This window comes from Serratia sp. CY74737, assembly GCF_052166775.1.
Taxonomy (GTDB): domain Bacteria; phylum Pseudomonadota; class Gammaproteobacteria; order Enterobacterales; family Enterobacteriaceae; genus Serratia; species Serratia ureilytica.
Map to the genome: position 1 here is coordinate 1 of NZ_JBJNOF010000012.1, position 55796 is coordinate 55796.

Annotated in this window: 52 protein-coding genes and 1 other RNA gene; 34 read left to right on the plus strand and 19 right to left on the minus strand. The window is 61.0% G+C overall.

All coding sequences use genetic code 11. The annotated features are described in order from the left end of the window. A partial coding sequence (locus ACJ8PE_RS16450) for a transketolase-like TK C-terminal-containing protein (protein WP_326830675.1) occupies positions 1–528 on the plus strand: 528 nt, incomplete at its 5' end. Positions 529–597: 69 nt separating this feature from the next. Here the strand turns inward: ACJ8PE_RS16450 and brnQ are convergent. Then, positions 598–1920, minus strand: coding sequence for a branched-chain amino acid transport system II carrier protein (gene brnQ / locus ACJ8PE_RS16455; RefSeq protein ID WP_060660267.1), 1323 nt, complete (start codon positions 1918–1920; stop codon positions 598–600). 570 nt (positions 1921–2490) lie between these two features. On the opposite strand from brnQ, the gene ACJ8PE_RS16460 reads away from it, so the two are divergent. The 3 genes from ACJ8PE_RS16460 to ACJ8PE_RS16470 all read left to right on the plus strand — a co-directional run bounded on the left by ACJ8PE_RS16460 (position 2491) and on the right by ACJ8PE_RS16470 (position 6490). Then, the gene (locus tag ACJ8PE_RS16460) at positions 2491–3579 is read left to right on the plus strand and encodes an ABC transporter substrate-binding protein (RefSeq protein ID WP_033644933.1); all 1089 of its coding nucleotides are present in this window, start codon (positions 2491–2493) and stop codon (positions 3577–3579) included. 78 nt (positions 3580–3657) lie between these two features. Further along, on the plus strand, positions 3658–5427 hold the full coding sequence (locus ACJ8PE_RS16465; protein ID WP_197793862.1) for an ABC transporter permease: 1770 nt from the start codon (positions 3658–3660) through the stop codon (positions 5425–5427). Continuing rightward, positions 5420–6490, plus strand: a complete 1071-nt coding sequence (locus ACJ8PE_RS16470) for an ABC transporter ATP-binding protein (RefSeq protein ID WP_033652192.1) — start codon at positions 5420–5422, stop codon at positions 6488–6490. Before ACJ8PE_RS16465 ends, ACJ8PE_RS16470 begins: the two co-directional genes overlap by 8 nt. Positions 6491–6520: 30 nt before the next feature. Here ACJ8PE_RS16470 and ACJ8PE_RS16475 read toward each other — a convergent pair whose 3' ends face one another. From ACJ8PE_RS16475 to ACJ8PE_RS16495, 5 genes are all read right to left on the minus strand, one after another. Next, positions 6521–7486, minus strand: a complete 966-nt coding sequence (locus tag ACJ8PE_RS16475) for a PDR/VanB family oxidoreductase (RefSeq protein ID WP_197760491.1) — start codon at positions 7484–7486, stop codon at positions 6521–6523. Positions 7487–7527: 41 nt separating this feature from the next. Further along, positions 7528–8976 (minus strand): NAD-dependent succinate-semialdehyde dehydrogenase, encoded by a 1449-nt coding sequence (locus ACJ8PE_RS16480; protein WP_197793860.1) that lies wholly within the window; start codon positions 8974–8976, stop codon positions 7528–7530. Between the two features lie 46 nt (positions 8977–9022). After that, on the minus strand, positions 9023–10147 hold the full coding sequence (locus ACJ8PE_RS16485; protein WP_019455611.1) for an aromatic ring-hydroxylating oxygenase subunit alpha: 1125 nt from the start codon (positions 10145–10147) through the stop codon (positions 9023–9025). A gap of 26 nt (positions 10148–10173) precedes the next feature. Continuing rightward, positions 10174–11766 (minus strand): BCCT family transporter, encoded by a 1593-nt coding sequence (locus ACJ8PE_RS16490; RefSeq protein ID WP_197793859.1) that lies wholly within the window; start codon positions 11764–11766, stop codon positions 10174–10176. A 364-nt stretch (positions 11767–12130) separates the two neighbouring features. After that, on the minus strand, positions 12131–13216 hold the full coding sequence (locus ACJ8PE_RS16495; protein WP_033652189.1) for a tartrate dehydrogenase: 1086 nt from the start codon (positions 13214–13216) through the stop codon (positions 12131–12133). Positions 13217–13298: 82 nt separating this feature from the next. Here ACJ8PE_RS16495 and ACJ8PE_RS16500 point away from each other — a divergent pair, with 82 nt between their 5' ends. From ACJ8PE_RS16500 to fbaA, 4 genes are all read left to right on the plus strand, one after another. Further along, the gene (locus ACJ8PE_RS16500) at positions 13299–14258 is read left to right on the plus strand and encodes a LysR family transcriptional regulator (protein WP_269474714.1); all 960 of its coding nucleotides are present in this window, start codon (positions 13299–13301) and stop codon (positions 14256–14258) included. A gap of 313 nt (positions 14259–14571) precedes the next feature. After that, on the plus strand, positions 14572–15588 hold the full coding sequence (epd, locus tag ACJ8PE_RS16505; protein ID WP_197760486.1) for an erythrose-4-phosphate dehydrogenase: 1017 nt from the start codon (positions 14572–14574) through the stop codon (positions 15586–15588). Between the two features lie 70 nt (positions 15589–15658). Continuing rightward, positions 15659–16822, plus strand: coding sequence for a phosphoglycerate kinase (pgk, locus tag ACJ8PE_RS16510; RefSeq protein ID WP_025160206.1), 1164 nt, complete (start codon positions 15659–15661; stop codon positions 16820–16822). 116 nt (positions 16823–16938) lie between these two features. Continuing rightward, positions 16939–18018, plus strand: a complete 1080-nt coding sequence (gene fbaA / locus ACJ8PE_RS16515; RefSeq protein ID WP_025304179.1) for a class II fructose-bisphosphate aldolase — start codon at positions 16939–16941, stop codon at positions 18016–18018. Between the two features lie 56 nt (positions 18019–18074). Here the strand turns inward: fbaA and ACJ8PE_RS16520 are convergent, their stop codons facing one another. After that, positions 18075–18743, minus strand: coding sequence for a DUF1345 domain-containing protein (locus ACJ8PE_RS16520; RefSeq protein WP_042785333.1), 669 nt, complete (start codon positions 18741–18743; stop codon positions 18075–18077). A 204-nt stretch (positions 18744–18947) separates the two neighbouring features. Between ACJ8PE_RS16520 and mscS the strand changes: the two genes are divergently transcribed. After that, the gene (mscS, locus tag ACJ8PE_RS16525; RefSeq protein ID WP_015378992.1) at positions 18948–19814 is read left to right on the plus strand and encodes a small-conductance mechanosensitive channel MscS; all 867 of its coding nucleotides are present in this window, start codon (positions 18948–18950) and stop codon (positions 19812–19814) included. 82 nt (positions 19815–19896) lie between these two features. Here the strand turns inward: mscS and ACJ8PE_RS16530 are convergent, their stop codons facing one another. The 3 genes from ACJ8PE_RS16530 to ACJ8PE_RS16540 form a co-directional block, all read right to left on the minus strand. Continuing rightward, entirely contained in the window at positions 19897–21246 is a 1350-nt protein-coding gene (locus ACJ8PE_RS16530; RefSeq protein WP_197760485.1) for an MFS transporter, read from the minus strand. Between the two features lie 187 nt (positions 21247–21433). Then, the gene (locus ACJ8PE_RS16535) at positions 21434–22465 is read right to left on the minus strand and encodes a methionine synthase (protein WP_033644741.1); all 1032 of its coding nucleotides are present in this window, start codon (positions 22463–22465) and stop codon (positions 21434–21436) included. A gap of 25 nt (positions 22466–22490) precedes the next feature. Continuing rightward, positions 22491–23468 (minus strand): DUF1852 domain-containing protein, encoded by a 978-nt coding sequence (locus ACJ8PE_RS16540; protein WP_442536823.1) that lies wholly within the window; start codon positions 23466–23468, stop codon positions 22491–22493. Between the two features lie 316 nt (positions 23469–23784). Between ACJ8PE_RS16540 and ACJ8PE_RS16545 the strand changes: the two genes are divergently transcribed. Then, entirely contained in the window at positions 23785–24324 is a 540-nt protein-coding gene (locus ACJ8PE_RS16545) for a DUF2058 domain-containing protein (protein ID WP_047573752.1), read from the plus strand. A gap of 7 nt (positions 24325–24331) precedes the next feature. Here the strand turns inward: ACJ8PE_RS16545 and ACJ8PE_RS16550 are convergent, their stop codons facing one another. Then, entirely contained in the window at positions 24332–25030 is a 699-nt protein-coding gene (locus tag ACJ8PE_RS16550) for an RluA family pseudouridine synthase (RefSeq protein WP_197760483.1), read from the minus strand. A gap of 214 nt (positions 25031–25244) precedes the next feature. On the opposite strand from ACJ8PE_RS16550, the gene argO reads away from it, so the two are divergent. Both argO and ACJ8PE_RS16560 read left to right on the plus strand, forming a co-directional pair. Next, positions 25245–25862 carry an arginine exporter ArgO gene (gene argO / locus ACJ8PE_RS16555; protein WP_004931603.1) on the plus strand — a complete coding sequence of 206 codons (618 nt, stop codon included), beginning with the start codon at positions 25245–25247 and terminating at the stop codon, positions 25860–25862. 121 nt (positions 25863–25983) lie between these two features. Then, positions 25984–26715, plus strand: a complete 732-nt coding sequence (locus ACJ8PE_RS16560) for an oxidative stress defense protein (protein WP_197760482.1) — start codon at positions 25984–25986, stop codon at positions 26713–26715. A 48-nt stretch (positions 26716–26763) separates the two neighbouring features. On the opposite strand, the gene ACJ8PE_RS16565 is transcribed toward ACJ8PE_RS16560, so the two are convergent. Next, positions 26764–27657, minus strand: a complete 894-nt coding sequence (locus tag ACJ8PE_RS16565; protein WP_004931613.1) for a LysR family transcriptional regulator ArgP — start codon at positions 27655–27657, stop codon at positions 26764–26766. A gap of 204 nt (positions 27658–27861) precedes the next feature. On the opposite strand from ACJ8PE_RS16565, the gene rpiA reads away from it, so the two are divergent. Together rpiA and serA are read left to right on the plus strand one after the other, a co-directional pair. Continuing rightward, positions 27862–28518 (plus strand): ribose-5-phosphate isomerase RpiA, encoded by a 657-nt coding sequence (rpiA, locus tag ACJ8PE_RS16570; protein ID WP_033644746.1) that lies wholly within the window; start codon positions 27862–27864, stop codon positions 28516–28518. Positions 28519–28810: 292 nt separating this feature from the next. Beyond that, positions 28811–30049 carry a phosphoglycerate dehydrogenase gene (serA, locus tag ACJ8PE_RS16575; RefSeq protein WP_025304156.1) on the plus strand — a complete coding sequence of 413 codons (1239 nt, stop codon included), beginning with the start codon at positions 28811–28813 and terminating at the stop codon, positions 30047–30049. A 48-nt stretch (positions 30050–30097) separates the two neighbouring features. Here serA and ACJ8PE_RS16580 read toward each other — a convergent pair whose 3' ends face one another. The 3 genes from ACJ8PE_RS16580 to zapA all read right to left on the minus strand — a co-directional run bounded on the left by ACJ8PE_RS16580 (position 30098) and on the right by zapA (position 31311). Continuing rightward, on the minus strand, positions 30098–30706 hold the full coding sequence (locus ACJ8PE_RS16580; protein WP_042785327.1) for a 5-formyltetrahydrofolate cyclo-ligase: 609 nt from the start codon (positions 30704–30706) through the stop codon (positions 30098–30100). Between the two features lie 51 nt (positions 30707–30757). Next, positions 30758–30940, minus strand: a non-coding RNA gene (gene ssrS / locus ACJ8PE_RS16585) — 6S RNA. Between the two features lie 41 nt (positions 30941–30981). Further along, the gene (gene zapA, locus ACJ8PE_RS16590) at positions 30982–31311 is read right to left on the minus strand and encodes a cell division protein ZapA (protein WP_004931621.1); all 330 of its coding nucleotides are present in this window, start codon (positions 31309–31311) and stop codon (positions 30982–30984) included. A 319-nt stretch (positions 31312–31630) separates the two neighbouring features. Here zapA and ACJ8PE_RS16595 point away from each other — a divergent pair, with 319 nt between their 5' ends. The 8 genes from ACJ8PE_RS16595 to ACJ8PE_RS16630 all read left to right on the plus strand — a co-directional run bounded on the left by ACJ8PE_RS16595 (position 31631) and on the right by ACJ8PE_RS16630 (position 42125). Continuing rightward, positions 31631–32209, plus strand: a complete 579-nt coding sequence (locus ACJ8PE_RS16595; protein WP_004931622.1) for a YecA/YgfB family protein — start codon at positions 31631–31633, stop codon at positions 32207–32209. Positions 32210–32264: 55 nt separating this feature from the next. Then, positions 32265–33581 (plus strand): Xaa-Pro aminopeptidase, encoded by a 1317-nt coding sequence (pepP, locus tag ACJ8PE_RS16600; RefSeq protein WP_197793097.1) that lies wholly within the window; start codon positions 32265–32267, stop codon positions 33579–33581. A 1-nt stretch (position 33582) separates the two neighbouring features. Beyond that, on the plus strand, positions 33583–34761 hold the full coding sequence (ubiH, locus tag ACJ8PE_RS16605) for a 2-octaprenyl-6-methoxyphenyl hydroxylase (protein ID WP_197793096.1): 1179 nt from the start codon (positions 33583–33585) through the stop codon (positions 34759–34761). A gap of 78 nt (positions 34762–34839) precedes the next feature. Then, the gene (gene ubiI / locus ACJ8PE_RS16610) at positions 34840–36042 is read left to right on the plus strand and encodes an FAD-dependent 2-octaprenylphenol hydroxylase (RefSeq protein ID WP_197760478.1); all 1203 of its coding nucleotides are present in this window, start codon (positions 34840–34842) and stop codon (positions 36040–36042) included. Positions 36043–36548: 506 nt separating this feature from the next. Further along, positions 36549–37646 carry a glycine cleavage system aminomethyltransferase GcvT gene (gene gcvT, locus ACJ8PE_RS16615; RefSeq protein ID WP_108681927.1) on the plus strand — a complete coding sequence of 366 codons (1098 nt, stop codon included), beginning with the start codon at positions 36549–36551 and terminating at the stop codon, positions 37644–37646. Between the two features lie 46 nt (positions 37647–37692). Next, positions 37693–38079 carry a glycine cleavage system protein GcvH gene (gene gcvH / locus ACJ8PE_RS16620; protein WP_197770961.1) on the plus strand — a complete coding sequence of 129 codons (387 nt, stop codon included), beginning with the start codon at positions 37693–37695 and terminating at the stop codon, positions 38077–38079. Between the two features lie 92 nt (positions 38080–38171). Next, on the plus strand, positions 38172–41051 hold the full coding sequence (gcvP, locus tag ACJ8PE_RS16625; protein WP_197793094.1) for an aminomethyl-transferring glycine dehydrogenase: 2880 nt from the start codon (positions 38172–38174) through the stop codon (positions 41049–41051). A gap of 108 nt (positions 41052–41159) precedes the next feature. Further along, a complete protein-coding gene (locus tag ACJ8PE_RS16630; RefSeq protein WP_404769122.1) occupies positions 41160–42125 on the plus strand; it encodes a zinc-binding alcohol dehydrogenase family protein in 966 nt (321 codons plus the stop codon). Positions 42126–42135: 10 nt separating this feature from the next. Here ACJ8PE_RS16630 and ACJ8PE_RS16635 read toward each other — a convergent pair whose 3' ends face one another. From ACJ8PE_RS16635 to ACJ8PE_RS16645, 3 genes are read right to left on the minus strand one after another with little or no spacing between them, the layout of a single operon-like run. Further along, complete coding sequence (locus ACJ8PE_RS16635; RefSeq protein WP_273873718.1) at positions 42136–42663, minus strand: GNAT family N-acetyltransferase; 528 nt, start codon at positions 42661–42663, stop codon at positions 42136–42138. Further along, the gene (locus ACJ8PE_RS16640) at positions 42663–44081 is read right to left on the minus strand and encodes an ATP-binding protein (protein WP_197760475.1); all 1419 of its coding nucleotides are present in this window, start codon (positions 44079–44081) and stop codon (positions 42663–42665) included. The genes ACJ8PE_RS16635 and ACJ8PE_RS16640 overlap by 1 nt, the downstream gene beginning before the upstream one ends. A gap of 4 nt (positions 44082–44085) precedes the next feature. Further along, positions 44086–44745 (minus strand): response regulator, encoded by a 660-nt coding sequence (locus ACJ8PE_RS16645; RefSeq protein ID WP_197760474.1) that lies wholly within the window; start codon positions 44743–44745, stop codon positions 44086–44088. Positions 44746–44934: 189 nt separating this feature from the next. Between ACJ8PE_RS16645 and ACJ8PE_RS16650 the strand changes: the two genes are divergently transcribed. From ACJ8PE_RS16650 to rbsK, 12 genes are all read left to right on the plus strand, one after another. Next, on the plus strand, positions 44935–45168 hold the full coding sequence (locus ACJ8PE_RS16650; protein ID WP_197760473.1) for a hypothetical protein: 234 nt from the start codon (positions 44935–44937) through the stop codon (positions 45166–45168). Between the two features lie 94 nt (positions 45169–45262). Beyond that, positions 45263–46009, plus strand: a complete 747-nt coding sequence (locus tag ACJ8PE_RS16655) for an SDR family oxidoreductase (protein WP_197760472.1) — start codon at positions 45263–45265, stop codon at positions 46007–46009. A gap of 77 nt (positions 46010–46086) precedes the next feature. Continuing rightward, the gene (locus ACJ8PE_RS16660) at positions 46087–46410 is read left to right on the plus strand and encodes a BrnT family toxin (protein ID WP_116404143.1); all 324 of its coding nucleotides are present in this window, start codon (positions 46087–46089) and stop codon (positions 46408–46410) included. After that, positions 46373–46690, plus strand: a complete 318-nt coding sequence (locus ACJ8PE_RS16665; RefSeq protein ID WP_016929995.1) for a BrnA antitoxin family protein — start codon at positions 46373–46375, stop codon at positions 46688–46690. The genes ACJ8PE_RS16660 and ACJ8PE_RS16665 overlap by 38 nt, the downstream gene beginning before the upstream one ends. Positions 46691–47071: 381 nt before the next feature. After that, on the plus strand, positions 47072–47890 hold the full coding sequence (locus tag ACJ8PE_RS16670; protein WP_033644759.1) for a DeoR/GlpR family DNA-binding transcription regulator: 819 nt from the start codon (positions 47072–47074) through the stop codon (positions 47888–47890). A gap of 48 nt (positions 47891–47938) precedes the next feature. Then, a complete protein-coding gene (locus ACJ8PE_RS16675; protein ID WP_025304134.1) occupies positions 47939–48922 on the plus strand; it encodes a substrate-binding domain-containing protein in 984 nt (327 codons plus the stop codon). Between the two features lie 2 nt (positions 48923–48924). Continuing rightward, entirely contained in the window at positions 48925–50442 is a 1518-nt protein-coding gene (locus ACJ8PE_RS16680; RefSeq protein ID WP_404769123.1) for a sugar ABC transporter ATP-binding protein, read from the plus strand. Beyond that, positions 50435–51421 (plus strand): ABC transporter permease, encoded by a 987-nt coding sequence (locus tag ACJ8PE_RS16685; protein ID WP_197760469.1) that lies wholly within the window; start codon positions 50435–50437, stop codon positions 51419–51421. Before ACJ8PE_RS16680 ends, ACJ8PE_RS16685 begins: the two co-directional genes overlap by 8 nt. Before the next feature lie 10 nt (positions 51422–51431). After that, positions 51432–52466, plus strand: coding sequence for an ABC transporter permease (locus ACJ8PE_RS16690; protein ID WP_033652172.1), 1035 nt, complete (start codon positions 51432–51434; stop codon positions 52464–52466). A gap of 30 nt (positions 52467–52496) precedes the next feature. Beyond that, positions 52497–53168: a D-allulose 6-phosphate 3-epimerase gene (alsE, locus tag ACJ8PE_RS16695; RefSeq protein WP_197760468.1), complete on the plus strand. Its 672-nt coding sequence runs from the start codon at positions 52497–52499 to the stop codon at positions 53166–53168. A 10-nt stretch (positions 53169–53178) separates the two neighbouring features. Continuing rightward, a complete protein-coding gene (gene alsK, locus ACJ8PE_RS16700; protein WP_193160550.1) occupies positions 53179–54087 on the plus strand; it encodes an allose kinase in 909 nt (302 codons plus the stop codon). Next, positions 54084–55010: a ribokinase gene (gene rbsK / locus ACJ8PE_RS16705; protein WP_197793091.1), complete on the plus strand. Its 927-nt coding sequence runs from the start codon at positions 54084–54086 to the stop codon at positions 55008–55010. Before alsK ends, rbsK begins: the two co-directional genes overlap by 4 nt. A 40-nt stretch (positions 55011–55050) precedes the next feature. Here rbsK and ACJ8PE_RS16710 read toward each other — a convergent pair whose 3' ends face one another. Further along, positions 55051–55659 carry an HD domain-containing protein gene (locus ACJ8PE_RS16710; RefSeq protein ID WP_033644771.1) on the minus strand — a complete coding sequence of 203 codons (609 nt, stop codon included), beginning with the start codon at positions 55657–55659 and terminating at the stop codon, positions 55051–55053. Between the last annotated feature and the right edge of the window lie 137 nt (positions 55660–55796).

Below are 55796 nucleotides of genomic sequence, written 5' to 3' on the forward strand. Positions count from 1 at the left end.
ACCTGGCGTCCGTGTGACCAGGTGGAATCGGCGGTGGCGTGGCAGTACGGCATCGAGCGCAACGACGGCCCGACCACGCTGGTGTTCTCGCGCCAGAACCTGACCCAGCAGCCGCGCACCGCAGAGCAGCTGGCGAACGTGTACCGCGGCGGCTACGTGCTGAAGGACTGCGCGGGCACGCCGGACGTTATCCTGATTGCCACCGGCTCCGAAGTGGGTATCACGGTTGAGGCGGCGGACAAACTGACCGCGGCGGGCCGCAAGGTGCGCGTGGTGTCGATGCCGTCGACCGACGCGTTCGACAAGCAGGATGCGGCGTACCGCGAGTCGGTGCTGCCGGCGGCGGTAACGGCGCGCGTGGCGGTGGAAGCGGGTATCGCGGACTACTGGTACAAGTACGTGGGCCTGAACGGCGCTATCGTGGGCATGACCACCTTCGGTGAGTCGGCGCCGGCGGAGCAGCTGTTCGCCGAGTTCGGCTTCACCGTGGACAACGTGGTGGCCAAGGCGCAGGCGCTGCTGAAGTAAGCCGCCGGGCGCAAGCCGATAAAAAAGCCGGTCATCATGACCGGCTTTTTTTATGGGCGGAAATCGCGATTACGACGCGGCCTTGACGCTTTCGGCGCTACGCAACCGGTCGTAAGCCGCCGCCAGCAACAGCACCAACAGCGTAGGCTGCAGCCAGACCAGACCCTGCTCGGCCAGCGGCAGCTTATCGAACCAGGCGGGCAGCAGGCCGCTGAAGCTTGAAGCCTTCAGGCCGTCGGCCAGGCCGAACACCAGGCTGGTAGCGATCACCGGCGCGAAGACGCGTCTGGCGCTGCGCCAGCGGTTCTGGCTGAAGCTGAGCAACACCAGCGCGATGCAAGGCGGGTAGATCGCCGTCAGTACAGGCAGTGAGACGCGTATCAGATTGGCCAGCCCCATGTTGGAAACCAGCATGGCGAAGAGGGCGAGGATGACCACCAGCGCGCGATAAGAGAGCGGCAGGTAGCGGGAGAAGAAGTCCGCGCAGGCGCAGGTCATGCCGACCGCCGTCACCAGGCAAGCGATGAACATCAGCACCGCCATAAAGACGCTGCCCAGATCGCCGAAGGTGTGCTGCACATAGGCGTGCAGGATTGCCGCGCCATCCTGAGCACCGCTGCCGACCAGGCTGCCGCTGCCGGCGCCGAGCTTGAACATGCAGATATAGACCAGCGTCAGGCCGACGCCGGCGATCAGGCTGGCCCACAGGGTGTAGCGCAGCAGCAGGCCGCTGTCGCTGACGCCGCGCGAGCGGGCGGCGGTGACGATAATCGAGCCGAACATCAACGCCGACAGCGTGTCCATGGTTTGATAACCCTGCACGAAGCCGGTGGAAAACGCCGCGGCCTGATAGCTGCCGACGGCGGAGACCGGCGCACCGGCGGGCCACACCAGGGCGGCGATGCCGAGCGCGGCCAGCGCCAGAATTTTCAGCGGCGCCAGAATATGGCCGACGTTATCGAGCAAGCGGCCGGGATACAGCGACACAACCATCGCCAGGGTAAAGAACAGCAGGCTGTAGATGAACTGCGGCAGGGCGCCGTCGCCGGTGAAGGGCGCGATGCCGAGGGCGAAAGAAACATTGGCGGTTCGCGGGGTGGCGAACAGCGGGCCGAGCGCCAGATAGCAGACGGTCGCCAACAGCAGGCCGGCGGTGCGGCCGATGGGGCCGGTCAGCAGGCTGATGCTGCCGCCGACGCGCGCTAGCGCGATCACGGCGATCACCGGCAGAGCGACGGCGGTCACCATAAACCCGAGGGCGGCCGGCCACAGATGTTCACCGGACTGCAGCCCCACCAGCGGGGGGAAAATGATGTTGCCGGCGCCGACAAACAGGGCGAAGGTCATAAAGCCCAGGGCGATAATGTCTTTCGGGGATAAACTCTTGGTCATAACGGTATGGCACTGCCTGTATTCATGAAATAAACGGCCTGGCTGCGAAATGAAGCGCTGCAGAAGGAGGCGCGTGGGGCTGCGTACGCCCGCAAAAATTTTCGTCCGGCAGGATATAATAATTCGGCGACAAAAACCTGATTAATACAGCGCTGTTTATCCTGGCGTGAACCGGCTGCACAGAGGGATCATGGCGGCCGGCCCGGCAGCGCGCTAGCGCGCCACCCTGTCTATCGACAGCGGAATTTCGATGTGCGGCTTGAAAGAGACGTGGCCGTCTTCGACCGGTTTACGGGGGAAAAAGATCGGCATATCGCGGGTCGAATGCCGGCTTTGTTCTGACGTTGCCGGGGCGCCATCGTACAGCGAATTCGCCTGCTGCAGCGCTCACGCCTGGCAGAATAGTCTGCGACACGGATGACCGCAAAGCCCGCGCCGCCGGGCGTGGGTATTGACTGAAAAACGTCCAACCTCACAAAACCGAAAGATAACAAGCAACGCCGTTGCCTCGTTGCAATTATTAACTGTATGTTAATTTTTGGTTTATTAAATGTGATCTGGGGATGGATGATGATGAAAAAAATCAGCGCTACCGTGGCTGCAATCACCTTACTGGGCTCCGTTTCCGCCTATGCGGCCTTCCCGGCGGGCTACCCCGCCGACTATCAGAAACTGGTCGACGGCGCGAAGAAAGAAGGCAAGGTGGTGATTTACTCGACCACCGACACCAAGGCGGCGGCGCCGCTGATCCAGGGATTTGAGGCGTTGTATCCGGGCATCAAGGTCGAATACAACGACATGAACAGCACCGAACTGTATAACCGCTTCATCAGCGAGCAGGCGGCCGGCGGCACCAGCGGCGACCTGGTGTGGAGTTCGTCGATGGACACCATTTTGAAACTGGCGGGCGATTACGCGCAGGAGTATGCCTCTCCGGAGCGGGCTCAGCTGCCAAAATGGGCGGTATGGCAAGATAAAGTGTATGGCACCACCTATGAGCCGGTGGTGTTCATCTATAACAAACGCTTGATCCCGCAGGGCGATGTGCCGGATTCGCACGCGGCGTTGGCCAAGCTGATCGCCAGCCAGACGGACAAATTCAAGAAGAAAGTCACCACTTACGACATCGAAAAATCCGGCGTCGGCTTCATGCTGTCGGTGCAGGACTTCAAGGCCGATCCCAACTACTTCAAAACGCTGGCCGACGTGGCCAAGGGCGGGCTGGCGGTGCAATCCTCAACCGGCACCATGATGGAACGCGTTTCCTCCGGTGAAAACCTGATCGGTTTCAATATTCTCGGCTCATACGCCGAGGCCCGCGCCAAGAGCGATCCGTCGCTTGGCATCGTCTATCCGAAAGACTATACCCTGGTGCTGTCGCGCGTGAGCTTCATCAGCAAAGAAGCCGGTCACCCTAACGCCGCCAAGCTGTGGTTCGACTACGTGCTGTCGGAGAAAGGGCAAAATATTCTCGCCAATCAGGCTGATATCCCTTCGATCCGCAACGATGTCGAAGGCAAGAACGACATCGACGGCATGACCAAGCTGCTGGGCAACGCGCTCAAGCCGATCCCGGTCGACGACAGCCTGCTGGAGTATCTGCAGCCGGCCAAGCGTCTCGACTACATCAAACAATGGCGCGCCGCCGCGGCGAAATAACAGGGACTGCATTCGGACGCGCGCCTGACGTACAGGCGCGCGCCCTTTGGTCGTCGTTTACAACCATAGGGAGCATTTATGCAAGCATGGCGCAGAAAGTGGCAGAGCCTGCCGCGCGGCCTGGTGGTGTTGATAACCGCGCTGGTTATCTATGTCCCCCTGTCGTTTATCATCATTCAAAGCTTCCTCTCGGCTCCGTTTTTCTCTCCCTCCAAGGTCTTCAGCCTGGAGGCCTTCGAGTTCATCTTTACCGATCCGGATTTCTACAAGGCGCTGAGAAGCGGCTTTATTCTGGCATTCGGCCTGGTGATCATCGCTATCCCGCTCGGCGGCATTTTGGCCTTCCTGATGGTGCGCACCGATCTGCCGGGGCGGCGGATCATCGAACCGCTGATTTTGGTGCCGATCTTCGTGTCGCCGATGGTGCTGGGCTTCGGTTACGTGGTGGCGGCGGGGCCGGTGGGCTTCTTCTCGCTGTGGGCGGAGGCGCTGCTGGGCTTCGTGCCGTGGAACATCTATTCGATGGCCAGCATCGTGGTTATCGCCGGGTTGACGCACGTGCCCCACGCCTACCTGTACATCTCCTCGGCGCTGCGCAGCGTGGGCTCAGACGTTGAAGAAGCGGCGCGCACCGCCGGCGCTACGCCGCTGCAGGTGATGACCGCCGTCAGCCTGCCGATGGTGCGGCCGTCTATCCTGTACGCCGGGGTGCTGCTGTTCTTCCTCGGGCTGGAGGTGTTCGGCCTGATGCTGGTGCTGGGCGATCCGGAAGGCAACCTGGTGCTGGCGACCTACCTGTATCAGTTGACCAACAAGCTGGGCACGCCGTCTTACCACCTGATGGCGGCGGTAGCGGTGGTGCTGATCTGCATCACCATTCCGTTGGTGATGCTGCAGCGCAGGCTAATGCGTACCGCCAACCGTTTCGTCACCGTCAAGGGCAAAGCCTCGCAGGCGCGCGCGTTGCCGCTGGGCAAATGGCGCTGGGTGGCCGGCGCGGTGGTGATGTTCTGGCTGACCGTGACCATCGGCGTGCCGCTGATCGGCGTGGTGCTGCGCGCCTTTATCTCCAACTGGGGCGTGGGCGTGTCTGTCTGGGACGAACTGTCGATCAACACCTTCCGCACCATCTGGGCGCAGCCCAACCTGCTGCGCGCCATCGTCAACTCAATGGCGATTGGGGTAATCGGCGGGGCGCTGGCGGTGGCGTGCTACCTGTTTATCGGCATCGCCATGCACCGCAAGCCGGATGGCGCCACGCGCTTCCTCGACTACAGCGTGCTGGTGCCGCGCGCGGTGCCGGGGCTGCTGGCCGGTCTGGCGTTCCTGTGGGTGTTTCTGTTTCTGCCGATGTGGCTGGACAAATCGCTCAAGGAGGGTTGGCTGTCGGCGCTGCCGATGGCCGAATGGCTGCGCGAGAACGTGATCGTCTGGCTGCGTTCGCTGCGCAGCACCATCTTCAGCGTCTGGCTGGCCTATACCGTGGTGTGGATGGCCTATGGCCTGCGGCTGATCTCTTCCACGCTGCTGCAGGTGGGGCCGGAACTGGAGGAAGCCGCGCGCAGCGCCGGCGCCAGCCGCGGCCAGATCACCCGACACGTTACCATTCCGCTGTCGCGCTACGGCCTGATCGGCTCCTGGCTGCTGATGTTCCTGATCTTTGAACGCGAATATTCCACCGGGGTTTATCTGCTGTCTCCGGGCACGGAAACCATCGGCTCGATGCTGGTTTCCCTGTGGGCCGCGGGCGCCATCGATATCGTCGCCGCGCTGTCGTTCATCAATATCCTGCTGGTGGTGCTGGGGCTGGGGATCGCCTTGCGCTTTGGAGTGAAATTACATGATTGAACTTTCGGTAGAGAACCTGCATTTGACCTATGGCGACAACCCGGTGCTGAAAGGGGTGTCGATGGATCTGAAACGGGGCGAAGTGGTCTCGCTGCTGGGCCCGTCGGGCAGCGGCAAAACCACGCTGCTGCGGGCGGTGGCCGGGCTGGAGAAGCCGAGCCAGGGGCGGATCGTCATCGGCGACAGCGCGGTTTACAACGGCAGCGCGCGCAGCGAAATTCCCGCCGAAGAGCGCAACCTGGGGCTGGTGTTTCAGTCCTACGCCCTGTGGCCGCACAAAACGGTGTTTGAGAACGTCGCTTATCCGCTGAAGCTGCGTAAGACCGCCTCGGCGGAAATCGCACAACGGGTACAGGCGGTGCTGGATCAGCTCGGGCTGGGGCATTTGGCCAAGCGTCATCCGCACCAGCTCTCCGGCGGCCAGCAGCAGCGGGTGGCGATCGGCCGTGCGCTGGTCTACAACCCGCCGGTGATCCTGCTGGATGAGCCGCTGTCCAACCTCGACGCCAAGCTGCGCGAAGAAGCGCGGGTATTTCTGCGCGAGCTGATCATCAAGCTCGGTCTGTCGGCGCTGATGGTGACCCACGATCAGAACGAGGCGATGGCCATTTCCGATCGCATCCTGCTGCTCAATAACGGCAAAATCGAACAGCAGGGCACGCCGCAGGAGATGTACGGTTCGCCCGCCACGCTGTTCACCGCCGAATTCATGGGCAGCAACAACCGGTTGCCGGGCAAGATCGTGGCGCTGGAAGACGGCCGGGCGCGCATCGAAGGTAAGGATTGGGCGCTGTGGGGCAAAGCGGGCGAAGGCGTGCAGGTCGGACAGGAGGGCACTGCGGTGATCCGCGTGGAGCGCGTGCGGTTGGGTGAAGATCCACAGGGTAATCAGCTTGAGCTGCCTTTGCTGACCAGCATGTATCTCGGCGATCGCTGGGAATACCTGTTCCGCACCGTGGCCGAAGATTTCGTGGTGCGCGCCTATGGCCACGAGGCGCGCGATCGGGCGCTGTGCCGGCTCTCCCTGCCGGCCGAGCATCTGTGGATATTCCCGAAAGCTTAACCAGGACGCCCGCCGATGCGGGCGCTCCCTTTACAAATCCAGCACCAGCCGGCTGCCTTTGGCGCGCGAGCAGCAGATCAACAGGGTCTGCTGCGCCGCGCGCTCTTCCTCGCTGAGATATTGATCGCGGTGATCGGCTTCCCCTTCGACGATGCGGGTTTCGCAGGTGCCGCAAATGCCTTCGCGGCACAGGCACTCGACCTTGGCCGCCTTGCTGTTTTCCAGCGCCTGCAGGATGGTCATGTCTTGCGCCACTTCAAGCTCAATACCCGATCGAGCCAGCACCAGTGTAAAGGCGCCGCCCGCCGTGTCTTCGGCGGCAAAGGCTTCGCTGTGCAAGCGACCGGCATCGATACCCCGTTCGGCGGCGATCCGGTAGACCGCTTCGTTCAGCGCCGCCGGGCCGCAGACGTAGATATGGGCGCCGGGTTCCACATCGACCAGCGTGCGCGCCAGATCCAACCGGCCGCCAAGGCTGGAGACATGGCAACTGACGTTGTCTGCGAACGGCGCTTGCATCAGCTGCTGCTGGAAGGCGTTGTGCTCTTCACTGTGGAAGCAGTAGTGCAGATGGTAGCGTTGGCCGCTGCGTTGCAGCTCATGCAGATGGGCCATAAACGGCGTGATGCCGATGCCGCCGGCGATCAGCACGTGATGTTGCGCTTCCGGCGCCAGCGCGAACAGGTTATTCGGGGTGCTGATGGTCAGCGTATCGCCGACCGCCAACCGGTCATGCATGAAGTCGGAACCGCCTTTGGAAGGAGACTCGCGCCGAACGGCGATCTGGTAATGCTCGAGTTCGAACGGTGAGCTGAGCAGCGAATAGGCGTTGCTGTAGCGCTGCTCGCCGTCCTGCATTTGCACGATGATGTGGCTGCCGCCGCTGAAGGCGGGCAGCGGCCGGCCTTGCGGATCCGCCAGGGTAAAGCGCTTGACCCGTGCGGTGACGGTTTCGATGTCGACGACGCGGACATCAAGCATCTGATAGCTGGTCATTCATTGGCTCCAAAGCGCGGGCGTCCCCGCGCATGAAAAAGTTATACCGCTTGGCACAGGTATTTGAGCTCCAGATAGTCTTCGATGCCGTATTCGGAGCCTTCACGCCCCAGCCCCGACTGTTTCACGCCGCCGAACGGCGCCACCTCGTTGGAGATAAGCCCGGTATTGATGCCGACCATGCCGTACTCCAGCCGTTCCGAAACGCGCCAGATGCGCGCCGCATCGCGGGTGTAGAAGTAGGCGGCCAAGCCGTAAATGGTGTCGTTGGCCTGGCGGATCGCCTCGGCTTCGTCATCAAACACCACCAGCGGCGCGACCGGGCCGAAGATCTCTTCTTCCAGCAGCAGCGAGCCGGGCTGCACGTCACCCAGCACCGTCGGCGTGAAGAAATTGCCGCCCAGCGCGTGCGGCGTGGCGCCGGTCAGCACCTGAGCGCCTTTGCTCAGCGCGTCATCGAGCAGCTCCAGCACCTTGTCGCGCGCCTTGCGGTTGATCAGCGGGCCGATCTGCACGCCGGGTTCGAAGCCGTTGCCGACCTGCAGCGCCGCCACGCGGGCGACAAACTTCTCGGCGAACTGGGGATAAACGCCGCGCTGCACGTAGAACCGATTGACGCAAACGCAGGTCTGCCCGGCGTTGCGGTATTTGGCGATCAGCGCGCCTTCCACTGCGGCATCGATGTCCGCATCGTCAAACACGATGAACGGCGCATTGCCGCCCAGCTCCAGCGACACTTTCTTGATGGTGTCCGAGCTTTGGCGCATCAGCAGCCTGCCCACCGGCGTGGAGCCGGTAAAGCTCAGCTTGCGCACCTGCGGGTGGCGGGTCAGCTCGGCGCCGATCGCCTGCGAGTTGCCGGTCACCACGTTGAACACCCCGGCGGGAATGCCGGCGCGCTCGGCCAGCTCGGCCATCGCCAGCGCCGAGTAAGGGGTTTCGTTGGCGGGTTTGACCACCAGCGTGCAGCCGGCCGCCAGCGCCGGCGCGGCCTTGCGGGTAATCATCGCCGCTGGGAAGTTCCAGGGCGTGATCGCCGCGCACACGCCGATGCCCTGCTTCAGCACCATCAGGCGTTTATCGCTGCTCGGCGACGGAATGATGTCGCCGTTGGCGCGCTTGGCCTGTTCGGCGAACCATTCGATAAAGGAGGCGGCGTAGCGGATCTCGCCCAGCGACTCCGCCAGCGGCTTGCCTTGCTCCAGCGTCATCAGGCTGGCCAGATCCTGCTGGTGTTCCAGCATCAGTTCGAACCAGCGGCGCAGCAGCTGCGCGCGCTGTTGCGCCGGCAGCGCGCGCCAGCCTTCCAGCGCCTGCTGGGCGGCGTCGATCGCCCGTTGGGTTTCGGCCGTCGCCATGTTGGGCACGCTGCCGATGAGTTGGCCGGTGGCGGGATCGCTCACCGGCAGGGTTTCCTGGTTGTCGGCGTCGCGCCATTGGCCGTTGATATATGCCTGTTGGCGGAATAGCGCCCGATCGGAAATATTCACAAGAACCTCACAAGTCAGGGGAAAGGGGCCTGCGGGCCCCGTCGCATCAAGGTTGATAAACCTGCGCCAGCAGGTTGTGGAAGTGGGCGATGCCGTGTTCGCTGACGCCGCTGCCGGCGCCGTCGGCCATGATGCGCCCCTGGCCGCGATAGCCGCGCGACTTCAGGCCTTTTTGCACGCTTTCCACCAGCCGCAAATCTTCCGGGCGGAACACGTCGCGGTACCAGTCGATCAGTTTGAGCTGTTCGTCGCTCAAATCGGCGTTGGTGAAGTAGATGTCGTAGTGCTGCAGGGTGGTTTCCGCATCGACCGGGAACTCATAGATCACCGTCATCATGCCTTCCAGCGGCGGCATGTTGAACATGGTGCACGGCCACAGCCAGATGCCGTGGAAGCTGGCTTCTTTACCCTCTTCAAACTTGAACGACTGCTCGGAAGGGCGGGCGTAGCCGAACTGCAGCGTCCAGTTGCCGTGCAGGGTGTGCCAGTAGCGGTCGACCTGCACCGAGTCGGCGAAACCGGGGTGTGCCGGGCCGCAGTGGTAGCACTCGAGGTAGTTGTCGACGATGTTCTTCCAGTTGGCCGGGGTACGGGTGACGAAACGCGCTGCCAGTTTGAGATCGTCGACCTGCGGGCAGGCTTCGCGCACTTTGGCGCCGAGGCCCGGCAGCTGGTCTTCCACCGTGCCGGCCTGCGAGTCCAGATTGACGTAAATAAACCCGGCGTACTCTTCGACCCGCACCGGCATCAGGTGCGAGTTTTCCTTATCGAAGTTCTGCACGTTTTCGCAGTTGCGCGCGTGCGCCAGTTCGCCGTCCAGCTTGAACGCCCAGGCGTGATAAGGACAGGTGATGACGTTTTTCGCCCGGCCGTCGCCCGCCAGCAGCTGGTGGCCGCGGTGCGGGCAGACGTTGTAAAAGGCGCGCAGCACTTTGTCGCGGCCGCGCACCACCAGAATGTTTTCACCGATGATCTCGCGGGTGATGTAGTCGTTCGGTTCGGCGAGCTCGCTGCGGTGCGCCACGCAGATCCAACTGGTGGCGAACACCTGCTCTTTTTCGTGCTCGAACGCCGCCTGGTGGGTATAGAACCGGGCCGGAATGGTGTAAGCCTCGCGGGCGTCGGCGCAGAAATCTTTCGGTAAGGTAAATTCAGGGATCAGAGTGCTCATAAGTTAACCTTCCTCTTTTCTTATTGTCATTTCGCCATAGGGCGCGGTTGATACGACGATGGCGCGGAGAGTTCGGCGGCCGCCGGCGCGCTGCTTTCGATCAGGTGTGCCGGAATGGCCGCATAGTCCTGCTTCAGCCAGCGGGCGAAGCCGTAGGTTTTCACCAGCAGCACCAGCAGGAACGGCAGCGCGGTCAGGATCACCGTGGTTTTCATGGTGTCCAGCGAGGCGCCGGTGAACAGGATCGACAGCGGGATCAGGGTGATCACCACGCACCAAAACAGGCGCAGCATCGGGCTGGGATCTTGCCCCTCCTGCAGGTTGCGGGTGCTGGTGGCGGCCATGGTGTAGGCCACCGCGTCCATGTGCGAGGCCAGGAAAATGATCATGATGAACAGATAGGCGGCCAGGAACAGCTTGCCGAGCGGCAGCGCCGTCAGCAGCATCTGCACGGCGGTTTCGCCGCCCTGGGTGCTGAGGATCTCCGGCACGTTGAGCTGCCCGCTGATGAACTGATGCATGGCGTAGCTTTCCAGCGAGCCGAAGAAGAACCAGCAGCCGAGGGTGCTGCCGAGCAGCAGGGCCCAGATCACCTCTTTAATCTTGCGGCCGCGCGAGACGCGGGTGACGAACATCGCCACGCCCGGGGTGTAAGAGATCCACCACAGCCAGTAGAACACCGTCCAGCTGCGGCTGAAGCTGCCGTCGCCCATCGGATCGGTAAACAGGCTCATCTGCAGGAAGTTTTGCGCCGTCAGGCCGATGGCGTTGATGGTGTTGTTGATGGTGAACTCGGTGGGGCCGACCAGCAGCACCAGCCCGGCGAAGGCGAATGCGCCCCAGCCGACCATTTTGCTCAGGCGCTGCATGCCGCCGTCGATGCCGATGTAGGAGCTGAGACAGAAGATCACCGCCGCCAGCAGGATCACCGTCGCCTGCACCACGAAATTGTCGGGGATGCCGGTCAGCGCCGTCAGTCCGCGAGTAAAGGTGGAGGCAGTCAGCACCAGCGAAATGGTGAGGGCGCCGACGGTGGCGACCAGGAAAATCAGATCCACCAACCGCCCGATCGGGCCGTTGGCGCGCACGCCGGTGATGGCGGAAATGATCCCCGACAGGCTGAGCCCTTTGTTCTTACGCACGTGGAAGTGGTAGGCCATGATCAGCGAGGCGAGGGCGTAGGTTGCCCAGGCGCTCAGGCCCCAGTGGAAGAAGGAGTAGCTGATGCTGTATTCCAGCGCCTTTGGGGTGCGCGGCGCGATGTTCAGCCCCGGCGTCTGGTAGTAATACGCCCATTCCATCACCCCCCAGTACAGGGTGGACGAGCCCAGGCCGGCGCAGATGAACATGAACAGCCAGGCCAGCGTGGAGTATTGCGGTTTGCCTTCGCCGAGGCGGATATTGCCGTATTTGCTCAACGCCAGATACAGCACCACCAGCAGGGCGATCAGCACCAGGATTTGAATGGTTGAACCGAACAGCCGGGTGACGCCGTTGAAAATGGTGTTGGCGATAAGCGCGGATTGAGCCGGAAAGAGCATCAGGCAAAGGGCGATCAGCGCAATGCTGCACAGGCTGATGGCGATGAGCGTGACATCCTTTTTGGGATTGCTCTGCATGGGAGTGAACTCCTGTTATCGGTGGTGGGCCGGTGCGCAAAGCGTAGGGTGCGCCCGGGCCTTATTGGTTTGAACCCTTTGTTTTGTTACACCGCGAGGAGCAAACCGCCCGGTGGGTCGCTACCGGGAATATTCACTCTTCATTAACATTTTCGAGTGTGCACAAATTACAGGAGGGCCACAATTGGGGCATCTGTAAAAGGATAAAACACAGTATGTAAACAATTTGTTGTGATCTTGACCGGGGTATTGGCGTGCCTTCTACGGTGGTTTTCAACGGATTTGCGGCAGCGATCGAAGCGGAAAAACGGACGTGGCAAAGCAGGGCGCGGAAGGGCGCCCTGCGCGGGAAAATCTGCGGCGTTCAGCGTTGCAGCAGGGCGGCGATCGCCTGGCCGACTTGCTGGGTGGAGGCGTCGCCGCGCATGTCCGGCGTGCGCGGCCCGTCGGCGATAATGCGCTCAATCGCCTGCAGGATGCCGTCGTGCGCCTGGCGGTAGCGGGCATCGCCGTCGCCGAGGAAGTCCAGCATCATCGCGCCGCTCCAGATCATGGCGATCGGGTTGGCGATGTTTTTGCCGAAAATGTCCGGCGCTGAGCCGTGCACCGGCTCGAACAGCGACGGGAAGTTGCGCTCCGGGTTCAGGTTGGCCGACGGCGCAATGCCGATGGTGCCGGTGCAGGCCGGGCCGAGATCCGACAAAATATCGCCGAACAGGTTGGAGGCCACCACCACGTCGAAGCGTTCGGGGTTCAGCACGAAGCGCGCGCACAGAATATCGATGTGCTGTTTGTCCCAGGCGATATCGGGATACTGGCGCGCCATCTCCGCCACGCGCTCATCCCAGTACGGCATGCTGATGGCCATGCCGTTGGACTTGGTGGCGGCGGTCAGGCGCTTGCGCGGGCGCTGCTGCGCCAGCTCGAAGGCGTATTTCAGGATGCGGTCCACGCCCTGACGGGTGAAGACCGACTCCTGGATCACCATCTCGCGTTCGGTGCCTTCGAACATTCGCCCGCCGAGCGAGGAGTATTCCCCTTCGGTATTTTCGCGCACTACGTAGAAATCGATATCGCCCGGCTGTTTGTTCGCCAGCGGGCAGGGCACGCCGGGAAACAGCCGCACCGGGCGCAGGTTGACGTACTGCTCGAAGTCGCGGCGGAATTTCAGCAGCGACCCCCACAGCGAAATGTGATCGGGCACCGTATCCGGCCAGCCGACGGCGCCGAAGTAAATGGCGTCGAAGCCCTTGAGCTGCTCAAACCAATCGTCGGGCATCATCTGGCCGTGGTGCTGGTAGTAGTCGCAGCTGGCCCACTCGAAGGTGGCGAATTCCAGCGACAGATCCCAGCGCGCCGCCGCCGCCTGCAATACCCGTATGCCTTCCGGCAACACTTCCCGCCCGATACCGTCCCCGGGGATGGCGGCAATCTTGTAAGTTTTGCTCATACAGAGGTCTCATTTGTAGGTAGGGGAGATTGACAACACTCTTATCCTATAATTGACTAACTGTTAATCAACCATGAAAACGATGAAACATAAAACACGAATCATGAACAATATGCCGATCCTGAGTGACCTGCGGGTGTTCGTGCTGGTGGCGCGCCGCGCCGGGTTTGCCGCCGCCGCCGAAGAGCTGGGCGTGTCGCCGGCCTTTATCAGCAAGCGCATTGCGTTGCTGGAAAAGGCGCTGGACGTGTCGCTGCTGCACCGCACCACGCGGCGGGTGGCGATCACCGAGGACGGCGAACGCATCTACGAATGGGCGCAGCGTATTCTCAACGACGTCGATCAGATGATGGACGAGCTGTCCGAGGTGCGTCAGGCGCCGCAGGGCATGCTGCGCGTGGTCAGCAGCTTCGGCTTCGGCAGGCGCTTCGTGGCCCCGGCGCTGTCGGCGCTGGCGCGGGAGTATCCGCAGCTGGAGCTGCGGCTCGACGTTTCCGATCGGCTGGTGGATCTGGTCAGCGAAGGGTTCGATCTGGATATCCGCATCGGCGACGATATCGCCCCTAATCTGATCGCGCGCAAGCTGGCGGACAACCAGCGCATCCTGTGCGCTTCGCCGGCATATCTGCAGCGCCACGGCGTGCCGAAAAGCCTGGCGGAGCTGGCGGGCCGCACCTGCCTGGTGATCAAGGAGCGCGATCATCCGTTCGGGCTGTGGCGGCTGCAGGGGCCGGGCGGTGAAGAAACGGTAAAGGTGACGGGGGCGCTGGCGTCGAACCACGGCGAAATCGTGCACCAGTGGTGCCTGGATGGGCAGGGCGTCGCGCTGCGTTCCGCCTGGGACGTGAAAGAGAACATCGACAGCGGCAGGTTGGTGCACATTCTGCCGGAGTATTTTCAGCCGGCCAACATCTGGGCGGTGTACGTTTCCCGGCTGGCAACGTCGGCGAAAGTGCGGGTGACGGTCGAATTTTTGCGCGACTATTTCCGTGAGCACTACGGCGAAACGGGGGCGGCGAGTGAAAATCCGCCGCGGCCTTAAGGCCAAAAATGTGCGCCAGATCATCTTATGCTCGTAAAACTCCCCTCCGTTACTTGTGGAACTGTTGCACCTGTTCCTTTTGCCAAAACTTTGGTTTATGCTCAGCTGAAGCGTTTCAGTTGAAGCACTCTTCGACAGAAATGCCGATGTGACGGCGGCGAAAAGCCGCTGAAGCGCGGGAATAATGCAAACGCGGCGATTCACAGCGGGCGGTGCGATCCACTACTCTATGCGGGTTAGTGAGACAACCAGTCAGCGCCGGCCCGGCGCCGGTGAGTCAGCCCGGCGGGGACGGCCCTTTTTCAGGAGCAGCATGACCATCCGCATAGCGATAAACGGCTTTGGCCGCATCGGCCGCAGCGTATTGCGCGCACTGTACGAATCGGGACGACGGGCGGAAATCTCCGTGGTGGCGATCAACGAGCTGGCGAATGCCGAGGGCATGGCCCATCTGCTGAAGTACGATTCCAGCCATGGCCGCTTCGCCTGGGATGTGCGGCAAGAGCGCGACACGCTGAGCGTTGGAGACGACGCGATTCGCCTGTTGCATCAGCCGGCGGTGGAGCAGTTGCCCTGGGGCGAGCTGGGCGTCGACGTGGTGCTGGACTGCAGCGGCGTGTACGGCAGCCGTGCGGATGGCGAGGCCCATCTGGCGGCGGGGGCGAAGAAAGTGCTGTTCGCCCATCCGGGCGGCAACGATCTGGACGCCACCATCGTGTTCGGCGTCAACCATCAGACGCTGCTGGCGGAACATCGCATCGTGTCCAACGCCTCGTGCACCACCAACTGCATTATTCCGGTGATCAAGCTGCTGGACGACGCCTACAGTATCGAGTCCGGCACCGTGACCACCATTCACTCGGCGATGAACGATCAGCCGGTGATCGACGCGTATCACGCGGATTTGCGGCGCACCCGCGCGGCGAGCCAGTCGATCATTCCGGTCGATACCAAACTGGCCGCGGGCATCACCCGCATCTTCCCGCAGTTTTGCGATCGCTTCGAGGCTATCTCGGTGCGCGTGCCGACCATCAACGTGACGGCTATCGATCTTAGCGTCAGCGTGAGCGCCGCGGTGAAGGTGGCGGAGGTCAACCAGCTGTTGCAAAAGGCCGCACGGGAATCATTTCGTGGTATAGTTGACTACACGGAATTACCATTGGTCTCGATCGATTTTAACCATGACCCGCACAGCGCTATCGTCGACGGTACGCAGACCCGGGTCAGCGGGCAGCACCTGATAAAGACCTTGGTCTGGTGCGACAATGAATGGGGCTTTGCCAATCGGATGTTGGATACAACACGGGCAATGGCCGCCAGCGGTTTCTAGTACGGCGGCGCCGGCGTGATTGGCGCGCTGCTCAGGCAATTTTATAGAGATTCAATAAAGAGGGTTCACCATGTCTGTAATTAAGATGACCGATCTGGATCTGGCGGGTAAACGCGTACTGATCCGCTCCGATCTGAACGTGCCGGTAAAAGACGGTAAAGTGACTTCCGACGCGCGTATCCGCGCTTCCCTGCCGACTATCGAAGCTGCGCTGAAGCAAGGCGCCCGCGTGATGGTAACCTCCCACCTGGGTCGTCCTACCGAAGGCGAGTACAACGAAGAATTCTCCCTGCTGCCTGTGGTCAACTACCTGAAAGATCACCTGAAATCCCCAGTGCGTCTGGCGAAGGATTATCTGGATGGCGTCGACGTCGCCGAAGGTGAACTGGTGGTGCTGGAAAACGTCCGTTTCAACAAGGGCGAGAAGAAAGACGACGAAACCCTGTCCAAGAAATACGCGGCGCTGTGCGACGTGTACGTGATGGACGCGTTCGGCACCGCGCACCGCGCGCAGGCTTCCACCCACGGCGTGGGCAAGTTCGCGCCTGTCGCCTGTGCCGGCCCGCTGCTGTCCGCCGAGCTGGAAGCGCTGGGCAAAGCCCTGGGCAACCCGGCCCGTCCGATGGTCGCCATCGTGGGCGGTTCTAAAGTCTCCACCAAACTGACCGTGCTGGATTCCCTGTCCAAAATCGCCGATCAGCTGATCGTCGGCGGCGGCATCGCCAACACCTTCGTGGCGGCGCAGGGCAACAACGTGGGGCAGTCCCTGTACGAACCGGATCTGATCCCGAACGCGCAGAAACTGCTGGAAACCTGCGACATTCCGGTGCCGACCGACGTGCGCGTGGCGACCGAGTTCTCTGAGACCGCGACCGCGACCGTGAAGCAGGCCAACGAGATCCAGGACAACGAGCAAATTCTGGATATGGGCGACGTCTCTGCCGAGCGTCTGGCCGTTATCCTGAAGAACGCCAAAACCATTCTGTGGAATGGCCCGGTTGGCGTATTCGAGTTCCCTAACTTCCGTAAGGGCACCGAAATTGTCGCCCGCGCGATCGCCGATAGCGACGCTTTCTCTATCGCTGGCGGCGGCGACACTCTGGCAGCCATCGATCTGTTCGGTATCGCTGACAAAATCTCCTACATCTCCACCGGCGGTGGCGCATTCCTGGAATTCGTTGAAGGGAAACCGCTGCCTGCAGTCGTGATGCTGGAAGAGCGCGCTAAGCAGTAATTCAGACAACGGGAGGCGAAAGCCGCCCGTTTGTTTTATACCGCGCGGCAAATGCTGCGCGGCGTGAAAACATCGATTTACATCCATCTACGGCCGACGAAACAGGACAAAGTAACATGTCTAAAATTTTTGATTTCGTAAAACCGGGTGTCATCACGGGTGATGACGTTCAGAAAGTCTTCGCAGTTGCTAAAGAGAACAACTTTGCGCTGCCAGCGGTAAACTGCGTGGGTACCGACTCCATCAACGCAGTGCTGGAAGCCGCGGCTAAAGTGCGCGCGCCGGTCATCGTTCAGTTCTCCAACGGCGGCGCCGCATTCATCGCCGGCAAAGGCGTGAAGACCGATGTGCCGCAGGGCGCAGCGATTCTGGGCGCTATCTCCGGCGCACACCACGTTCACCAGATGGCTGAACACTACGGCGTGCCGGTGATCCTGCACACCGACCACTGCGCGAAGAAACTGCTGCCATGGCTGGACGGCCTGCTGGACGCCGGCGAGAAACACTTCGCCGCTACCGGCAAACCGCTGTTCTCTTCCCACATGATCGATCTGTCTGAAGAGTCTCTGGAAGAAAACATCGAGATCTGCAGCGCCTACCTGAAGCGCATGGCCAAAATCGGCATGACGCTGGAAATCGAACTGGGCTGCACCGGCGGTGAAGAAGATGGCGTGGACAACAGCCATATGGACGCTTCCGCTCTGTACACCCAGCCGGAAGACGTGGCTTACGCGTACGAAAAACTGAACGCCATCAGCCCGCGCTTCACCATCGCTGCATCGTTCGGTAACGTGCACGGCGTGTACAAGCCAGGTAACGTTAAGCTGACTCCAACCATCCTGCGCGATTCTCAGGATTACGTGTCCAAGAAATTCAACCTGCCGCACAACAGCCTGAACTTCGTGTTCCACGGCGGTTCCGGTTCTACCGATGCAGAGATCAAAGAGTCTGTGGGTTACGGCGTGATCAAGATGAACATCGACACCGACACCCAATGGGCGACCTGGGACGGCATCCTGCAGTACTACAAAGCTAACGAAGCTTACCTGCAGGGCCAGTTGGGCAACCCGAAAGGCGCCGATCAGCCTAACAAGAAATACTACGATCCACGCGTATGGCTGCGCGCAGCGCAGACCAGCATGGTGACGCGTCTGGAGCAGGCCTTCAAAGATCTGAACGCGGTAGACGTTCTGTAATCTTCGGCACCTGTTGCATGATGTACAAGGCTCCCTGCGGGGAGCCTTTTTCGTTTTCAGCCCAGCAGGCCGGCGCCGACGTTGATCGACAGGCCCAGGATCAGCATGTTGAACACGAACGAAATAACCGACTGCACGAGCGCGATTTTACGTACCTCCGCGGCGCCGACCGCCACATCGGCGGTTTGCGACGCGACCGCGATGGTGAAGGAGAAGTAGGCGAAATCCAGATAGGTGGGATCGGCGAGATTGCCGGGGAACAGCAGCGGCAAAGGATCCTGCTGTGCGCCCTGGCGATAAAATTGATGAGCATAGTGCATGGTGAAGGCGGTCGGCAGAAGCAGCCAGGAGACCGCCAGCGTGGCGCCGGTCAGGAGCAAATGCAGCGTTTTCAGAGAGCCGACCACCTGTTTGGCGCTGCTCAATTCAAACAGGATCGCCAGTAAGCTGACCAGGCAGCCGAGGCTGACTAACGCCAGCACCATGCTGGCGCTTTCGTCCTGCCGCCGGGCGATTTGGCGAATGTGCTGCGGCGTGCTGACCAGCATCAGCCGCCAGAGAAACAGCAGGTAGAGCCAGGCCAGCGTATTCCAGCCGATCATCAAGCGTTGCAGCAGCGAGAGCTGGGCGGGCAGCAGCAGAAAGCACAGCAGCCCGGCGCCGACGGAAAACAGCAGCCTGGGCCGCACTTGCCAATAGTGTTTGAGCGAAGAGCGAATGTGCATGAAGAACGGATCCCTTGTCGTGAAATGGCCAACGCGCTGTTCTCAGCATAGAAGAAGCGGCGGGCAGTTTCGGCTATTTTTAATGCTGATGGTTGGCATGAGCCTTTAATGTTGGTTACCCTTAGGCGTGGTTTCCTACTGGCCGCCGAGGCCAGTGTATTTTTGCGAGTTTCTCCCGTTAGGGACTGAGTTAGGACGACACGAATGAAAGATTTGAATGTAGTAGACGGCATCAACGGTGCCGGCGACTGGTTGGTGAAGAATCAGGATCTGTTGATCCAGTACGCGGTGAATATCGTCGCCGCCATCGTTATCCTGATCATCGGTTCGATCGTGGCCCGCGTGGTCGGCAATGCGCTGAACCGCGTGATGAAGCTGCGCGGCATCGACGCCACGGTGGCCGACTTCCTGTCGGCGATCGTGCGTTACGGCGTGCTGGCGTTCACCTTCATCGCCGTGCTGGGGCGCGTCGGCGTGCAGACCACCTCGGTGATCGCGGTGCTGGGTGCCGCCGGTTTGGCCGTCGGCCTGGCGCTGCAAGGCTCGCTGTCCAACTTCGCCGCCGGCGTGCTGCTGGTGATCTTCCGTCCGCTGCGCGTGGGTGAATATGTCGATCTGGGCGGCGTGGCCGGTACCGTCGATCAGGTACAGATTTTCTCCACCACCCTGCGCACCGCCGACAACAAAACCATCGTGGTGCCGAACGGTAAAATCATCGCCGGCAACATCATCAACTACTCCCGCGAACCGAACCGCCGCGTGGATATCGTGGTGGGCGTGGCCTACAACGCCGATATCGACGTGGTGAAGAAGGTGCTGGGCGACGTGATCGCCGCCGACAAACGCATCATGCACGCCAAAGGCGTGACCGTGCGTCTGAACGAGATGGCGCCGTCCTCGCTGAACTTCGTGACCCGTTCCTGGACCACCAATGCGGAATACTGGAACGTGTACTTCGATCTGATGGAAAACTTCAAGCGCGCGCTGGATGCCCACAATATCGGCATTCCGTTCCCGCAGATGGACGTGCACCTGTATCGCACCGAAGACGCTTCCGCCAAGGCGGAATAACGCAGAAGGGGGCCTTGGCCCCCTTTTTCATGACAGGCCGAGACGCCATCGAAGGCGTCTCGGCCTTTTATTTTCCGCGAGGTCAGATGCCCGCAGCCGGTTCCGTGAGCGGCGTGCGGCGGCGCAGGCTGAGGCGATAGAGCAGGAAGATGGCGGCGGCGCCCAGCAGCGCCGGCAGCGCCAGCCAGAGGAAGAACACTTCCGTCGAGCCAGCGGCGGCCATCATCCAGGCGCCGAGCATCGAGCCGACAATTGAGCCGAAGCGGCCATTGGCCATGGCCCAGCTGACGCCGGTGACGCGGGCTGCGGTCGGATAAAGGGTGGCGGAAACCAGGTTCAGGCCGTTTTGCGCGCCGGCCACGCCGAAGCCGATCAGGAACACGACGGCGGCCAGTGTGTAGACGTCGCCCATCAGATACCCGGTCGCGCCAATTACCAGCGCGGCGCCCAGGTAGGAGACGGCCAGTACGCGGTAAGGCCCGATCCGATCCATCAGCAGCGCCATCAGGATGGCGCCCAGGGTGCCGCCGAGCGGCACCATCGCGCCGATACGCGAGGCGTGGGCGATGTCGTAACCGGCGTCTTTGAGCAGGGTCGGCAGCCAGCTGGTGAGCAGGTAGAACACGAACAGCGAACAGAAGAACGCCGCCCACAGCAGCAGGGTGCGTACGGCGCGGCCTTCGATAAACAGGTGTGATATCGGCGACCTGGCCTGCGCCGGGCGCTCGTCATCGACGATGGTTATCCCCGTCCAACGCTGGCCGGTGATGCGTTCGACCACCCGGCGCAGCCGATCGGCATGTTTGGCGCTGGCGGCCATAAAGCGTACTGATTCGGGCATCTGCCAGGCCAACAACGGCAGCAGCGCCAACGGCGCGATGCCACCGACCAGCAGCAGGCCGCGCCAGCCGAACGCCGGGATGATCTGCCCGGCCAGCAGGCCGCCCAGGGCTAACCCAGCGGTAAAGCCGCTCCAGCTCAAGGTGACCATCAGCATGCGGCGGCGCGCCGGTGAGTACTCCGAGCTGAGGGTGATGCAGGTCGGTATCGCGCCTCCGAGGCCAATGCCGGTGATGAAGCGCAGCAGGGTCAGGGATTCGATCGAATGCGTATAGGCCGAAGCCAGAGTACAGCCGCCAAACACCAGCACCGCGACGAGCAGCACGCGTTTGCGGCCAATGGCGTCGGCGATCGGCCCGAACAGCAGGCTGCCGATCAGCAGGCCGAACAGCCCCGCGCCGAAGGCGGGGGAGAGCTGAGCGGGCAGCAGATCCCACTCTTCGCGCAGCGCCGGCGCGATATAGCCGATGATGGCGGTATCGAAACCGTCCAGAAGGGCAATGAGGAAACACAGGGTCAGGATCAGGATTTGGTAGGGGGAGATCCTGGCGCGATCGATGATTTCGCTGATGCGAGCGGTATTTGGGCTCATGGTTATTCCACTGTTATTCGGCTTGTGTGGGCTGGCTGAGGGCTGTTCAGGCCAGGCCTGAACCAAAACCGCTGTGGCTGGCATCGCGTAGAAATCCGAGTATACACCAGAGCGGGGGCGTTGCGGGGAGGGGGAATTGCTGATAATCGCCCGCCGCAGGAGGTGTCTGTGGCGGGCGCAGGCAAGGTTATTTGGCTAACAGCTCTCGGCGCACGATCTCGGCGCCTGCGCTTAACGCATTCAGCTTGCCGCGGGCGACCTGACGGGGCAGGGGGGCCATGCCGCAGTTGGTCGACGGATAGAGCTTGTCGGCATCGACAAACTGCAGCGCTTTGCGCAGCGTGTCGGCCACTTCCTCCGGCGTCTCAACGGCATGATTCGCTACGTCGATGGCGCCGACCATCACCTTTTTGCCGCGGATCAGTTCAAGCAGATCCATGGGCACGTGCGAGTTATGGCACTCCAGCGAGATGATATCGATGTTAGACGTTTGCAGTTTCGGAAACGCCTCTTCATATTGTCGCCATTCCGAGCCCAACGTCTTTTTCCAGTCGGTATTGGCTTTAATCCCATATCCATAGCAGATATGTACGGCGGTTTCACACTTAAGCCCTTCAATGGCTCTTTCCAGGGCGGCGATGCCCCAGTCATTCACCTCGTCAAAGAACACGTTAAATGCGGGCTCATCAAACTGAATAATGTCGACGCCTGCGGCCTCGAGCTCTTTGGCTTCCTGATTGAGGATCTTCGCGAACTCCCAGGCTAATTTCTCGCGGCTTTTATAGTGGTTGTCATAGAGTGTGTCGATCATGGTCATCGGCCCCGGCAGGGCCCATTTAATCGGCTGTGTGGTCAGCTGGCGTAAAAATTTGGCGTCTTCAACGAAAACGGGTTTTTGACGCGAGACTGCCCCCACGACCGTCGGCACGCTCGCCTCATAGCGATTGCGGATTTTAACCACTTCGCGTTTTTCGAAATCGACGCCGCTGAGATGCTCGATAAACGTCGTGACGAAGTGCTGACGGGTTTGTTCGCCATCGCTGACGATATCGATGCCGGCCTGTTGTTGCTCTGCCAGTGACAAACGCAGGGCGTCCTGTTTCCCTTCGATGAGTTCTTCATTCTGCAATTTCCAGGGCGACCACAGGGTTTCCGGTTGGGCCAGCCAGACCGGTTTGGGCAAGCTGCCGGCGGTCGATGTGGGGAGCAATATTTTCATGATAGGTGACCTGTATTTAAGTGAATCAAAGCGCGTAGTGAGCAGACCATTGCTCAAGAATAGGCTTGTAGGGTTTGATAAATTGCTCTTCCGTAAATTTCCCCTGCTCAATCGCTAACTGGCTACGCTCTTCGCGATCGTAAACAATCTTGGTTAATGAATGATCCTGGTTATTCAAGCTTGGCTGATAGCATTGCCCCGCCGCCGAGTTGGCATTGTAAATTTCAGGCCGATAGATTTTCTGGAAGGTCTCCATCGTGCTGATGGTGCCGATCAGTTCCAGGTCGGTGTAATCGCTCAGCAAATCCCCGGGGAAATAAAAGGCCAGGGGCGCAACGCTATTTTTCGGCATGAAATAGCGCACCTGCAGGCCCATTTTTTTAAAATACCGGTCGGTCAATGAAGCGCCGTCTTGCCGATACTCGTCGCCCAACACCGGGTGTTGATTGCCCGTCCGATTGTAGGTGTCTTTGCTGGATACGCTGAGGCAGATCACCGGCGGTTTGCTGAAATTTTCATGGTATTCGTTTGAATTGACGAAGTGCTTAAAGATATTGCCGTGCAAATCGCCAAAATCATCCGGAATGGTAAATTCCGCCGCGTTTTTATTGTGCGCCGGCAGCAAGACGCTAAAGTCGTAATCGCGCACGTAAGACGAGAAATTGTTCCCGACGATGCCCTCGATACGCTTTTGCGTTTTTTTATCGATGATGTTGGTTTTCAGGATTTCGATAACCGGAAAGCTGGCGCCCTGATCTTCAATGCGCATCTCAACCGAGATGATTTCCAGCTCGACAGAGTAGCGATCGGCCTTGGGGTTATCCCAATAGGCTAATGCATTAAAGCGATTATCGATCATCACCAACGTGTTGCGCAGGTTCTCCCGGCGGTTTTTCCCTCTGGCCAAATTGGCAAAGTTGGTGGTGATACGCGTATTTTCAGAAGGGTTATAATCTTCGTCGAAAGAACTGCTCTTAATCGTAAAGGTAAAGTCTGTATTCATCGTCTTATAGCATCCTGTTATATGATATGAAGGCTGGATTTATCCATTTCTTTCAATGGCTTGTTTTTCTATTTTTTTATTCAGCCGATTTCATATTGTCTGTCGTTAATGAGGTCTATTTTTGCCAGAGTCTCGGAGGGAGTGAAAGAGACTTAATTTCATTACCACATGAGCGGTATTCATGATCTGGCATTCGGGCCGTTTTACCGCCGTTGCTCTGCGGCGCAAACCGCCGGTGGGTTGCGCCGGCAACCTGGTGCAGCCTGAAAAATTACGGGTATAATCCCTCCATGATCCCACGGCTTCAGACACGAACATGACAAAACTCACCTTACAAGAGCAGATGCTCAAAGCGGGCTTGGTAACCAGCAAGAAAATGGCCAAAGTCCAAAGAACGGCTAAAAAATCACGCGTTCAGGCCCGCGAGGCCAGAGAGGCGGTGGAAGAGAATAAAAAGGCGCAGCTTGAGCGCGATAAGCAGCTGAACGAGCAGCAAAAGCAAGCCGCGCTGTCCAAAGAATACAAGGCGCAGGTGAAGCAGCTGATCGAGATGAATCGCATCGTGCTGGCGAAAGGCGATATCGGTTTTAACTTTACCGACGGCAACCTGATCAAAAAAATCCTGGTGGATAAGGCGACGCAGACCCAACTGATCAATGGCCGCCTCGCCATTGCCCGCTTGGTGGTCGAGAACCGGGAAGAGTGTGAATACGCGATTATCCCCGCGAGCGTCGCCGATAAAATCGCGCAGCGCGATGCGGGCAGCATTGTGTTGCACAGCGCGCTGAGTCAGGAAGAGCAGGATGAAGACGATCCGTACGCCGACTTTAAAGTGCCTGACGATTTGATGTGGTAAGCCGCGTTCAGAACGGCGCGGCGTGACGAGCGGTTATCCGCTCTCCGCGGATGGGGTGCACAAAGTCCAGTTCGCTGGCGTGCAGCATCAGCCGCGGCGTCTGCTCGGTACCCGGCAGCAGGCGCCCGCCATACAGATCGCAGCCTAAAATAGGATGGCCCAATTGCCGGCTGTGAATACGCAGCTGGTGGGTGCGCCCGGTCTCTGGGGTAAGCTGCACCCGCGTCAGCGGCAGCGAGATCCCGCCTTCCGTTTCACGATAAAAACGCTCGACGACCCGATAGCGGGAGCGAGCGGGCTTGCCGTGAAGGGCGCAAATCGACATCAGCGGGAACAGCGCCGGATCTTTGGCGATCGCCGCGTCTATTACCCCTTCGTTATCCGCCACATGGCCGCAGAGCAGCGCGCTGTAGACTTTACCGACGGTGCGCTCGCTGAACTGCCGGCAGAGCGCGGCATTGACGGCCTTATTGCGGGCCACCACCATCAACCCGGACGTGCCGAAATCCAGGCGGTGCGCCAGCGTGCAGCAGGGGAAGATCTGCACCAGCCGGTGGTGTACCGAATCGAGATTTTGCGGATTTTTGCCCGAAAGGCTGAGCAACCCGGCGGGTTTATTGATCAGCGCCAGATGATCGTCCTGATAGAGGATCTCTATCTGGTCATGACAGGGCGGGGCGATGAAGGTATCGGTAATCGTAGACATCGGTCGGCCGGCTGGAGGGGAGAGGGGCGGATGATAGCGAATTTTTCGCCGATGGGCGAATCTGGCGGCGCTGGCCTGGCGCCCACAGGGTATTAGCATCTCTGATACTTGATTAGAAACATCAATTTCACCTAATGATCGCTTCCTCGTATGATGCGCGTGTTGACCGATACGCGCCCACGTCCGGCGCCTTTTATCATTCGAGGAATTTCCCATGCTAGCCGTCTTCCTGCAGGGCTTTGCCCTGAGCGCCGCCATGATCCTGCCGCTGGGCCCGCAGAACGTATTCGTGATGAATCAGGGCATTCGCCGTCAGTATCATCTGATGATCGCCTCATTGTGCGCGCTGAGCGATATCGTGCTGATCTGCGCCGGTATTTTCGGCGGTAGCGCGTTGCTGACCCGCTCGCCGCTGCTGCTGGCGTTGGTGACCTGGGGCGGGGTGGCGTTTCTGCTGTGGTACGGCTGGGGCGCGTTCCGTTCCGCCTTCAGCCCGCAACCGGCGCAGGCCGCGGCGCAGGAGCTGGCGCAGAGCCGCTGGCGCATCGTGGTCACCATGCTGGCGGTCACCTGGCTGAATCCGCACGTCTATCTGGATACCTTCGTGGTGCTCGGCAGCCTGGGCGGACAGCTGACGGCGGACGTGCGTTCCTGGTTCGCGCTTGGCGCGGTCAGCGCGTCGGCGGTGTGGTTCTTTGGCCTGGCGCTGCTGGCCTCCTGGCTGGCGCCGTGGCTGAACACCCAGCGGGCGCAGCGCATCATCAACGCGCTGGTCGGGCTGGTGATGTGGGGCATCGCGCTGCAGCTGGCCTGGCAGGGGGCAAATTTATAAGAATTTGTCACTAATCCGAATTCAAAACGCCGCGCGATATGCTACGTTTGATGCCAGGAAACCGGCGGTTCTCACAGGGAAAAGCCGGCGATCAGAGACAGCCTGTCATTAAGGAGACACTGTGAAGCTAAAAGCATTGGCTATGGCCGCAATGGTCGGATTAGGGACGTTACCGATGGCGCTGCAGGCGGCTGAAGTGCCTGAAGGGCCGCACGTCGTCACCTCCGGCACCGCCAGCGTGGACGCCACGCCGGATATCGCCACCCTGGCGATCGAAGTGAGCGTCTCCTCCAAAGACGCCGCCCAGGCGAAGAAGCAGGTGGACGAGCGCGTGGCGCAGTACTTTGATTTCCTGCAGAAAAACAACATCGAGAAGAAAGACATCAGCGCCGCCAACCTGCGCACCCAGCCGGAATACGATTACCTGAAAACCGGCGAGTCGGTGCTGAAGGGCTACCGGGCGGTGCGTCAGGTGCAGGTGACCCTGCGCCAGTTGGACAAGCTGAACGAGCTGCTGGACGGTGCGCTGAAATCCGGCCTGAACGAGATCCGCGCGGTGGAGCTGGGCGTCGCCAAGCCGGACGTGTATCGCGAGCAGGCGCGGCAAAAAGCGATCGAGAACGCGACTCAGCAGGCCGAATCCCTGGCCAAGGGCTTCCACGCCAAGCTGGGGCCGGTGTACAGCATTCGCTACCGGGTCGCCAACTACCAGCCGATGCCGGTGGCGCGGATGTATAAGGCGGCCGGCGCGGCGGTGGAAAACGACGCGGCGCAAACCTATGAACAGCAAAGCATTCACTTCGACGATCAGGTGGATGTGGTGTTCGAGCTGCAGCGCAACGCCGCGCAGTAAGGGTGTTGTCATGAAGAAAAGGTTCGCTGCGGCGAACCTTTTTTCGTTTTAATCCTGGCGCAGCACCTGGTGACCGTGCTCCAGCAACGCGTCGGTCACTTTACGCATCATGCGGCTCTCCGGCGCGAAGCGGTGCCAGTACAGCATACGGCGCTGGTACAGCCCCGGCGTCAGATCGATCAGTTCGCCGGATGCCAGCTCCTTTTCGATCTGCAGATGTGGGATCATACAGCAGGTGGTGCCCTGACGGGCCAGCTGCACGAAGGCTTCCGATGAGTTCACGATGTGGCAGGGCACGCTGCCCGGCGACAGATCGAAGTTCTGCTGCAGGAATGCCTGGTGCATGTCGTCGAGATGATCGAAGGCCACCGCCGGCGCTTTCAACAGCGCGGAGCGGGTGACGCCGTTCGGGAAATAGCGCTCGGCGAAGCCGCTGGAGGCCACGAACAGGTAGTCTAGCGCCCCCAGCCGATCCACCAGGCAGCTCGGCAGCGGCTGCGGCTGAATACTCACCGCGCCCACCACCTCACCGCGGCGCAGTCGCTCCTGGGTGCGGGTTTCATCTTCCACCTGCAGATTCAGACGAATGGGGGAGTCCGCCAGCACCGGCTTCAGCGCCGGCAGCAGCCAGGTCGCCAGACTGTCGGCGTTGACCGCCAGCGACAGCAGCAGCGGCGTATCGACGCCGGTGTCGTTACCCAGCCACTCTTCTTCCAGCAGCTCCACCTGATGCAGCAGCGCCAGCAGCTTTTGCCCCTGTTCGGTCGGGCGCGGCGGCACGGTGCGGACCAGCAGCGGTTGGCCGAACAGGTTTTCCAGCTGTTTGATGCGTTGGGATACCGCCGATTGCGTGATGCAGAGTTTTTGCGCGGCGCGCTCGAAGCCGCGCTCACGGATCACCGCGTCCAGCGCTTGCAGCGTACGATAGTCTGGGCGTTTCATCGGAAAGATATCCCTTAAATTAGAATGATACCGGCACTATGCCACATTTTGCGTGCGGCGCAGGTGGAAAAATCACGCCCCCAGCTCGCCGCCAAGCGGGTAAAAATGCGGGCTGCGGTAAATAAGTGTGATCCTGCCGGCGTGAAAAACAGCGTTTTACCCTATAATACGCACACGTTTTCGTACAGAGGCAAGGGACATATTATGACGCAGGATGAACTGAAAAAAGCGGTGGGCTGGGCGGCGCTGGAATACGTGACGCCGGGCACCATCGTCGGGGTGGGCACCGGCTCTACCGCCGCCCACTTTATTGACGCGCTGGGCTCCATCAAGCACCAGATTGAAGGCGCGGTGTCCAGCTCAGACGCCTCCACCGCCAAGCTGAAAAGCCTCGGCATCCATGTGTTCGACAGCAACGAAGTGGACTCGCTCGATATCTACGTGGACGGCGCGGACGAAATCAACGGCCACATGCAGATGATCAAAGGCGGCGGCGCGGCGCTGACGCGCGAGAAGATCATCGCCGCCATCGCCAAGAAATTCATCTGCATCGTCGACGCCAGCAAGCAGGTGGATGTGCTGGGCAAATTCCCGCTGCCGGTGGAAGTGATCCCGATGGCCCGTTCCTATGTGGCGCGTGAGCTGGTGAAACTCGGCGGCCTGCCGGAGTATCGCCAGAACGTAGTGACCGACAACGGCAACGTGATCCTCGATGTGCATAACCTGAACATCACCGATGCCATCGCGCTGGAGAACAAGATCAACGGCATCGCCGGCGTGGTGACCGTGGGGCTGTTCGCCAACCGCGGCGCGGACGTGGCGCTGGTCGGCACCCCGGAAGGCGTGAAAGTGGTCAAATAAGCCTCTGCGGCCTGTGGCCCGGCAGTGCCGGGCCGCATATTTCTTCGGTTAAAACATCTTTTCTGAAAAGCGGCAAATTTGGTGACTTATGTCACATTGTGAAAACTGACTCCCCAAAGCTTCTGCCGAAAACTTTCCCTATGGCATTTTCTGCCGTAAACCGCCATCAACGCTGCGCCTTGTCCTGCCGGGCAGGCAATCGTTTGTATTGCCGCCCGCGTTATTTTTGTTATGTTGGATGGGAGCTGTGTTGTCACAGCCGCTTCTGAAGTCTGAACATAGGGTCGGGTAAATGGCAAAAGTATCATTGGAGAAAGACAGGATTAAATTCCTGTTGGTGGAAGGGGTTCATCAGAGCACGGTCGATAATTTGCGTGCCGCCGGTTATACCAACATCGAATACCACAAGGGTGCGTTAGACACCGAATCGCTGAAGGCCTCCATCCGCGATGCGCACTTCGTCGGCATCCGATCGCGCACGCATCTGACCGAAGAGGTGTTCGCCGCCGCAGAAAAACTGGTGGCGGTGGGCTGCTTCTGCATCGGCACCAACCAGGTAGACCTGAAAGCGGCGACCAAACGCGGCATTCCGGTCTTTAACGCCCCGTTCTCCAATACCCGATCCGTGGCCGAAATGGTGCTGGGCGAGCTGCTGTTGATGCTGCGCGGCATTCCGGCCGCCAACGCCAAGGCGCACCGCGGCGTGTGGCACAAACTGGCCGTGGGCTCCTATGAAGCGCGCGGCAAAAAACTGGGCATCATCGGCTACGGCCATATCGGCACCCAGCTGGGCATTCTGGCCGAAGGGCTAGGCATGAAGGTGTTCTTCTACGATATCGAGAACAAGCTGCCGTTGGGCAACGCGCAACAGGTGCGTCATCTGTCCGATCTGCTCAATATGAGCGACGTGGTGACGCTGCACGTGCCGGAAACGCTGGCGACCAAGAACATGATGGGGGCGGAAGAGCTGGCGCTGATGAAACCGGGCGCTATTCTGATCAACGCCTCGCGCGGCACCGTGGTGGATATCCCCGCGCTGTGCGACGCGCTGGCCAGCAATCACCTGGCGGGGGCGGCGATCGACGTCTTCCCGGAGGAACCGGCGACCAACAGCGATCCGTTCAACTCGCCGCTGTGTGAGTTCGATAACGTGCTGCTGACGCCGCACATCGGCGGTTCCACTCAGGAAGCGCAGGAAAACATCGGCGACGAAGTGGCCGGCAAACTGGCGAAATATTCCGATAACGGTTCGACCCTGTCGGCGGTCAACTTCCCGGAAGTGTCGTTGCCGGCGCATGGCCCGAACGCCAGCCGTCTGCTGCACATCCACGAAAACCGTCCGGGCGTGCTGACGCAGATTAACCAGATCTTCGCCGAAGAGGGGGTTAACATCGCCGCGCAGTATCTGCAAACCGGGCCGGAAATCGGCTACGTGGTGATCGACATCGAAGCGGAAACCGCGCGCGCCGACGCCGCGCTGCAGCGCATGAAGGCCATCGACGGCACCATTCGCGCCCGTCTGCTGTTCTGATTCGGCGGCTCGCCGCAACGAAAAAGGCCGGAGCGATCCGGCCTTTTGCTATTTGGGCTCCCGCCACGCCCAGCTGCAGAGCGGGGTGAGGATTTCCGGCAGCGGGATATCCCAGTGCTCGGTCGGCAGGTGCTCCACCTGCTGGCAATCATGGGCCAGGCCGATGGGATAGGGGCCGCCGCTGCGCCAGTTTTGCAGGGTGCGATCGTAAAAGCCGCCGCCCATGCCCAGACGCTGTCCGGTATGATCGAATGCTACCAGCGGCGTCAGCACCACCTCCAGTTCACCCAGCGGCAACACCTGGCGCACATCGAGACGCGGCTCGAGAATATTGAAGCGATTGCGCACCAGCGGCGTTTCCGGCGCATAGCGCAGGAACAACAGGTGTCCCGGGCTGAACGGATGCAGCACCGGCAGGTAAACCCGTTTGCCGAGCGTCCACAGACGCTCGATCAGCGGCCCGGTATCGAGTTCGCCGTCAAACGACAGAAAGACCGCGATGCTGTGCGCCGCTTGAATGCGCGCGTGTGCGGTGAGGCGTTCGGTTATCTTTTCTGCGGCAAAGCGTTGCTGCTCGGGCGTAAGCTCGCGCCGACGTTGGCGAATGAGTTGACGAATGGCTTGGCGCTGCTGCGCGAATTGGGGTTGAAAAGACATCGTATCAGGCTTGCTCAGTGTGGCGTTCAGCACACAAAACCGCTGAGAAGGGGAATCTCCGAGATGCCGTCGCAGGCTGTAACCCTTGAACCCATGGTTCAAGGTGAACGTGCCGTCGCAATCTTAAGGCTTCTCGGCGCACCGAGCGTGCTCACCGATCGCGGAGCAACACATTCTGTTTGTACTAAATATCGGCTCAGGGGACTGGCCCGCTGACGAACATCTCAGAGAAATTTTGTACTCGTTGCCGAAAACTTGGCTTTCAACAACTTAAGTTATTCGAATTGTGCGTCCTGACGTTCAGAGATGCGACCTTGTTCAAGCAGCGCTTGTTCAATGGTCTGCTGCAGCATCCGTATGCGTTGTTCCATATTGGACGCATAGTCACGGGTTTTCAACCGTTCTTGAGCAAGTTCGTGACAGACGTTCAATGCCGCGATGAAAACCAGTTGCTCAGTATTGGAGACTCTAGTGCGAACTTTAAGATCTTGCAACCGTTGGTTAAGATCGTCCGCCGCCATATTCAACGCATCTTGTTGTTCTGGCGGGCAATTGACTCTTAACGAGCGGCCAAAAATTTGAATATCTACCGGTTGTGCAGACATGCCACCTTCCTGCCTAAATTTCGCGCCAGCCTTGTCCGCCCGGGCCGGGCCGTCAAAGCGGGCGCCACTATATATACCTCGGTACCAAGATACAACCCCTTTTTCAGTACCTGGTTGTAATCTACTGTGGCGGACATTGCCAGTCAAAAAAGGGTTTCAAAATGCGTATTTACCGCACTTTCGTCACCCGCCGGCGCAGTGTGAAACCTGCCACATCGCGATTATAACTAGCCACTGAGGTGTCGCGCTTATCTGGTATAGCGACGGACCTTGGTGGTAGCATAACACGAACTTATCCTGCCAACGATGACGAATGCGCATGTCTATACAGAATACATTTCCAAGTTACCAATCTTTGACCGTGGCCCTCAACCAGCAGTCGGTGGCGCTGACCGCGGCAGAAATGCACGGCCTGATCAGCGGCCTGCTGTGCGGCGGCAGCCGTGACGCCGGCTGGCAGGCGCTGGTGCACGATCTGACCAACGAAGGCGTCGCCTTCCCGCAGGCGCTCAGCCAACCGTTGCAGCAGCTGTATGAAGCGACGCGTGACACGCTGGAAGATGACGAATTCCTGTTCCAACTGATGCTGCCGGAAGGGGAGATCGTCAGCGTGTTCGATCGCGCCGACGCGCTGGCCGGTTGGGTCAACCACTTCCTGCTCGGCCTGGGGATGATGCAGCCGAAGCTGGCCCAGGTGAAAGACGAAGTTGGGGAAGCGATCGACGATCTGCGCAACATCGCGCAGCTGGGCTACGACGAAGACGAAGATCAGGAAGAATTAGAACAGTCGCTGGAAGAAGTGGCGGAGTATGTGCGGGTTGCCGCCATCATGTGCCACGGAGAGTTCACCCGTCACAAACCAACGGCGCCGGAAAACATCAAACCGACGTTGCACTAAGCGTCTTATCGCCCCTCCGCCGGCGGTGCGGATGGCATGATTTCAGGAGAAGGTAATGACTCAGCAGGAATTCAACAACCGCCGCCAGGCGCTGTTGGCGAAAATGGCGCCGGCCAGCGGGGCGGTTATTTTCTCTGCGCCGGAAACGACGCGCAGTGCAGATTCAGACTATCCCTATCGGCAGAACAGCGACTTTTGGTACCTGACCGGCTTCAATGAGCCGGAAGCGGTGCTGGTGCTGATCAAAAGCGACGAAACGCACAACCACAGCGTGCTGTTCAACCGGGTGCGCGATCTGACGGCGGAAATCTGGTTTGGCCGCCGCCTGGGGCAAGACGCTGCGCCGGCGAAGCTGGGCGTGGATCGCGCGCTGCCGTTCGATGAAATCAATGATCAGCTGCACCTGCTGCTCAACGGCCTGGACGTGGTCTACCACGCGCAGGGCGAATACGCCTACGCCGATCAGATCCTGTTCGGCGCGCTGGACAAACTGCGCAAGGGGTTCCGCCAGAATCTGCAGGCGCCGGCCACCGTGACCGACTGGCGGCCGTGGCTGCACGACATGCGCCTGTTCAAATCGCCGGAAGAGCTGGCGGTGATGCGCCGCGCCGGTGAGATCAGCGCGCTGGCGCATACCCGCGCGATGGAAAAATGCCGCCCTGGCATGTTCGAATACCAGATGGAAGCGGAAATTCACCATGAATTCACCCGCCTCGGCGCCCGCTACCCATCTTACAACACCATCGTCGGCAGCGGCGAAAACGGCTGTATCCTGCACTACACCGAGAACGAGAGCCAGATGCGCGACGGCGATCTGGTGTTGATCGACGCGGGCTGCGAGTACCAGGGGTACGCCGGCGACATCACCCGCACCTTCCCGGTCAACGGCAAGTTCAGCCGGCCGCAGCGCGCGGTGTACGACATTGTGCTGGCGTCGCTGCAGCGCGCTTTGGAACTGTTCAAACCCGGCACCAGCATTCGCGAAGTCAATGACGAAGTGGTGCGCATCATGGTGGTCGGGCTGGTGGAACTGGGCGTATTGAAAGGTGAAGTCGACCTGCTGATCGCCGAGCAGGCGCACCGTCAGTTCTTCATGCACGGGCTGAGCCACTGGCTGGGTCTCGACGTGCACGACGTTGGCCACTACGGCACGCCGAGCCGCGATCGGCTGCTGGAGCCAGGCATGGTGCTGACCGTGGAGCCGGGGCTGTACATCGCGCCGGATGCGGACGTCCCGGCGGAGTACCGCGGCATCGGCATCCGCATCGAGGACGATATCGTGATCACCGCCGACGGCAATGAAAACCTGACCGCCACCGTGGTGAAAGACGCCGATGCCATCGAGGCCTTGATGGCGGCGGCAAGGTCGTAGCATGAGCGTTATTATCGTTGGTGGCGGTATGGCGGGCGCGACGTTGGCGCTGGCTATCTCGTCGCTTACTCAGGGAAGAATGGCGGTGGATCTGGTCGAGGCGACTCGGCCGGATGACCGCAGCCATCCGGGCTTTGACGCCCGCGCCATCGCATTGGCGCAGGGCACCTGCCAACAGCTGGCGCGCATCGGCGTTTGGCCGGCGCTGAGCGATTGCGCTACGCCGATCACTCAGGTGCACGTCAGCGATCGCGGGCACGCCGGGTTTGTGAATCTGCAGGCGCAGGATTATCAGGTCGATGCGCTTGGCCAGGTGATCGAACTGCACGACGCCGGGCAGCGGCTGTTCGCGCTGCTGGCGAAGGCGCCGGGCGTTACGCTGCATTGCCCCGCGCGGGTGGTGGACGTGATTCGCACCGCAGAGCGGGCGGAAGTGCAACTGGATACCGGTCTGCGCCTGTGCGGGCAGCTGCTGGTGGCGGCCGACGGTTCGCGTTCGGCGCTGGCGCAGGCCTGCAACGTGCAGTGGCGGCAGGAGGAGTATCCGCAGTTCGCCACCATCGCCAACGTCACCACGGCGGAAGATCCGCAGGGGCGCGCCTTTGAGCGCTTTACTCGCTATGGGCCGCTGGCGCTGTTGCCGATGTCGCAGGGGCGCAGTTCACTGGTATGGTGCCATGCGCGCGAAGATCGCGCCCAGGTGGATGCCTGGGACGACGAGCGGTTTATCGCCGAGCTGCAACAAGCCTTCGGCTGGCGGCTGGGGCGCATCCTCAAAGCCGGTAAACGGCACAGTTACCCACTCGGTCTGCTGACCGCCGATCGCCATGTCAGCCACCGGCTGGCGCTGGTGGGCAACGCGGCGCAAACGCTGCATCCTATCGCCGGGCAGGGGTTCAACCTTGGCCTGCGCGACGTGATGTCGCTGGCGGAAACGCTGGCGGAAGCGGCAGACAGTGGCGAAGACGCCGGCGGTTACGCACTGCTGAGCCGTTATCAGCAGCGGCGGCAAAACGATCAGCGGGCGACGATCGGCGTGACCGATGGGTTGATTCATCTGTTCGCCAACCGTTATGGCCCGCTGGTGATTGGCCGCAATCTGGGGCTGATGGCGATGGAACGTTTGCCGGCGATACGCGATGCCTTCGCCAAGCGTACGCTGGGCTGGGTGGAACGTTAGAGACATGGTCGGGCGCTTTAACGCGCCCAAAGCGCGGCGCGGCAAGGCGTCGCGCGTTATTTAAGGAAATCGAGCAGCATGCAATCATTTGACGTGATTATCGCCGGTGGCGGTATGGTGGGGCTGGCGTTGGCCTGCGGCCTGCAGGGCAGCGGACTGCGCGTGGCGGTGCTGGAGCAGCGCCAGCCGGAGATGGCGCCGCCGTCGGAACAGCCGGCCCTGCGCGTCTCCGCCATCAATGCCGCCAGCGAGCGGTTGCTGCAGCACATCGGCGTATGGGACGACATTCTCCAGCTGCGCGCCAGCGCCTATAACGCGATGGAAGTGTGGGATCGCGACAGCTTCGGCAAAATCGCCTTCCGCGGCGACGAGTGCGGCTTCAGCCATCTCGGCCACATCATCGAAAATCCGGTGATCCAGCAGGCGCTGTGGAAACGCGCCGAAAGCCTGTCGGACATCACGCTGATTACCCCGGCCGCGCTCAAGCAGGTGGCGTGGGGCGAGAACGACGCCTTCGTCACGCTGGAGGACGGCCGCATGCTGACCGCCCGGTTGGTGATTGGCGCCGACGGCGCCCAGTCGTGGCTGCGCCAGCATGCCGATATCCCGCTCACCTTCTGGGATTACCGCCACCACGCGCTGGTGGCCACCGTTCGCACCGAAGAACCGCATCAGGCGACGGCGCGGCAAATTTTCCACGGCGACGGCATTCTGGCGTTCCTGCCGTTCAGCGATCCGTATTTGAGCTCTATCGTCTGGTCGGTGACGCCGGAAGAAGCCGAAAGGCTCAAACGGCTGGAACCGGCGCAGTTCAACCGCGAACTGGCGATGACCTTCGACATGCGCCTGGGGGCTTGCAGCCTGGAAAGCGAACGGCTGGCGTTCCCGTTGACCGGCCGCTATGCGCGCAGCTTCGCAGCGCACCGCCTGGCGCTGGTGGGCGATGCGGCGCATACCGTGCATCCGTTGGCCGGCCAGGGCGTTAACCTGGGCTTCATGGACGCCGCCGAGCTGATTTCCGAACTGCGCCGCCTGCAGCGGCAGGGCAAGGATATCGGCCAGCACCTCTATCTGCGCCGTTATGAGCGCCGCCGCAAACATGGCGCGGCGGTAATGCTGGCCAGCATGCAGGGTTTCCGCGAACTGTTCGACGGCAATCATCCGGCCAAAAAGCTGCTGCGCGACGTGGGCCTGCGGCTGGCGGACAGCCTGCCAGGCGTCAAACCGAAGCTGGTGCGTCAGGCGATGGGCCTGAACGATCTGCCCGAGTGGCTTGCCTGATCCCTTCCTTCTGCGGGCCCGCACCGGGCTCGCGCTTCCCGCCTTATTCCATCGCTTTTCCTTATATAACCCTTCATTTGAAATAATCTAATTTCAGCCGCTTTTTATCATTACTTTTTCTAATTCCATGTTCGGTTATCAAAAGTCCGGATCCCATGTGAGGCCATAGGTTTGTTATATAAGTTCGGTGTTTTGCCGCTTTAATTGTTAATTTTGTGCCTTAAGACGCATTTTTCCAGTGAAAAACTCTGCACACTAGCCCGGCGTTTTACCGCCCCGGAACGGCGATGAGCCTATTTTAACTTATGGTTAATGTGGTCGTTCGGTGATAAGTTCGAGGGAAAGGTATCGTTTGCGTCACGGCGGTTGCACGCAGTTTCCGCCCGTCCCGGCGCAGCATTTGTGTTGAGCAGTCAGTGCGCCATGGCGATCGGGCCGCGAGCCAGGCTCCGCCGCATTGCGTGGCAGCACCCTAACTTCTAGCGACGAGTGGAAAGAGGGAAAAGATGGCAAAGCAAACCCCACTGTACGACCAGCACGTGGCGTGCGGTGCGCGCATGGTAGACTTTCACGGCTGGATGATGCCGCTGCACTACGGCTCGCAGCTCGATGAGCACCACGCGGTGCGTCAGGATGCCGGCATGTTCGACGTGTCTCACATGACCATTGTGGATCTGCACGGCGCCCGCACCCGCGAGTTCCTGCGCTACCTGCTGGCGAACGACGTCGCCAAACTGACCCAACCCGGCAAAGCGCTGTACACCGGCATGCTGAATGCCTCCGGCGGCGTGATCGACGACCTGATCGTTTATTTCCTCACTGAAGACTATTTCCGCCTGGTGGTGAACTCCGCCACCCGCGACAAGGACCTGGCCTGGATCGAAGAGCACGCCGCGCCGTATGGCGTCGCGCTGACGGTGCGCGACGATCTGGCGCTGATCGCGGTGCAGGGCCCGCAGGCCAAAGAGCGCGCCGGCACCCTGTTCACCCCGGAGCAAAAAAGCGCGGTCGAAGGCATGAAGCCATTCTTCGGCGTGCAGGCCGGCGAGCTGTTCATCGCCACCACCGGTTACACCGGCGAGGCCGGCTATGAGATCGCGCTGCCGAAAGAGCAGGCTGCGGATTTCTGGCAAAAATTGCTGGCCGCGGGCGTCAAGCCGGCCGGTCTGGGCGCGCGCGACACCCTGCGCCTGGAAGCGGGCATGAACCTCTACGGGCAAGAGATGGATGAAGGCGTTTCGCCGCTGGCCGCCAACATGGGCTGGACTATCGCCTGGCAGCCGGAAGATCGCCGTTTCATCGGCCGCGAAGCGCTGGAACAACAGCGCGAGCAGGGCACCGAGCAACTGGTCGGCTTGATCATGACGGAAAAAGGCGTATTACGTAATGAGCTGCCGGTGCGTTTCACCGACGCGGCGGGGCAAATCCACGAAGGCGTGATCACCAGCGGTTCGTTCTCTCCGACGCTGGGCTTCAGCATCGCGCTGGCGCGCGTGCCGGCAGGCATCGGCGAGCAGGCTATCGTGCAGATCCGCAACCGTGAAATGCCGGTCAAAGTGACCAAGCCCGGTTTCGTTCGCGCCGGCAAGCCGCTGACAAATTGATTTTTTATTGATTGATTCTTTTATTTCTTCGAAGGAGTAACCGGCGATGAGCAATGTGCCAACAGAATTGAAATACGCATCCTCCCACGAGTGGGTTCGTGCAGAAGGTAACGGCGTTTACACCGTAGGCATCACCGAACACGCGCAGGAACTGCTGGGCGATATGGTGTTTGTCGATCTGCCGGAAGTGGGCCGCACAGTCGCCGCCGGTGAAGATTGCGCCGTGGCGGAATCCGTCAAGGCGGCGTCGGACATTTACGCGCCAATCAGCGGCGAAATCGTGGCGGTGAACAGCGAGCTGGAAAGCTCCCCGGAACTGGTGAACAGCGAACCTTACGGTGACGGCTTCCTGTTCCAGATCAAAGCCTCCGACGAAGGCGAGCTGGCGAACCTGCTGGACGCCGCGGCTTATCAGGCCTCGATCGACGAGTAATCGTGACCACGCCCCAGGCTTCTCGGCCGGGGCGTTTTAGTTACCGTTCAAGCTATATCCCGTATCACGCAAGCATTCAGGAATTTGTAGCAATGACTCAGACACTCAGCCAACTCGAACACAGCGAAGCGTTCATTGAACGCCACATCGGCTCTTCTGCGGAACAACGCCAGGAGTTGCTGGCAGCGGTGGGCGCTCGCTCGCTCAGCGCGCTGATCCAACAGATTGTGCCGGCGGACATTCAGCTGCCGGGGCCGCCGCCGGTCGGCGACGCGGCGACCGAACATCAGGCGTTGGCTGAGCTGAAGGCGATCGCCTCGCAGAATCAGCGCTACAAATCCTATATCGGCATGGGCTACAGCGCCGTGCTGACGCCGCCGGTGATCCTGCGCAACATGCTGGAAAACCCGGGCTGGTACACCGCTTATACCCCCTATCAGCCGGAAGTGTCGCAGGGCCGTCTGGAAGCGCTGCTGAACTTCCAGACCGTGACCCTCGATCTGACCGGTCTGGATCTGGCCTCCGCATCGCTGCTGGATGAAGCCACCGCCGCCGCTGAGGCGATGGCGTTGGCCAAACGCGCCAGCAAGCTGAAAGACGCCAACCGCTTCTTCGTGGCTGACGACGTGCATCCACAGACGCTGGACGTGGTGCGCACCCGCGCCGAAACCTTCGGCTTCGACGTCATCGTCGATAAAGCGGAAAAAGTGCTGGAGCTGGACGGCGTGTTCGGCGTGTTGCTGCAGCAGGTGGGCACCACCGGTGAACTGCACGACTACAGCGCGCTGCTGGCCGAACTGAAATCGCGCAAAATCATCACCAGCGTGGCTGCCGACATCATGGCCCTGGTGCTGCTGACCGCGCCGGGCAAGCAGGGCGCCGACGTGGTGTTCGGCTCCGCGCAACGCTTCGGCGTGCCGATGGGCTACGGCGGCCCGCACGCCGCCTTCTTCGCCTGCCGCGACGAGTTCAAGCGCTCGATGCCGGGCCGCATCATCGGCGTTTCCCGCGATGCCGCCGGCAACACCGCGCTGCGTATGGCGATGCAGACCCGTGAGCAGCATATCCGTCGCGAGAAGGCCAACTCGAATATCTGTACCTCGCAGGTGCTGCTGGCCAACATCGCCAGCCTGTACGCGGTGTACCATGGCCCGCAAGGGCTGCAGCGCATCGCCGGGCGTATCCACCGCCTGACCGACATTCTGGCCGCCGGGCTGCAGAAGGCCGGCCTGACGATGCGTCACCACACCTGGTTCGACACCCTGACCGTTGAAGTGAAAGACAAGGCTGCCGTGCTGGAGCGCGCGCTGAGCTTCGGCATCAACCTGCGTACCGACATTCACGGCGCCGTCGGCATCACGCTGGATGAAGCCACCTCGCGTGAAGACGTGCAAACGCTGTTCGCACTGCTGGCCGGCGACAATCACGGTCTGGACATCGACGCGTTGGACGCGGCGGTGAGCAAAAACAGCCAATCGATCCCGGCCGCCATGCTGCGCCAGGATCCGATCCTGACCCACCCGGTATTCAACCGCTATCACAGCGAAACCGAGATGATGCGTTACATGCATCGCTTGGAGCGCAAGGATCTGGCGCTGAACCAGGCGATGATCCCGCTGGGTTCCTGCACCATGAAATTGAACGCCGCGGCGGAAATGATCCCGATCACCTGGCCTGAATTCTCAGAGTTGCATCCGTTCTGCCCGCCGGAGCAGGCGGCCGGTTACCAGCAGATGATCGGCCAACTGTCTCAGTGGCTGGTGCAACTGACCGGCTATGACGCGGTGTGCATGCAGCCGAACTCCGGCGCGCAGGGCGAATACGCCGGCCTGCTGGCGATCCGCCGCTACCACGAAAGCCGCAACGAAGCGGGCCGCCACGTCTGTCTGATCCCGAGCTCGGCACACGGCACCAACCCGGCCTCCGCCCAGATGGCGGGCATGAGCGTGGTGGTGGTGGCCTGCGACAAGAACGGCAACATCGATCTGCACGATCTGCGCGTCAAGGCGGAGCAGGCAGGCGAAGAACTCTCTTGCATCATGGTGACCTACCCGTCGACCCACGGCGTGTATGAAGAAACCATCCGTGAAGTGTGCCAGATCGTGCATCAGTTCGGCGGTCAGGTGTATCTGGATGGCGCCAACATGAACGCCCAGGTGGGCATCACCACGCCAGGCTACATCGGCGCGGATGTTTCGCACCTCAACCTGCATAAGACCTTCTGTATCCCGCACGGCGGCGGCGGCCCGGGCATGGGTCCGATCGGTGTGAAAGCACACCTGGCGCCGTTCGTGCCGGGCCACAGCGTGGTGCAGATCGACGGCGTGACCACCCAGCAGGGCGCGGTCTCCGCGGCGCCGTTCGGCAGCGCCTCCATCCTGCCTATCAGCTGGATGTACATCCGCATGATGGGCGCGGAGGGCCTGAAGCAGGCCAGCCAGATGGCGATCCTGAACGCCAACTACATCGCCACCCGTTTGAAAGACGCGTACCCGATTCTGTATACCGGCCGCGATCACCGCGTGGCGCACGAATGTATCCTCGATATTCGTCCGCTGAAGGAAGAGACCGGCATCAGCGAAATGGACATCGCCAAGCGCCTGATCGACTTCGGTTTCCACGCCCCGACCATGTCGTTCCCGGTGGCGGGCACGCTGATGGTCGAGCCGACCGAGTCGGAAAGCAAGGTGGAGCTGGATCGCTTTATCGATGCGATGCTGGCGATCCGCAGCGAAATCGACCGCGTCGCCAAGGGCGAATGGCCGCTGGAAGACAACCCGCTGGTGAATGCGCCGCACGTGCAGGCGGAGCTGGTCAACGACTGGCAGCATCCGTACAGCCGCGAACTGGCGGTGTTCCCGGTGGCCGGCGTACGCGAGAACAAGTACTGGCCGAGCGTTAAGCGTCTGGACGACGTGTACGGCGACCGTAACCTGTTCTGCTCTTGCGTGCCGATGAGCGACTACGAATAACACGTTCGGCAAAGTTTGTGTTCGGGGGACACCGCATCATGCGGTGTCCCTTTTTATTTTATAGCGGCCTATTCTTTCCTGTACGTTCCCACGATTTGAGGAGTCACCATGCAAGCGGCAATCGTAACAGCGCTGGGGCAACCCCCGGTTTTCGGCACCTTTGAGGAGCCTCAGGCGCAGGCGAATGAAGTGCCGATCGACGTTCTGGCGGCCGGCATCAAACAGCTGGATCGCGCCACCGTCGCCGGAACCCACTATTCCAGCCCGAAGCAATTGCCGATCGTGCCCGGCACCGATGGCGTGGGCCGTACGGCGGACGGGCAACGGGTGTACTTCGCCTCTTTCCGTCGCCCTTACGGCGCGATGGCAGAGCGCAGCGTCGCGTCCTGGACGGTGCCGGTGCCGGCGACGGTGGACGACGCCACGGCGGCCGCGCTGATCAATCCGGCCTTCGCCGCCTGGCTGCCGCTGCGCTGGCGGGCGGATCTGCAGCCCGGTGAAACGGTGCTGATCATCGGCGCCACCGGCACCTCGGGCAAGCTGGCGGTCGCGGCGGCGCGTCAGGCGGGGGCCGGACGCATTGTTGCCGCCGGCCGTCGACTGAGCGTGCTTGAGGCATTGGGTGTAGACGCCACGGTGGATCTGAGCCTGCAGGGCGAGGCGCTGACGCAGGCCTTCGCGGCGGCGGCGGGGCCGGGCGATTATCAGGTGATCGTCGATTACATCTGGGGCCCGGCGACTGAAGCGCTGCTGGCAACGCTCAACAATCACGATCTCTCGTCTTACGCCGGCGGACGCGGCATTCGCTTGGTCAACGTCGGTTCGATGGCCGCGCCGGACATCCGGCTGCCGGCGGCGGTGTTGCGCAGCAATCAGCTGCAGATCCTCGGCAGCGGCACCGGCAACTTCCCGCCGATCCCGGAGATGCAGCGCTACGCGACCGAGATTTTGGCGCTGGCGGCGACCGGAGCGCTCACTATCGAGACGCAGGAGCACGCGTTGGCGGAGATCGCCGAGGTGTGGGATCTGAACAAGAAAAGCGACGTGCGTTCGGTGATACGCATCGCCCGTTAGGCCCTTGCCGTTAACGGCAAGGGCAGACCAGGTGAATATCCTCCGGCTCACGGGCGAACAGCTCGACATCCGGGCGCTCGATGAGCCGGCAACCCTGCGCCAGATAGAAGTCTACGGTGCTTTTATTGGGGATGGAGGAGACATACAGCCCGGCGGCGCCGTCTTGCGCCGCCTGACGCAGGCAGAGCTGGAACAGCTGCCTGCCCAGCCCCTGGCCGCGTTGGTGCGCGCTGACGTAAAAGAACAGCAGCTGGCGCAGATCCCGCTGTGGGCCGCGCGGCTCGGTGTCCAGCGCCGCCGCCGCCACGATCTCCTCGCCTTCGAACAGCGCGAAGAACGCGCCGCCGCGATCGAAGCACGCTTCGTGGATTGGCGTATAGGTTTCCCGATCGTGCGGATCCCATCCGCGCACGTCGTAGTACTCCGCATAGGATTGCAACTTGCCGTCCTGCAGGCGATACAGAGTGTCGATAATTTCGCTGCGGTCGATATCCCATAGCCGGTCGAGTTGCTGCCGTTGCAGCAGAACAGGGGCAATCATGGTCGTGGTTCACTCTCAGTCTGTGGCCGATAACTTTCCGGCAAATCGATGATGAAGCCGATGCCGCGATCGTCAAGGCCTTCGGTGACGCGCAGCTGCGCGCCGATTTTGTCGGCCAGGTTTCGGGCGATGGCCAATCCGAGCCCGCTGCCGGTTTGCTGCGTGCCGGGCACGCGGTAAAAGCGTTCAAACAGGCGGGAATGGTGTTCTTCGCTCACCCCCGGGCCGTTATCGCGCAACGTAATATAGCAGCCGAGCGGTGCCAGCGAGCGGATATTGGCCTCGATGCGGCTGCCGGGCGGCGCGTACTTGAGCGCGTTATCCAGCAGGTTGGTGAAGATGGCGATCAGCGCATGGCGGTCGGTACTCACCACCACATCCTCGCTGCCGTCGAGCGACAGTTCGACATCTTTTTCCAGCGCATAGGGGACGTGCTGTGCGATGCATTTGCCGATCTCCGCATAGATATCCACCGCCTCAATCTTCAGCGGAAAATCTTCCGCCTCCAGCTTGGCGAGGTTGATCAGCTGGCGTGACAGCGACGCCGCGCGATCCAGCCCTTGCTGCATGTCGCCGATGATTTCCCGGCGCTCCTGCTGCTCGCTGACCTGGGTCAGCAAATGCAGCTGCGCCAGCACGGCGGCGATCGGCGTGCGCAGTTCGTGCGCGGCGTCGGCCATAAAACGTTTCTCGCGCTGATTGGCCGCATCGATGCGCGCCATCAGCTTGTTGACTTCCACCACCACCGGCCGGATTTCCTGATATTGCTCGCTGACGCTGATCGGCGATAGGTTGCCCGGCTGGCGATCGGAGATGGTACGGGCGATCTGGCGCAGCGGCCGCAGGCTGAAGTAGGCGGTAAACAGCAAGGTGATGATGATCGCCGCCAGAATGCCCAGTAACGGCATGGCGGTGCTTTCCGCCGGATTGCCGAACAGCGTGGTGCGATCGTTGAACGACTCGCCGACGATCACCCGGTACTGGCGCTTTTCGCTCCAGCTGCCGGCAAGGTGCCAGTTGGCGCCAGCGTAATTAACGGAGCCGGACAGCACCGAAGGCGGCAGGCGCAGCGGTTCTTTTTGCGCTTGCGAACTGTAAAGTACCCGGTTATCCCGATCGTAAACCACGAACAGCGGATGATAGTCGATTTGATCCTGCATGCCATTATTGATGGAATCAATGTACATGCCTTCGATGGTTTTGATGATGCCGCGGTAATCGATATTGTCGGTGCCGGTTTCATCGAGAATATTGGCGATGCCTACGGCGACGATGCGCTGCTGGTTATCGAAATATTTCTCCATGTCGGGGTAATACCAATATTTCACCCAGGCGACGAGGATCCCCCACAATAATAAAATGGCCAGGACCTGGAAAATAATGGTGCGCATAAAGAAGGATTTGAAACCGATCATCCCGCTACTCTTTTTTCAGCAAATAGCCAATGCCGCGTACGGTAATGATTCTTTCTTTACCAATCTTGCGGCGTAAATTATGCATATGCACTTCCAGCGAGTTGCTTTCCACGCTTTCGCCGTGGCCGAACAGCCGCTGTTCCAACACCGCTTTGCGCACCACGGTGCCGGCGCAGCGCATCAGTTCGTGCAGCAGGTGATACTCTTTTTTCGACAGCATCAGCAGTTCGTTATCCAGCATGACCTGATGGTTGACCGGATCGAGATACAGTGTGCCGAGGCTCCAGGTTTGCGAAGCGAAGCCCGCCATGCGTCGGTTGACAGCCTTGACGCGCGAGATGAGCTCGGGCAGCGCAAAGGGTTTGGCCAGAAAGTCGTCCGCGCCGGAGTCGAGGCTGTTCACCAGGCTCTCGATGCGATCGCGGGCGGTCAGGATGATGATCGGAATATTTTGCCCGGCGGCGCGCCAGGCGATCAGCTTCTGCAAACCGTCGCCGTCCGGCAGCGTGAGATCCAACAGCATCAAATCGAACCCGCCGGGTGAAAGTTTATTTTCCGCGTCGGTGAGCAGGCGCACCCAGCACAAATTAAAGCCGGCCAGCTCCAATGCTCGACACAGCGCCTTGCCTAATTGCAGGTCGTCTTCCACCAACAGTATGTTCACGTTATTTCCGCTGAGATCCTTGAGTCGCGATTATCTAACTATAACGCTGACGGGAAGACAACGGGGAAAACCGCCCTGCCTGCGCGTTCTTAAGCAAACCTTAATCTGGCTTTAATCTCGCGTTAAGGGAGCGCGGGAGAATTTCGGTTATTTTGCTGCCATTCGAAATCATGACAGAGGGAGCGCAACATGCAGACTGAAGGTTTCCCGAACGCGGGCGCTTCGCGGCGGCTGATGTATTCAGGCGTGGCGATGCTGCTCGTTCTGTTGATGTTGTCTTTTCGCGGCGATGCGCAGAGCCATAGCCATGGCAGCCATCATGCTTCCGCTTTGCAGCGGGTGCATCAGGCAACGACGACGGACGCCTACGGCTGCGCCAAGTCGCGCATTAAAAAGCAGCTGCGCCGCCTGGCTCAGCTTTGAAGCGTTTTTTAGGGCGCCGCTCTATACTCTGACGGGCAAACGGAAGGCCTGTGCGCAGGCCGTTGTCGACATCGCCAACCAGAGAAAAAATACGATGACGAAAGTGGCATTGGTGACCGGCGCAAGCCGGGGAATTGGCCGCGCGACCGCTTTGCTGCTGGCCCGGAAGGGCTATGCGGTGGGCGTGAATTACCTGCGCGACGAAAGTGCGGCGCGGCAGGTGGTGGCGGAGATTGAGGCGCAGGGCGGCAAGGCGCTGGCGCTGCAGGCCGACGTGGCCGATGAAGCGCAGGTGATGGCGATGTTCAGGGCGCTGGATGCCGAGCTGGGCACGCTCAGCGCGCTGGTCAACAACGCCGGCATCCTGTTCCAGCAGGCGAACATTGAACAGTTGACCGCCGAGCGCATCAATAAGGTGCTCGGCACCAACGTCACCGGGTATTTCTTGTGTTGCCGCGAGGCCGTGAAGCGCATGGCGCGGCGCCATGGCGGGCAGGGCGGCGCTATCGTCAATGTGTCCTCCGCCGCTTCCCGTTTAGGCGCGCCGGGGGAATATGTGGATTATGCCGCCTCGAAAGGCGCCGTCGATTCGTTGACCATCGGGCTATCGCTGGAGGTGGCGGCGCAGGGCATCCGCGTCAACGGCGTGCGGCCTGGGCTTATCTATACCGAGATACACGCCAGCGGTGGCGAACCCGGCCGGGTGGATCGCGTGAAGAGCAGTTTACCGATGCAGCGCGGCGGCCAGCCGCAGGAAGTGGCGGAGGCGATCGCCTGGCTGCTGTCTGACGCCGCGTCTTATGTGACCGGCACCTTTATCGAGGCCGCAGGCGGGCGTTGAACGCATCCGGAGAATTTTGACATCCCTTCGGAGGTGATGTATTTTGATTAAATAACAACCAAAATGTAGTTACAAAAATGTATGTTTATTTTGAATGGAATCAGGATAAAAATCACAGTAACCAGCGCAAACACCGTGTCAGTTTTGAGATAGCGCAACGGGTTTTTCTGGATCCCAACCATTTGGCTGTGCTGGAAAGGATCGAGGATGGAGAAGAACGTTGGCAAACGATCGGTATGGTCGGATCCTGTTTGCTGTTGCTGGTGGCACATACGACGATCGAAACGGATGTCGAAGGCGATACAGTAGAGATCGTGCGTATCATTTCAGCACGCAAGGCCGATGGCAAAGAGAGGGGAAGATATGAAGCGCAAAAATTCCGCCAAAAATCTGGCCCATAGCGTACTCCCGCCGTTGACGGAGGAGCAGAAAGCGCAAATTGCTTCACTGAGTGCGTTGCCGGACGAGGGCATCGATTATGCCGATGCGCCGGCGCTGGGGGAAGAAACGTGGCAGACTGCGGTTCAGGGGCGTTTTTATAAGCCGATGAAAGTGTCAAAAACCATCCGAATCGATGCAGATGTGTTGGCTTGGCTTCAGCGACCAGGCAAAGGCTATCAGAAACGCCTGAACGCCGTGTTGCGTGAGGCGATGTTGAAAGAGCATGAGCACGAGGAATAATTTGTGTCAGGCGGCGAACGATCCGGTGAGATTCTCACCGGATTTTTTTTGCTGTTTTTTTAGGTAATGCGTTATCAACGCCGGCTGTCTCCTTGCGGCGCTCGGTCAAAACCACATAAACGGTCATTAACGGTCATGCCGCGGAACGTGGAATTGTGACCGTTTACCGTTTCTCTCCTGTCTGCCTCAGGCGGTCGTGCATCATAACTGTCTGTTACTCCACACTTTCGTAATTATTCATTTCATTTCCTTCCCGATTTTTTTGACAACTATCACAGCGCGATCGTTGACCGATCGCGGGGCGATGCGCTTTGCGTCTGCGCGCAAAACGCGGCGCGGCAAATCGATATCGTAATCATCGTCGTGGAGGAGAAAAGAAACATGCTGCCTGTAGAACGTCATCGCTTTATTACCGAAGTCTTGAGCCAGCGCGGCCGCGTGATGGTGCAGGAGGTGGCGCAGCTGTGTCACATCTCTATCGAGACGGCGCGGCGTGATCTGGCCCTGCTGGAACGGCGCGGCCTGCTGCTGCGCAGCCACGGCGGCGCGGTCTTCGTCGAGCCGCCGGCGGTGGAAAAAACCTATGTGCCCGCCGAGATAGATCAGGGGGAGTCCTTCCGCCAGCGCAGCAATGAGTCGCCGGAGCAGAAGACGCGCATCGCCAAACGCGCGCTGGAGTTTATCGCGCCGGGGGATTGCCTGCTGCTGGACAGCAGCTCCACCAGCTGGTTTTTGGCGCGCCAGCTGCCGGATATCTCGCTGGTGGTGCTGACCAACTCGCTGCACATCATCCAGACGCTGGCCTGCAAGGCCAACGTGCGCACCATCGGGCTGGGGGGCGAGTATTCCGCCAAGTACGAGGATTTTATCGGCGTGCTGGCGGAGCAGATGCTGAAAGAGTTCGTGATCAACAAGCTGTTTTTCTCCTGCCACGGCATTTGCCAGGACGGCGGCATCCGCGAGAGCAATGAGCACCATGCGCGGCTGAAGCAACAGATGCTGCTGGCCTCGGAGCGCAAGTTCCTGCTGGTGGACAGCAACAAGTTCGGCCGCCGCTCGTTCGCCCGCATTTGCCATTACCGGGAAATAGATACGCTGATCACCGACAGGCTTGGCGACGATGAGTTTCGTCAGGAATTGGCCTGGAACAACGTCGATGTGATTGAAGTTTCACCCGCCGCGAAAAGGGCGGCGCGATAACAACAACGAAAACCTTTTATTACAGCCAACACTTGTGGAGAGAGAACAATGAAAAAATCCGTACTGGTCGGTCTGTTTGCCTCGCTGCTGCTGTCGGTCTCCGCGCAGGCGGCGGACAAGCTGAAAATGGGCGTGGTGGTGAAGATCGGCGGCATTCCCTGGTTCAACGCCATGGAGGCCGGCATCAAAAGCGAGAGCGCCAAACGCGGCATCGACGCCTGGATGGTCGGGCCGACGGCGGCGGATCCGGCGCTGCAGGTGCGCGCCATCGAGGATCTGATCGCGCAGAAGGTGGACATCATCGGCGTGGTGCCGAACGACGCCCGGGTGCTGGAGCCGGTGCTCAAGCGCGCGCAGGAGGCGGGCATCAAGGTGATCGTGCACGAGTCCCCCGGCCAGAAGTACGCCGACTGGGATTTTGAGCTGGTGGACGCCTCGCAGCACGGGGTCAACCACATGAAAGCGCTGGCCGCCTGCATGAAAGAGCAGGGCAAGTACGCGGTATACGTCGGCAGCCTGACGGTGCCGCTGCACATCACCTGGTCGGACTCGGCCATCAATTACCAGAAGCAGCACTACCCGAACATGCAGCTGGTGGGCGACAAGTTCGGCGTGGGGGAATCGCTGGATGACAGCGTGCGCACCACCAACGATCTGATGGCCAAATATCCCGATCTGAAAGGCGTGCTGGCGTTCGGTTCGCAGGGGCCGATCGGCGCCGGGCGCGCGGTGCTCAACCGCGGCAAAAGCAACGATATCTGCGTCATCGGGCCGTTCAGCCCGGGCCAGGGCGCTTCGCTGGTCAATCGCGGCGCCATCAAGGGCGGTTATATCTGGAACCCGATGGTGGCGGGCGAAGTGTTCGTGCGCATCGCCGACATGATGCACAAGGGCGAAAAAATCACCGATGGCATGACCATCGAAGGCATGGGCAAGGTGCAGGTGGATGCGCAGCAGCACACCATTCTCGGCAACGCCACCGAAAGCCTGGATAAGCAAAACCTGCCGAAGCTGGTGAAGATGGGGCTGTAATCATGGCGATTTCCGGCAATACGGCAACGCGGGGCGCGCCGCTTATCGAACTGCAACAGCTGTCGATGACCTTCGGCGGGCAGCGCGCGCTGAACGATATTTCATTGGCGCTGATGCCGGGGGAGGTGCACTGCCTGGCCGGCACCAATGGCTGCGGCAAGAGTACGTTGATCAAGGCGATCGCCGGCGTGTATCAACCGGATGACGGCAGCCGCATTACCTTCGATGGGCAAACCTTCGGCCGGCTATCGCCGGATCAGGCGCGCGCCTTCGGCATTCAGGTGATCTATCAGGATCTGTCGCTGTTTCCCAACCTGACGGTGGCGGAAAACATCGCCTTTGAGCACAACCTGCACGGGCTATTGGGATGGCACCGCCCGGCGAGGCTGCGGCGCACCGCCGAGCGCCTGCTGCAGGAGCTGAATTTCAATCTCGATCTCGACAAACCGGTAGCGGAACTGCCGATCGCCCAGCGCCAGCAGGTGGCGATTTGCCGCGCGCTGGTGGCGCAGGCACGGCTGGTGATCATGGATGAACCGACCGCCTCGCTGACCCGCACCGAGGTCAATCAGCTGCTGCGCACGGTGGATTATTTGAAAGTGCAGGGCATCTGCGTGGTGTTCGTCAGCCACCGGCTGGACGAGGTGCTGGAGATCTCCGATCGCGTCACGGTGATCCGCGACGGCAACAAGATCGGCACCTGGCCGGCGGCGGAGATCACCGGCGATCGCCTGACCGAATTGATGACCGGCCTGACGCTGGACTATCGCCTGAAGTCACCGAGCATGAATAAGGATCGGGTGATGCTGGAGGCGGATCGTCTCAGCCGCGCCGGGCAGTATCACGATGTCAGCTTCCGCCTGCATCAGGGCGAGGTGCTCGGGCTGTGCGGACTGCTCGGCTCCGGGCGCACCGAGCTGGCGCTGAGCCTGTTCGGCATGACCCGGCCGGACAGCGGCAAGCTTTACCTCGACAGTAAACCGGTGCGCTTTCGCGGCCATGAGGACGCGATCAGGGCCGGCATCGGTTATGTCTCGGAGGATCGCCTGACGCTGGGGCTGGTGCAGCAACAGTCGGTGGCGGACAACGCGGTGCTGACCATTCTCGATAAGCTGCGCGGGCGTTTTCGCCTGATCGATGATTACCGCAAGAATCGCATCGTCGCGGAGTGGATCGCCAAACTCGACGTGCGGGTGGCGGATCCGGATCAGGCGGTTTCGACGCTGTCCGGCGGTAATCAGCAAAAGATCGTGCTGGCCAAGTGGGTGCTGACCCAACCGCGGATCCTGATCCTCGACTCGCCGACCGTCGGTGTCGACGTCGGCGCCAAGGCCAGCATCTACCAACTGATCCATCTGCTGGCGCAGGAGGGGATCGCGATTCTGCTGATCTCCGACGAGGTGCCCGAGGTGTATTACAACTGCGATCGGGTGCTGCACTTTAGCGGCGGCAGCGTGATCGGCGAGTACCTGCCGGAGCAGGTGAGCCAGCAGCAGCTGGCGGAGGCGGTTAATGCGTAGATTCAGTCTGAAACCGCGCGGCAACGAAGGCTACCTGGCCTGGGTGTTGCTGCTGACGGTCATCGTCTTTTCGCTGCTCAGCGATCAGTTTTTGACGGTGCAAAACCTGCTCGACCTCAGCGAAAGCTACGCGGTGAGCGGCATATTCGCCCTCGGCCTGTTCGTGGTGCTGGTGACCGGCGGCATCGACATTTCCTTCGCCGCAGTCGCCTCGGTGGTGCAGTACCTGATCGCCACGCTGGCGACGCATTACGGCCTGGTCAGCCCGACGGGCAGTATTTTGCTGGCGTTGGCGATCGGCGCCGCGCTCGGCATGGTCAACGCGCTGTTGATCTACTGCCTGCGCATCGTCTCGATCATCGTCACCATCAGCATGCAGGCGTTGTTGTTCGGCATGCTGATGTGGCTGACCAACGGCCGCAGCCTGTACGCATTGCCGGACTGGTGGACGCTGCCGCGCAGCGTGCTGCCGTTCCAACTGGGTGAGCAGAGCTATCAGCTCGGTTTGCCGACGCTGGTGATGCTGGCGGTGGCGCTGCTGACCTGGCTGCTGCTGAACAAAACGCACCTCGGGCGCCAGCTGTTTGCCGTGGGCGGGGATGCGGAGTCGGCGCGGCGCATCGGCATCCGCGTCGGCCTGCTGCATCTGTTCGCCTATGGCTATCTGGGCGCGATGGCGGCGATCGGCGGCCTGGTGCAGGTGTATCGCATGGGGGAAGTGGTGCCCAACGCGCTGGTGGGCGGTGAGCTCGACGTGCTGGCGGCGGCGGTGCTGGGTGGCGCCAGCCTGAACGGCGGCAAGGGCAGCGTTGTCGGCACGCTGATGGGGGTGTTCCTGATCGGCGTGCTGAAAAACGGCCTCAACCTGATCGGCGTGTCCAGCTACTTCATGAACGTGGTGATCGGTCTGGTGATCGTCGCGGCGATCACCGTCACTCACTACAAGAAACGCAAAGAAACCGACGTCGGTTTCGCCTGAGGAGCGCTTGATGGGCAACAACCTGAAATTTCGTCCGGACGGGGCCGCCGTCGGTTTGCTGGCCTTGCTGCTGGCGGTGGTGCTCGCCTTCAGCCTGCTGATGCCGGGGCGCTTCTTCAGCGGCGCCACCTTCACCAGCGTGGCCTTCCAGCTGCCGGAGCTGGGTCTGCTGACGCTGGCGATGTTCATCCCGATCCTCAGCGGCGGCCTGAACCTGTGCATTATCGCCAGCGCCAACCTGACCAGCCTGCTGATGGCCTGGCTGTTCATCAGCTACCTGCCGGCGGACGCCGGGCTGGGCTTGCAGGCGCTGTGGCTGGCCTTGGCGCTGGCGGCGGCGATGCTGCTGGCCGGGCTTATCGGCGCGGCGACCGGCGCACTGGTGGCCTACGTCGGCGCGCACCCGATTCTGGTGACGCTGGCCACCATGACCACGGTCAACGGCATCGGCATCTACCTGACGCGCGGCGCAGCCCTGAGCGGCATGCCGGAGATCGTGCGGTTTATCGGCGCCGAGAGCGTGCTGGGCGTGCCGGTGCCACTGTGGATCTTCCTGGCGGTCGCCGCCTTGCTGGCGCTGTTCCTGCAGAAAACCCGGCTCGGCAAATGCATCTACATGAGCGGCAGCAACATCAACGCCACCCACTTCAGCGGCGTGAATACCCATCGGGTGCTGATCGCCATTTACACCCTCTCCAGCCTGCTGTGCGTCATTGCCGGGCTGGTGATGATGGCGCGCTTCAACTCGGCGCGCATGGGCTACGGCGACTCTTACCTGCTGCTGACGGTGCTGGCGATCATTCTGGGCGGCACCGATCCGTTCGGCGGTTTTGGCCGGGTCAGCGGCGTGGTGCTGGCGCTGATCGTGCTGCAGGTGATCGCGACCGGTTTGAATCTGATGAACGTCAGCCCGCATTTCAGTCTGGCGATGTGGGGCGCCGTGCTGATCGCGGTGCTGGCGCTGAAGTTTTTCCGGCATCGCTATCGGCAGCGGCGGGCGATGCGCCGCAGCGCGGCCCAGGCCAGAACTGCGGCGGGCCATTGATCCTTTTCCCTTTTGCGCAGGATAACGCTAATGAAATACCAGATTTCGCCTTCACTGATGTGCATGAACCTGATGGATATCCGCCAACAGTTGGCGGTGCTGAACCGCCGCGCCGATATGCTGCATATCGACATCATGGACGGGCACTACGTTAAAAACATCACGCTGTCGCCGTTCTTTATCGAACAGATCCGCCCGCACACCTCGTTGTTGCTGGATGTGCATCTGATGGTGGAGAACCCGACCGACTTTATTGAGCCAATCGCCAGCGCCGGCGCGGACTTTATCTGCCCGCACGCTGAAACCATCAACCGCGACGCGTTTCGGGTGATCAATCAAATCCGCGCGCTGGGCAAAAAAGTGGGGGTGGTGCTGAACCCGGCCACGCCGGTGGAGTTTATTCGTCACTACCTTCACCTGCTGGACAAGGTCACCGTCATGACCGTCGATCCGGGCTATGCCGGGCAGCCGTTTATTCCCGAAATGCTGGAAAAGATCCGCCAATTGCGCGACCTGAAAAGCCAACAAAATCTGCGCTATTTGATCGAGATCGACGGATCCTGCAACCAGCGCACTTACCGCGATCTGATGGGCGCCGGTGCAGAAGTGTTGATCGTCGGCAGCTCCGGGCTGTTCAATCTCGATCCGGATCTGGAGACGGCATGGGAAAAAATGCTGGATCAGATGCGGCAGGCGGCCTGAGGCGGGGGACATGATGCGGTATTTTCTTGGCGTTGACGTCGGCGGCACCAATACCCGCCTGCTGTTGATGGATGATGAAGGTGAATTCAGCGGTTACCGCAAGATAGCGACCGCCGACTGGGCGCGGCAGGCCGATCCGCTGGCGGCGTTGGGCCGGCTGATCGCCGGGCATTGCCAAGATCGTCAGGTGGCGCAGGTGATGCTGGGGCTGCCGGGGATCCTCAGCCGCGATCGCTCGCGGGTGCTGTCGCTGCCGTTTATCCCGGCGCTGGACGCTCAGCCGGTGGCGGCGCTGTTGGCCGATTTGCTGGCGCTGCCGGTGCGAATGGACAAGGACGTCAATCATCTGCTGTGGTGGGATCTGCAGCAGCTGCCGGCGTTGCCGCAGGTGGCGGTCGGGCTGTATCTGGGCACCGGCATGGGCAACAGCCTGTGGCTGAACGGCGATTTTTACCACGGCGCGCACGGCGCCGCCGGCGAGCTGGGGCACATTCCCTGGCCGGGCCATCAGGGCGAATGCCCGTGCGGTAAACGGGGCTGCGTCGAGAGTCTGACGTCCGGTCACTGGCTAACCGGCTGGGCGCGCGCCAACGCGGCGCAAACGCCGTTTGACCGGCTGTTCGAACGCCACGGCGATCATCCGGATCTGCAGCGCTTCGTCGAGCGATTGGCGCAGACCATCGCCGTCGAAATGAACGTGATCGACCCCCAGTGCCTGATCCTGGGCGGCGGCGTGATCGCCATGCGCGGTTTTCCGCTGGTGCGGCTGGAGCAGGAGATCCGCCGTCATCTGCGCGCGCCGCAGCCGGCGCAGGGGCTGACGATCTCCGTCAGCCGCCTCAGCGACGAAACCGGCAGCAAAGGCGCCTGTCTGGCCGCCCGGCGCCACCTACAATTGAGCAGGGAGTACCAGCAATGAAAGGCAAAGTCTGCGTGTTCGGTTCGTTCAACCTGGATATCGTCGCCGGCATGGCGCGCTTTCCGCAGCCCGGCGAATCGCTGATCGCCCGCAACAGCATGATGGGGGCGGGCGGCAAGGGTGCCAACCAGGCGACCGCCGCGCTGCGCGCCGGGGCGCGGGTGCATTATATCGGCAAGGTGGGGCGCGACGACTTCGGCACGTTCGCCCGGCGCCACCTCGCCGCCGCCGGTTTCGATGCGGTGACGCTGTTCTCTACCGGCGATTGCCCCACCGGCAATGCGCTTATCTACGTTGCCGGCGAGGATGCGGAAAACATGATCGCCGTCGATCCCGGCGCCAACCTGACGGTCAGCGAAGACGAGGTGCGTCAGTGCCGGCCGGCGATCGCCGCGGCGGATATACTGCTGACTCAATTGGAGAACAACCTGCCGGCGATCGAGCAGGTGATCGCCATTGCCCGCGAAGCGCAAACGTTCATCATACTCAACCCGGCGCCGTTTCAGCCGGTGCCGGACAGCCTGTTGGCGCAGGTCGATCTGCTGACGCCCAACGCCACCGAGTGCACGTTGCTGACCGGCGTGCCGGTGCGCGATGTGGCTTCGGCGCGCCAGGCAGCGCAGGTGTTGCACGCCAAGGGCATTCGTTTGCTGATCGTGACGTTGGGCACGCAGGGGGCGTTGTTCTCGGACGGGGAAAACAGCGAGCTGATCCCGGCGTTTCCGGCACAGCCGAAAGACACCACCGGCGCGGGCGATGCGTTTAACGGCGCCCTGGCGGCGCAGCTGGCGAATCAGGTGCCGTTAGCCGAGGCGGTGCGCTTTGCCGCCGCCTATGCGGCGGTCTGCGTGGAGCGCGCCGGTGCGGCGGGGTCGATGCCGAGCTATGAGGAGGCGTTGGAACGCCAACGGATGTTCGCGTGACGATAACGGGCTGCGGCGCGGAGGCGGCAGCCCGGTTCCCTTATTTCAACCAGCCTTTGCGCTGCGCGTCCCGCAGATGTTGCTCCAGGTGGCGCCACAGCTCGGGATGCACGTCGGCGATCGCCGCATTGCGCGACAGTACCTGCTCCAGGCTGATGCCGTTTTCCACCCAGCTCTGGCCTTCGTTGTGCAGGTTCATCAGCATCGGCATGGTGCGATCCAGCAGCAAGGCGAAGCGGGCATCGGCGCTTTCGCCCTCTTCATACTCCTGCCATAAAGCGGTGAAATACTCGCGCTGTGTCTGCGGCAGCATGCCGAACAGACGGCGCGCCGCCGCCACTTCCTGATCGTGGATCGCCGCGCGGGCGGCCAGATCGTAGACCAGTACGTCACCGGCGTCGATTTCCACGATGTCATGCAGCAGCGCCATCTGGATCACGCGCTGAATGTCTACGTCATCACCGGCGTACGGGGCCAGGCTCATGGCGGCGATGGCGAAGTGCCAACTGTGTTCGGCGGAGTTTTCCTGGCGCTGGGTGCCCAGCACTTTGGTGCGGCGTTGCACGCCTTTCAACTTATCGATTTCCATCAGGAACTGGATGGCCTGGGTCATTGAACCGAAATCTAACGCGGGTACAGCGGATGACATGGTGTAAACCTCAAGGTGGGTGGGTTGAAGCCTGACGATTGTAGACCACCGGGCAGGGGATTTCGATGGTTACACGCGTTCACATTTTTATTTTAGCGTACACGTGTACACTGGAATTATTCTCAGTTAAGCTGCTT

Coding starts and splice junctions, on each gene's coding strand:
- brnQ (WP_060660267.1), bottom strand. CDS start 1,920: ATGACCAAGAGTTTATCCCCGAAAGACATTATCGCCCTGGGCTTTATG.
- ACJ8PE_RS16460 (WP_033644933.1), top strand. CDS start 2,491: ATGATGAAAAAAATCAGCGCTACCGTGGCTGCAATCACCTTACTGGGC.
- ACJ8PE_RS16465 (WP_197793862.1), top strand. CDS start 3,658: ATGCAAGCATGGCGCAGAAAGTGGCAGAGCCTGCCGCGCGGCCTGGTG.
- ACJ8PE_RS16470 (WP_033652192.1), top strand. CDS start 5,420: ATGATTGAACTTTCGGTAGAGAACCTGCATTTGACCTATGGCGACAAC.
- ACJ8PE_RS16475 (WP_197760491.1), bottom strand. CDS start 7,486: ATGACCAGCTATCAGATGCTTGATGTCCGCGTCGTCGACATCGAAACC.
- ACJ8PE_RS16485 (WP_019455611.1), bottom strand. CDS start 10,147: ATGAGCACTCTGATCCCTGAATTTACCTTACCGAAAGATTTCTGCGCC.
- ACJ8PE_RS16490 (WP_197793859.1), bottom strand. CDS start 11,766: ATGCAGAGCAATCCCAAAAAGGATGTCACGCTCATCGCCATCAGCCTG.
- ACJ8PE_RS16495 (WP_033652189.1), bottom strand. CDS start 13,216: ATGAGCAAAACTTACAAGATTGCCGCCATCCCCGGGGACGGTATCGGG.
- ACJ8PE_RS16500 (WP_269474714.1), top strand. CDS start 13,299: ATGAAACATAAAACACGAATCATGAACAATATGCCGATCCTGAGTGAC.
- epd (WP_197760486.1), top strand. CDS start 14,572: ATGACCATCCGCATAGCGATAAACGGCTTTGGCCGCATCGGCCGCAGC.
- pgk (WP_025160206.1), top strand. CDS start 15,659: ATGTCTGTAATTAAGATGACCGATCTGGATCTGGCGGGTAAACGCGTA.
- fbaA (WP_025304179.1), top strand. CDS start 16,939: ATGTCTAAAATTTTTGATTTCGTAAAACCGGGTGTCATCACGGGTGAT.
- ACJ8PE_RS16520 (WP_042785333.1), bottom strand. CDS start 18,743: ATGCACATTCGCTCTTCGCTCAAACACTATTGGCAAGTGCGGCCCAGG.
- mscS (WP_015378992.1), top strand. CDS start 18,948: ATGAAAGATTTGAATGTAGTAGACGGCATCAACGGTGCCGGCGACTGG.
- ACJ8PE_RS16530 (WP_197760485.1), bottom strand. CDS start 21,246: ATGAGCCCAAATACCGCTCGCATCAGCGAAATCATCGATCGCGCCAGG.
- ACJ8PE_RS16535 (WP_033644741.1), bottom strand. CDS start 22,465: ATGAAAATATTGCTCCCCACATCGACCGCCGGCAGCTTGCCCAAACCG.
- ACJ8PE_RS16540 (WP_442536823.1), bottom strand. CDS start 23,468: ATGAATACAGACTTTACCTTTACGATTAAGAGCAGTTCTTTCGACGAA.
- ACJ8PE_RS16545 (WP_047573752.1), top strand. CDS start 23,785: ATGACAAAACTCACCTTACAAGAGCAGATGCTCAAAGCGGGCTTGGTA.
- ACJ8PE_RS16550 (WP_197760483.1), bottom strand. CDS start 25,030: ATGTCTACGATTACCGATACCTTCATCGCCCCGCCCTGTCATGACCAG.
- argO (WP_004931603.1), top strand. CDS start 25,245: ATGCTAGCCGTCTTCCTGCAGGGCTTTGCCCTGAGCGCCGCCATGATC.
- ACJ8PE_RS16565 (WP_004931613.1), bottom strand. CDS start 27,657: ATGAAACGCCCAGACTATCGTACGCTGCAAGCGCTGGACGCGGTGATC.
- rpiA (WP_033644746.1), top strand. CDS start 27,862: ATGACGCAGGATGAACTGAAAAAAGCGGTGGGCTGGGCGGCGCTGGAA.
- serA (WP_025304156.1), top strand. CDS start 28,811: ATGGCAAAAGTATCATTGGAGAAAGACAGGATTAAATTCCTGTTGGTG.
- ACJ8PE_RS16580 (WP_042785327.1), bottom strand. CDS start 30,706: ATGTCTTTTCAACCCCAATTCGCGCAGCAGCGCCAAGCCATTCGTCAA.
- zapA (WP_004931621.1), bottom strand. CDS start 31,311: ATGTCTGCACAACCGGTAGATATTCAAATTTTTGGCCGCTCGTTAAGA.
- ACJ8PE_RS16595 (WP_004931622.1), top strand. CDS start 31,631: ATGTCTATACAGAATACATTTCCAAGTTACCAATCTTTGACCGTGGCC.
- pepP (WP_197793097.1), top strand. CDS start 32,265: ATGACTCAGCAGGAATTCAACAACCGCCGCCAGGCGCTGTTGGCGAAA.
- ubiH (WP_197793096.1), top strand. CDS start 33,583: ATGAGCGTTATTATCGTTGGTGGCGGTATGGCGGGCGCGACGTTGGCG.
- ubiI (WP_197760478.1), top strand. CDS start 34,840: ATGCAATCATTTGACGTGATTATCGCCGGTGGCGGTATGGTGGGGCTG.
- gcvT (WP_108681927.1), top strand. CDS start 36,549: ATGGCAAAGCAAACCCCACTGTACGACCAGCACGTGGCGTGCGGTGCG.
- gcvH (WP_197770961.1), top strand. CDS start 37,693: ATGAGCAATGTGCCAACAGAATTGAAATACGCATCCTCCCACGAGTGG.
- gcvP (WP_197793094.1), top strand. CDS start 38,172: ATGACTCAGACACTCAGCCAACTCGAACACAGCGAAGCGTTCATTGAA.
- ACJ8PE_RS16630 (WP_404769122.1), top strand. CDS start 41,160: ATGCAAGCGGCAATCGTAACAGCGCTGGGGCAACCCCCGGTTTTCGGC.
- ACJ8PE_RS16640 (WP_197760475.1), bottom strand. CDS start 44,081: ATGATCGGTTTCAAATCCTTCTTTATGCGCACCATTATTTTCCAGGTC.
- ACJ8PE_RS16650 (WP_197760473.1), top strand. CDS start 44,935: ATGCAGACTGAAGGTTTCCCGAACGCGGGCGCTTCGCGGCGGCTGATG.
- ACJ8PE_RS16655 (WP_197760472.1), top strand. CDS start 45,263: ATGACGAAAGTGGCATTGGTGACCGGCGCAAGCCGGGGAATTGGCCGC.
- ACJ8PE_RS16660 (WP_116404143.1), top strand. CDS start 46,087: ATGTATGTTTATTTTGAATGGAATCAGGATAAAAATCACAGTAACCAG.
- ACJ8PE_RS16665 (WP_016929995.1), top strand. CDS start 46,373: ATGAAGCGCAAAAATTCCGCCAAAAATCTGGCCCATAGCGTACTCCCG.
- ACJ8PE_RS16670 (WP_033644759.1), top strand. CDS start 47,072: ATGCTGCCTGTAGAACGTCATCGCTTTATTACCGAAGTCTTGAGCCAG.
- ACJ8PE_RS16675 (WP_025304134.1), top strand. CDS start 47,939: ATGAAAAAATCCGTACTGGTCGGTCTGTTTGCCTCGCTGCTGCTGTCG.
- ACJ8PE_RS16680 (WP_404769123.1), top strand. CDS start 48,925: ATGGCGATTTCCGGCAATACGGCAACGCGGGGCGCGCCGCTTATCGAA.
- ACJ8PE_RS16685 (WP_197760469.1), top strand. CDS start 50,435: ATGCGTAGATTCAGTCTGAAACCGCGCGGCAACGAAGGCTACCTGGCC.
- ACJ8PE_RS16690 (WP_033652172.1), top strand. CDS start 51,432: ATGGGCAACAACCTGAAATTTCGTCCGGACGGGGCCGCCGTCGGTTTG.
- alsE (WP_197760468.1), top strand. CDS start 52,497: ATGAAATACCAGATTTCGCCTTCACTGATGTGCATGAACCTGATGGAT.
- alsK (WP_193160550.1), top strand. CDS start 53,179: ATGATGCGGTATTTTCTTGGCGTTGACGTCGGCGGCACCAATACCCGC.
- rbsK (WP_197793091.1), top strand. CDS start 54,084: ATGAAAGGCAAAGTCTGCGTGTTCGGTTCGTTCAACCTGGATATCGTC.
- ACJ8PE_RS16710 (WP_033644771.1), bottom strand. CDS start 55,659: ATGTCATCCGCTGTACCCGCGTTAGATTTCGGTTCAATGACCCAGGCC.